The organism is Pseudomonas sp. BF-RE-25 (genome assembly GCF_019956105.1).
Lineage (GTDB): Bacteria > Pseudomonadota > Gammaproteobacteria > Pseudomonadales > Pseudomonadaceae > Aquipseudomonas > Aquipseudomonas migulae.
Map to the genome: position 1 here is coordinate 1 of NZ_JAHBDB010000040.1, position 48,204 is coordinate 48,204.

Here is a 48,204-nt window from a genome sequence, read left to right on the forward strand (position 1 = left end):
GTATTGGGACGGCTGGGTGGGGAGGTGGGTTATCCACTGGGTGGCGGGGTAATCGGCAGCTCAAACCTGACCGCGCATTTTGCCGATGCCCGGCAGACTCAGACGTTCTTCGGCGTCAGCGCCGACGAGTCTCAAGCCTCGGGGATCCGCCCGTACAATGCCGGTGGTGGCTTGCAGAACGTGGCGCTGACCCAGAGCTTCGAATTTCCCCTGGCGCCGCAATGGTCACTGCTGACGAGCGCGAGCTGGATTCACCTGACAGGGGCGGCGACGGATAGCAGCATTGTCAAAGCGGTCGGGGATACCAACCAGGGGGAGGTGCAGGCGGCGGTGGCCTACAAGTTTGACTAGAGAGGTTTGTTGGCTGGGCTGACGCCATCGCGAGCAGGCTCGCTCCCACATTTTGACCGCATACCCCTGTGGGAGCGAGCCTGCTCGCGATGGGGCCCTTGAGATCACAGAACTCTAGGTTTCTTCACCTTCGGCCAGCAACGCAATCCCCCCCATGATCACCGCCACCCCTACCCAGTGCAGCACGCTGATCTGCTCGCCCAACCCCAGCCAAGACCCAAGCAAAACCCCGACGAACACCAGCGAACTCAGTGGAAACGCCAGCGACAGGCTGCTGCGTCGCAATATCAGCATCCACACGAAAAACGCCCCGATGTAACAGGCAATCGCCAGCCACACCCCGGGATTCACCGCTACGGCCATCAGCCACTTCAGGTTGAAATCCATCTGCCCCAGTTGATCGCCACCGACCTTCGTGGCGATCTGCCCGGCGCTTTCAAAAGCGATCAACAGCGCCCACAGAACGATGGTGCCCAAGCGTTCATGCAGCCAGTCGGTCTTGCCTCTGATCATCGATTGAGCCTCATGCATGGGCGACACACACGAGCATCACGCCCGCCGTAATCACTAAAGTGCCGAGCCAGCGCCGACGACTCACGGTTTCGCCGAGGATCAGTTTGCCGGCCAGCACCACGCCGCAATACGCCAGCGCCGCAGCCGGAAACAGCAGGCTCAGCGGCGCGCGGGAGAGGGCTTCGAGCCAGACAAAAAACTCGATCACGTAGGCGCCGATCCCGCACCACAGCAGCGGCGCGTTGAACACCTGGCCCCAGAATGCAATCAGGCGAAAACCGCCTTCAAGTTCCGGCAAACGGTCGAGTCCGAGCTTGAAACAGAGCTGGCCAATGACGTCCAGCACGATGGAAAACGCCACCAGCACAATCACGGTAATGGTCATGGGAACAGCTCCTCGAACAGCTCGATCAGTGCCTGATTGGTGGCCGAGTTACGCAGCAGATCGTCTGCGCTCCAGCGTTCCGCCGGCGGCTGGTCGGCCTTGGCTTCCCAGCGTTTGAAGGCGTTGCTGAAGGCGGGACGGGCGTATTCGCCGCAGATGTCGATGCCGAGGATCCGCTTGTTCGCGGCCAGCACGCGTATCGCTTGCAGCAGATGGCTCAGGCGCATGCCGCCCTGATCCCAGTTGGTCGCCGCGTCTTCGCAGGCCAGGACGTCTTTGTCGATGGTGATCCACACCGCTTCGGTGGGCAGGCTGGTGATCAACTGATCGAGAAACACCGGCCAATCCAGTTCGGCGAGGTTGCGCCAGTGCAGCTGGTTTTCCAGTTGCTGATGCCCGGCGCCATCGCCGACCCGGCCCCAGACTTTCGAGGGCGGATGCTGCCACGGAAACAGCTGCAAGACCCCGCGTTTCAGGGCACTGAGGTTGCCGCCCTTGAGCTGTGGATTTTGCAGGTCATCGCTGCACGGGCCGAGGGTGACGATGCGCTGGACGTTCGGCAGTTTCAGCGCCTGGTTGACCCACGAACCGCAATGCCGACGCGGGGCGAAGTGGACCCAGTCGGGGTGATTGTCGAAGTGGATCAGGCTCACCGGCACCGGCAAGTCAGTGAGAAAGGCCGGGGTCAAGTGGTGGTAATCGCCGGAGCCGACGAAGAAAATTTCCGGTTGCGGGCCGCTATGGCGTGGACGTTGTTGCAGGCGTTCGGCGAAGCGGCGCCAGGTGCGTTCGCTGGACCAGAGTCGCAATTTCGGGCCGAGGTCGAGCAGGTCCAGGCGTTTCGCGCGGCCGCTGTCGAGCAACCGTGCGATGGGGGCCTGGGCAGTCAGGCTGTGGTCAAGATCTAAAATGTTCAAGGTCGCAATTCACCCTTGGCAGACCCTCCCAGACACCGGCTCCATCCATCATGAAGGCCGGCCGAGGGGGCTTTGGGGGGTAAATGCAAGGGGCGGGCCAGCCTCCAGCCTCGAAACAACGCAGATCCTGTAGGAGCGAGGCTTGCCCGCGAATGGTCCGCCGCGGAGCAACTGATACACCGCGTTATCGTTCTTCGCGGGCAAGCCTCGCTCCTACAGGGGGTGTGGTCAGGTGTGGAAGCGTACCCAGACGCTGACGAGGATCGTAGCTGCGATCAACCACGCCACCGCCGCCACGGCGAGCGAAGCCTCAAGCCGCATCCGGTCGACCATCACGTACAACGTCGCCAGATAGATGAAGTACGGAATGATCGACCACATGCCAAACACAATCGTGGTCTTCAAGTCGTCCAGCGAGCGGCCCTTGCCGACGATGTAGTGCGCAATCAGCGCAAAGGTAGGAAACAGCGGCACCAGGCCGGCGATGTAATAGTTTTTGGTCTTGGCCAGCGCAGCGAGGATCAGCACCACCGCCGCGCCCAGGGTTGCCTTGAGCATCAGGTCCATCAGTGGCTCAACCCGTACTTCTTCACTTTGTCGAACAGCGTGGTTTTGGCCATGCCCAGTTCCAGGCTGGCCTGAGTCAGGTTGCCGCCGCTGCGTTGCAAGGCGTCGCCGAGCAGGTTGCGTTCGAAGGCTTCCACCGCTTCGGCGAAGGCCAGGCCCTGATTGCTGCCGCTGGCGCCGGACTTCTTGAAGGCCGGCAGACCGAGGGCATACCGCTCGGCTACGTTGCGCAGTTCACGGACGTTGCCCGGCCAGTCGTGGCTCATCAGGTTCGACACGGTCTGGTTGTCCAGCTCCGGCACGGCACGGTCAAAGCGCAAGGACGATTGCTGCAGGAAGTGCTCGAACAATTGCAGGATGTCTTCGCGGCGCTCGCGCAGCGGCGGCAGTTCCAGGGTCACCACGTTCAGGCGGTAATACAAGTCGCTGCGGAATTCGCCAGCCTTGCTCGACTCGTCGAGATCGGACTTGGTCGCCGCGATCACCCGGCAATCCACCGCCACGCTCTGGTTCGAGCCGAGGCGTTCCAGGGTGCGTTCCTGCAACACCCGCAGCAGTTTGATCTGCAACGGCAGCGGCATGCTTTCCACCTCGTCGAGGAACAGCGTGCCGCCATCGGCGTGTTCGATCTTGCCGATCCGCCGCTTGCCGGCGCCGGTGAAGGCGTTGGCTTCGTGGCCGAAGATTTCACTTTCGAACAGGTTCTCCGGCAGGCCACCGCAGTTCAGGGCGACGAACTGTTTGGTGTGACGCCGACTGAAGTCGTGCAGGCAGCGCGCGACCAGTTCTTTACCGGTGCCGGTTTCGCCTTCGATCAGCACGTTGGCCGAGGTATCGGCGACGTTGGCGATCAATTCCCGCAGGTTCTGCATGGCTGGCGAACGACCGATGATCCGGCCTTCCAGGGAATCCCGTTCTGCCAATTGCCGGCGCAGCGAAGAGACTTCCCGGGCGAGGCTGCGTTGCTCCAGCGCACGACGGGCGACATCCACCAGGCGTTCAGGGGAGAAAGGTTTCTCCATGAAGTCGTAGGCGCCTTTCTGCATCGCGCCGACGGCCATGGAAATGTCGCCGTGGCCGGTGATCAGCACCACCGGCAGGCTGCGATCACGGGCCTTGAGCCGGGTCAGCAATTCCAGGCCATCGATGCCCGGCAGGCGAATGTCGCTGATGACGATGCCGGCAAAGTTGTCGCCGACCCGCTCCAGCGCTTCTTCGGCGCTGCCCACGCCGACGCAGGGAATGTCTTCCAGGGTCAGCGCCTGTTGGCAGCCGAGCAGCACATGAGGGTCGTCTTCGACGATCAGCACACTAAGGTCGTTGTTCATATTGGCTCGGCTTGAAGGGGGCTTACCAACGGTAAACTGAGGACGAAGGTGGTACCACCGCTGGCCGGGTGTTCGACACCCAGGTGTCCGCCGGTGGCGGCGGCCAGGCTGGCGGACAGGGTCAGGCCGAGGCCCAGGCCTTGCTCGCCGGGTTTGGTGGTGAAGAACGGTTCGAACAGATGCTTGCGCGCTTCGGCATCGATGCCGTGGCCGTTGTCGCGTACTCGCAGGCGATACTTGCCGTCGAACGCTTCGCCTTCGAGCCACAGTTCCGGTTGGGGCTGCGACTGCATGGCGTCGAGGGCGTTGCCGATCAGGTTGACCAGAATCTGCTCCAGGCGGGTCTGGTCAATCTGCACCTGTACGTCGACGAACTCACGATGCAAGTGCAGAGGGACGCTTTCCACGCGTCCGCCGAGCAGTTGCAGCGCGGCGTCCACCGCTTTGCCGAGGCAGGCCTGGCCTTTGTCGTCGCCGCGCCGGGCGAAGGAGCGCAGGCTTGCGGTGATCCGGCCCATGCGGTCGATCAGTTCGTTGATGGTCTTGAGGTTGGTGCTGGCCACATCCAGTTGCCCGCGCTCGAGAAAGCGCACGGTGTTGCCGGACAAGGTGCGCAGCGCCGCCAGCGGCTGGTTCAATTCGTGGGCGATGCTGGTGGACATCTGGCCGATGGCTGCGAGTTTTCCGGCCTGCACCAGTTCATCCTGGGCGCGGCGCAAGGTCTCTTCGGCCTGACGGCGTTCGCGAATCTGGCCCTTGAGCCGTTCGTTGCTGGCGCGCAGGTCGGTGGTGCGTTCGGTAATCCGACGCTCCAGTTGATTGTTGGCTTCCTGCAAGGCTTCCCGGGCGGCGAGACGGGTGGCGATCACCTTGCGGCGCTCGTTCCAGGCGATCAGCAGGAACGCCACCAGGGCAAACGCCACGGCCACCAGAATCCCCTGATTGATCGCTTCGCGACGCAAATCCTGCAGCGGCGTGAGCAGGGTGAAATTCCACGGGGTGTCGCTCAAGGGACGGGTTTGCGAGAGGTAACTGATGTCCTCTTCGTCGGACTCCACTTCACTGTTGGCCGGGAAGGTCAGTTTTTCCTCGCCTTCGGCCAGTCTTTCCCGGGCCAGCGGTTGCAGCTCGTTCAGTGGAAACCAGTAGTACTGAAGGCTGCGGGCGAGTTTTTCCTTGGTCTCGTCGCTCAATGGAACGACTGATTTCAGCCGTCGCGCCGGATCGCTGGAGAGAATGATGATGCCATTTTCGTCGCTGACGAAGGCTTCCAGGCGCGCGCGCTGCCAGCGTTCTTCCATGGCTTCGAGGCGGACTTTGACCACCGCGACACCGATGATCTTGCCATGTTCTTCCAGGCCATGGGCCAGGTAATAACCGGGTTCGCCGTTGGTGCTGCCGATGCCATAGAAGCGACCCGGCTGGCCGCGCACGGCGTTCTGGAAATAGGCGCGAAAGGACAGGTCTTCACCGAGGTAGCTGTCGACATCGCGCCAGTTGCTGGTGGCCATGACGCGACCGGTGGTGTCCATTACGTAGATGGCCCGACTGCGGCTGCGCCGGTTCAGGCCTTCGAGGTATTCATTGACCGTTTGCCGGTGTTCCGGCGACGGGTCGGCCAGCAGCTTCGAAACGCTGGTTTCGAGTTCCAGCAGGCTGGGCAGGTAGGTGTACTTGCTGATTTCGCTCTCGACGGCGCGGGCGTGCAGTTCGAGCTGACGCTGGCCGTTCTCGCTGAGGCTGCGGATCCCATAGTGCTCGCTGACCCAGAAGCCGAGGTAACCCAATCCGATCATCAGGGCGATGACCAGTGGCGGCAGGAACAAGTGGCGGATCAGACGGGGTTTCACGACGAGTGATGGCGGCGCTGCGCGATAGAGAGTGGGGTCGCATTTCATCACAGATGCCTTGGGTCAACCACAACACAAATCTCAGTACCACCACCGACCCCTGTAGGAGCCGGCTTGCTGGCGATGGTGGGTCAGCCACATTGATGTCGACTGACACTCCATCGCCAGCAAGCCGGCTCCTACAAGGGGAGCGGTGTTTTTTAGTGCTGCAGAATCTTGTTGAGGAAGTGCTGGGTACGCTCGGCGCGGTGGCTGATGTCGCCGAAGAACTCCTCTTTCTTGCAGTCTTCGATGATTTTGCCGGCGTCCATGAAAATCACCCGGTCCGCCACTTTACGGGCGAAGCCCATTTCGTGGGTCACGCACATCATGGTCATGCCTTCGTGGGCCAGTTGCACCATCACGTCGAGCACTTCGTTGACCATTTCAGGGTCGAGCGCGGAGGTCGGTTCGTCGAACAGCATGACGATCGGGTCCATCGCCAGCGCACGGGCAATCGCCACACGCTGTTGCTGACCACCGGAGAGCTGGCCCGGGTGCTTGTGAGCGTGTGCCGAGAGGCCGACGCGCTCCAGCAGTTGCAGGCCTTTCTTGGTGGCTTCTTCCTTGCTGCGGCCCAACACCTTGATCTGCGCGATGGTCAGGTTTTCGGTGATGGTCAGGTGCGGGAACAGCTCGAAATGCTGGAACACCATGCCCACGCGTGAACGCAGCTTCGGCAGGTTGGTCTTCGGGTCCGCAATGGACGTGCCGTCGACCACGATGTCGCCTTTCTGGAACGGTTCCAGGGCGTTGACGCATTTGATCAGGGTGGATTTGCCGGAGCCGGACGGCCCGCACACCACGATCACTTCGCCTTTTTTGACCTCGGTGCTGCAGTCAGTCAGTACCTGGAAGTCGCCATACCACTTGTTGACATTCTTGATAGAGATCATACGGCAAACCTTTTTTGCAGACGCTTGACCAGCAGCGAGGCGGCAAAGCTGATTGTGAAGTACACGAGACCTGCGAAGATCAGGAACTCATTCGAACGGCCGATGATGTCGCCACTGGCACGCGAGGCATTGAGGAAGTCCACCAGGCCGACGGCGTAGACCAGCGAGGTGTCCTGAAACAGGATGATGCTCTGTTGCAGCAGCAGCGGGGTCATCTTGCGGAACGCTTGCGGCAGGATGATCAGGCGCATCATCTGGCCATACGACATGCCCAGGGCCTGGGCAGCGCCCATCTGGCCTTTGGGAATCGACTGCACGCCAGCGCGGACGATTTCGCAGAAGTACGCCGCTTCGAACATCATGAACGCCACGATGCACGAGGCGAATGCGCCGATCGGTGTGTCTTCGCCGGTGATCCAGCGCAGCACGAACGGCACCGCCAGGTAGAACCAGGTGATGACCAGCAGCAGTGGAATCGAACGGAAGTAGTTAACGTAGGCGCCGGCGAGGTTCGACAGCAGCTTGCTGTGGGACAGGCGCATCAGCGCGAGGATCGTGCCGAGGATGATCCCGCCGACGACGCCCAGCGCCATCAATTGCAGGGTCATGACCATGCCGTTCCACAGGCCCGGCAGGGACGGGATGATGCCCGAGAAGTCGAATTCCATCATTTACCCCCTACGGAGATCAGGCCCGGCACGGCTACTTTCTTCTCGACCAGGCGCATCAGCAGCATCAGGCTCATGTTCAGGGTGAAGTAGATCAGGGTCGCCAGGGTGAACGCTTCGAACAGGTTCGCGGAGAACTCGGCGGTCTGTTTGGTTTGTGCGAGCAACTCCATCAGGCCGATCAGCGAAGCGACGGAGGTGTTCTTGAATACGTTCAGGAATTCCGAGGTAAGCGGCGGAATGATGATCCGGTAGGCCTGGGGCAGCAGCACGTTCCAGTAGATCTGCGGCAGCTTGAAGCCCATGGCGCGAGCAGCGGATTCCTGGCCTTTTGGCAGTGCCTGAATACCGGTGCGCACCTGTTCGCAAACGCGAGCCGTGGTGAACAGGCCCAGGCAGACAACAACGCTGAGGAACGCCGAAGTGGTCGGGTTCAGGTCCTGTTTGTACCATTCCTGCAGGTCTTGCGGCAGCAGGTCGGGCACCAGGAAGTACCAGATGAACAGCTGCACCAGCAGCGGTACGTTACGGAAAAGTTCGACGTAGCAGGTGGCGATGCCCGATACGATGCGGTTCGGCACGGTGCGCATGACGCCCAGGATCGAGCCCAGTGTCAGGGCGATGATCCAGGCCGCGATGGCGATGCCGATGGTCCAGCCCAGACCGGACACGTACCAGTCGAAATAGGTCTCGCTGCCCACGCCGGTGGACTTGAAGAACACGCCCCAGTCCCAGTTGTAATTCATTAGGGTCTCCCCTCAGTTCAATCGATGTGCAAGTGCCCGCTTGGGGGAAGCTCCGTTCCCGCCTGACCTTTTCGATCAGGCACACGCTCCCGGCTCGACAGCCACCGGTTCGAGTGTTTCCAAAAAATACCAGCAGGAAGTGACCACCTCCTGAAAGGGCGGCGGCCCTCTCAGGAGATAAGGTTAGTCAGAAAATCAGGACTTCTTGTCGTCAGCCGCTTTATCAGTCGGATTGGCGATCAGGGCCTTGAGCTCGTCGCTCATCGGGAAGTTCAGGTTCAGACCTTTTGGCGGGATTGGCTGCATGAACCATTTGTCGTAGATCTTGTTGATCTCGCCCGACTTGTAGGTCGCCACGATGGCGTCGTCTACAGCCTTCTTGAACGGCTCGTCGCCCTTGCGGACCATGCAGCCGTAGATTTCGTAGGACTGTGGAGTGCCGGTCACGGCCCAGTCAGTTGCCTTCTTGGCTTTGGCTGCTTCACCTGCCAGCAGGGCGTCGTCCATCATGAAAGCCACGGCACGGCCGGTTTCCAGCATCTGGAAGGATTCGCCGTGGTCTTTGGCGGAGATGACGTTCATACCCATCTGCTTGTCGGCGTTCATCGCCTTGAGGATGCGTTCGGACGTGGTGCCGGCGGTGGTCACGACGTTCTTGCCGGCCAGGTCAGCGAAATCCTTGTACTTGGAGTCTGCCTTGGACAGCAGGCGAGTACCGATTTCGAAAATGCCGACGGAGAAGTCAACTTGCTGCTGACGCTCGACGTTGTTGGTGGTGGAGCCGCACTCGAGGTCCACGGTGCCGTTCTGCACCAGCGGGATGCGGGTTTGCGAGGTCACCAGGTTGTATTTGACCTGGAGATTCGGCATGTCGAGGTCTTTTTTCAGGGCTTCAACGACTTTCAGCTGAATATCGTGGGAGTAGCCAACCGGTTTGCCGGAAGCGTCCGCGATATAGGAAAACGGAATGGAAGCGTCACGATGCCCGAGGGTGATGGTGCCGGACTCTTTGATCTTCTTCAGTGTGCCGGTGAGTTCGGCAGCGAAAACTGGAGTGGTAATCAGAGCGGCAGCAATGGCTGCGCCCAGGATATGGGGAACGATGCGCATCAAATTTTCCTCGACATTGTTTTTTTTATGGAGCCAGTTCATCGGCCCTTTTGTGCTTCGAATGTCTGTCGGCTTCTCAAGGTCCGCGCAACAAGCATTCGTCCAAGAGTGTAGAGCATGACTCGTGCCAGACCAGTCGATACAAATTAAAGTATTGATGTATAAGGAGATTAAATATTTATGGCGCGTTTTTTGGAGTGAGATAGTCCGGTTAACCGAATAGACCGATGAGTCGCGTTCGGAAAACCGAATGCCGGACGCACGCTAACCCTGTAGGAGCTGGCTTGCCGGCGATGGCGTCCCTTGGATAGGTGCAAAAGCCAAGGGCCTCATCGCTGGCAAGCCAGCTCCTACAGGGGATTGATGGTGTTTCCCGAATAGCAAAAAGCCCCTGAATCGTGAGATTCAGGGGCTTTCTTTTAAGCTGACTACCGATCAGGCCGCTTCAATCTTGCTGCGGTTCTGCTCGACCTTGCTCAGATACTCAGCCAGCGCTTGCTGCTCGGCCGGGGTGGTGAACAAGCCCAGCTTGCTGCGACGCCACAGAATGTCGTGCGCCGTGGTTGCCCACTCTTCGCTGCACAGGTAATCGACTTCGCGGGTGTAGAGACCGCCGCCGATGTGCTCGCCCAGGTCGCTGAGGCTTTGCACACCTTCAAGCATGCGCCAGGTGCGGCTGCCGTAAGTGGTGGCCCAACGACGGGCGATTTCGGTCGGCACCCAGTCGAACTGGTCACGGATGCGCGAGCTCAGCGCCTGCGGGGTGGTCATGTCTTCGCCGCCCGGCAGGGTGGCGCTGGCGGTCCAGCTCGGCTTGATGTGCGTGAAGTAAGGCGCCAGTTGCGCCAGCGCCGATTCGGCCAGTTTGCGGTAGGTGGTCAGCTTGCCGCCGAACACCGACAGCAGCGGCGCTTCTTCGCCAGTGCCCGAAAGCGCGAGGGTGTAGTCGCGGGTGACGGCCGACGGGTTGTCGGATTCATCGTTGCACAGCGGACGAACACCGGAATAGCTGTGCAGGATGTCGTCGCGGCTGATCTGCTTCTTGAAGTGGGCGTTGACCACTTTCAACAGGTAATCGGTTTCGCCTTCGGTGATCGCCACTTTTGCCGGATCGCCGGTGTATTCGCGGTCGGTGGTGCCGATCAGGGTGAAATGGTTCAGGTACGGAATCGTGAAGACGATGCGCTGATCTTCGTTTTGCAGAATGTGCGCGTGATCGCCTTCGTACAGTTTCGGCACGATCAGGTGACTGCCCTGGATCAGGCGGATGCCGTACGGCGATTCCATCTTCAAATCATCACGAATGAACTTGGCAACCCATGGGCCGGCCGCATTCACCAGCGCCTTGGCGCGGATCGAAAGCAGGCTGCCGTCGGCGCGTTCCAGGTGCAGATGCCAAAGGCCTTTGGTGCGACGGGCGCTGACGCAACGGGTCTGGGTGTGCACATGGGCGCCGTTCTCGCGGGCCGCCATGGCGTTCAGGACCACCAGGCGCGCGTCGTCGACCCAGCAATCGGAGTATTCGAAGCCTTTGGTGATTTCGCTTTTCAACGGGCTGTCCGGGCCGAACTTCAGGCTTTTCGAACCTTCCAGTTTTTCCCGTTTGCCCAGGTTGTCATACAGGAACAGGCCGGCACGGATCATCCAGGCTGGACGCAGGTGCGGACGGTGCGGCAGGACGAAGCGCATTTGCTTGACGATGTGCGGCGCCTTGGCCAGCAACACTTCGCGCTCGGCGAGGGCTTCGCGGACCAGACGGAATTCGTAATGTTCGAGGTAGCGCAGGCCACCGTGGATCAGTTTGCTGCTGGCCGACGAGGTGTGGCTGGCCAGATCATCCTTTTCGCAAAGGAACACCGAAAGACCGCGACCGGCGGCATCCGCTGCGATCCCCACGCCATTGATCCCGCCACCGATGACGGCGATATCGTAGACCTCGGCGAGTGGGGGCGTAGGCAAGGTAGAAGTGGGCATCGGCTGGCCTCGGTTTTTTTGATTGTCGATATTGGATTTCGAACATTAATGTTCATTTGCGAAAATGGTAGCCCATAAAGCCGCCTGCAGCCAGTTAACTTCGATTGAAAATACTGATCGAAGGGCCGTTAAAGGAAAATTTACGAACATTAAAAGAGAAAGAGAGGGTGTTGCGGGGCACACATTTGTAGGAGTCGGCTTGCCGGCGATGGCGTCCTCAAGTACGCCATCGCCGGCAAGCCGGCTCCTACAAGTTGTTAAACAACCTCGAGCCGAATCTTGTGCTGACTCAACAACTGCGCCAGCGCCGGCACTGGCTGCTGATCCGTCACCAGGCAATCGATCAAGCTGATCGGCCCCAGGCGAATCATGGCATTGCGCCCGAATTTGCTGGAGTCCGCCGCCAGAATCACCTGCCGCGCATTGGCGATGATCGCCTGCGACACCCGCACTTCCTGATAATCGAAGTCCAGCAGGCTGCCGTCTTCATCAATACCGCTGATACCGACGAGGGCGAAGTCGACCTTGAACTGGTTGATGAAGTCGACACTCGCCTGACCGACCACGCCACCGTCACGCCGCACATTGCCACCGGTCAGCAGAACGTCGAAGTCGTCCTTGGCGCTGAGCATCGAAGCCACATGCAGGTTGTTGGTGATGATCTTCAGGTGGTTGTGGTTGAGCAGCGCCCGTGCGATCGATTCGGTGGTCGTGCCGATGTTGATGAACAGCGAGGCGTGATCGGGGATCTGTGCGGCAATGGCTTCGCCGATACGCTGCTTTTCATCGCGCATCTGATCGGCACGCATCGCGTAGGCGGTGTTTTCGACACTGGAATCGTAGGCTGCGCCACCGTGGTAGCGACGCAATAAATTGGATTCCGCGAGCTGATTGATGTCGCGGCGGATGGTCTGCGGTGTAACGACGAACAGCGTGGCCATTTCCTCGATGCTGACATAGCCGCGTTCGCGGACCAGTTCGAGGATTTGCTGCTGACGGGGAGGCAGATTCATGGGGCTTCCTTTGGGCTGCCGTGCAAAATTTGCCCATGATGCCGCAGGAATCTGCTCCCTACCAGTTACATACAGATACGAGTACTTACGTTGGCTTATTCAGCGCCTTCATGAGGTTCCCAGTCACGCGTGCGGCTGACCGCTTTTTTCCAGCCGGCGTAGAGTTTTTCCTTGGCGGTTTCGTCCAGCTTCGGTTCGAACTCGCGCTCGATAACGGCCTTGCCGCGCAACTCCTCCAGGCTGCCCCAGAAGCCACACGCCAGACCGGCCAGGTACGCGGCACCGAGTGCGGTGGTTTCGCGCATTTGCGGGCGCTCGACCTGAGTGCCGAGGATGTCGGCCTGGAATTGCATCAGGAAGTTGTTTGCCACCGCGCCGCCATCCACACGCAATGCTTTCAGGCGTTCGCCGGAATCCTGTTGCATGGCGTCGAGCACGTCGCGGGTCTGGTAGGCAATCGACTCCAGCGCTGCACGAATGATGTGATCCACGCGTACGCCGCGAGTCAGACCGAACAATGCGCCACGGGCATACGGGTCCCAGTACGGAGCGCCCAGACCGGTGAAGGCTGGCACCAGGTACACGCCGTTGCTGTCCTTGACCTTGTTGGCGAAGTATTCGGTGTCGTGGGCGTCGTTGATGATTTTCAGTTCGTCACGCAGCCACTGAACGGTGGAGCCGCCGTTGAACACCGCGCCTTCCAGCGCGTAGGCCACTTCGCCACGCGGGCCGCAAGCGATGGTGGTCAGCATGCCGTGCTTGGACTTCACCGCTTTGTCGCCGGTGTTCATCAGCAGGAAGCAACCGGTGCCGTAGGTGTTTTTCGCCTGGCCTGGCTCGACGCACATCTGGCCGAACAGGGCAGCCTGCTGATCACCGGCGATACCGCCGATGGCGATGCCGCTTTTGGTGTGGCCGTAGATTTCTGACGAGGATTTAACTTCCGGCAGCATCTCGCGCGGAATATCCAGCACCTCCAGCATCTTCGCATCCCACTCCAGGGTGTGGATGTTGAAGAGCATGGTGCGCGAGGCGTTGGTGTAATCGGTGACGTGGACTTTGCCGCCGGTAAATTTCCAGATCAGCCAGCTGTCCACGGTGCCGAACAGCAACTCGCCTTTGCGCGCACGCTCGCGGCTGCCTTCAACGTTGTCGAGGATCCACTTGAGTTTGGTGCCGGAGAAGTACGGGTCGGTGACCAGGCCGGTGGTGTCGCTGATGTATTGCTCGTGGCCGTCACGTTTGAGCTGCTGGCAGATCTCGGTGCTGCGGCGGCACTGCCAGACGATCGCGTTGTAGATCGGGCGGCCGGTGGTCTTGTCCCAGACCACAGTGGTTTCGCGCTGGTTGGTGATGCCGATGGCCGCGACCTGGTCGTGATGCAGGCCGGCTTGTGCCAGGGCCTCGACCATCACGGCGCTTTGGGTGGCGAAGATTTCCATCGGGTCGTGTTCGACCCAACCGGCTTGCGGGTAATGCTGGGCGAATTCGCGCTGGGCGGTGCAAACCACGTTCGCGTCGCGGTCGAAAATGATCGCGCGGGAGCTGGTCGTACCCTGATCGAGGGCAATGATGTAGTTCTTATTCTGAATGTCGGTCATGTCGATTGCCTTGGACGAAAAAAGGGAATGAGGTCAGGCGCGGGACCAAATGGGCAGGATCACGCGCCTACGGTATCAAGAAGTTCTTGGTTTGCCGTCAATGGCCGGTGTTGCGTCCTTTGTAGCAGGTTCGGCGCTGGGCAGATGACGGGCAATCAGCCCGCGATACGCTGCAGCACCGAGGCAGGCACCGACAATCGGTGCAAAAATCGGGATCAGGAAATACGGGATATCGCGCCCGCCGGTGAAGGAAATTTCACCCCAGCCAGCGAAGAAAGTCATCAGTTTGGGACCGAAGTCACGCGCCGGGTTCATCGCAAAACCGGTCAGCGGGCCCATCGAACTGCCGATCACCGCGATCAGCAGGCCGATCAGCAGCGGCGCCATCGGCCCGTTTGGCAGACCGTTGTTGTCATCGGTCAGGGACATGATCACGCCCATAAGGACCGCGGTGATGATCACTTCAACCAGGAAAGCCTGGGCCGTGGACAAGACCGGGTTGGGGAAGGTGGAGAACACCGACGCCAGTTCGAGGCTGGCTTGAGTGCCACGAACCATATGGTGAGTTTGTTCGTAATCGAAGAATAGATTGCTGTACAGCGTGTAAACCAACAACGCACCGCAGAAGGCGCCGGCCACCTGAGCAAGAATATAGAACGGCAGTTTGCGTTTTTCGAAGTCGGCGAAAATGCTCAGCGCGATGCTCACGGCAGGATTGAGATGAGCACCCGAAACCCCGGCGGTCAGGTAGATCGCCATGCTGACGCCGACACCCCAGATGATGCTGATTTCCCATAAGCCAAAGCTGGCACCCGCGACCTTGAGCGCGGCAACGCAACCGGTACCAAAAAAGATCAGCAGTGCAGTGCCCAGAAACTCGGCCATGCATTGGCTCGAAAGCGACGGTTGTTGTAAAGCAGTTGTCATTGAAAACCTCTTTGTTTTTGTTGTCTGGCGCTTTTTTCGTCATGGCCAAAGCGCGATTTTCACCAGGGCAGGATCCCCATCCTGTTCCTGGCTTACTGCTGGGTTTTGCGTTGTCACGTTTTACGGTATTCAGATTCGAAAAAATATAGACAAGAAACACTGCTGTCAAAGGTCGAAAGTGAACTGTCGGTCACAATGCAACTATTAGTCACATGAATGATCGTTTTGTTTGGCGAACCGGACGAACTCTGACGAGCGGTAAAGAAACGCGCCAAGCGCTGGAAACGCTGCCGTGATAGAGCCTTTTATGGAGCAATGTCCTAGAATCCAGCGCAGTATTTTTTCTCTGCCGCCCAGTCTGGAGCTGTCATGACCCCCGCATTGGATTTGTTGAAAAAAGTTCGTGCCGAACATCGCGTGCACAGTTACGAACATGATCCGAAGGCGGCGTCCTACGGCTTGGAGGCCGCGGAGAAACTGGGGCTGGACCCGGCGCAAGTGTTCAAGACGTTACTGGCGGCCAGTGAAAAAGGGGAATTGCTGGTGGCGGTGGTGCCGGTCGTCGGAAGTCTGGACTTGAAGGGCCTGGCGCATGCCGCCGGGGTGAAAAAAGTCGAAATGGCCGACCCTGCCGCCGCGCAACGCTCGACGGGTTATCTGTTGGGCGGCATCAGCCCGCTGGGACAGAAAAAGCGCCTGCGCACGTTTATCGATAATTCGGCCCAGCCCTTTGCCAGCATTTTTGTCAGTGCCGGTCGACGTGGCCTGGAAGTGGAACTGGCCCCCGCAGTACTGGCCGAACATACCCAGGCCAAGTTCGCCGATATCGGCCGCGCCTGAATCAGGGAGAAGGTTATGCAGCTTGAGTTTCATCAGGTCGATGCGTTCAGTGAGCGACCGTTCAGCGGTAACCCGGCGATGGTCTATCGGCTTGATGCCTGGCTCGCCGATGAGTTGATGCAAAAAATCGCCGCTGAACATAACCTCGCCGAAACCGCCTTTGTGGTGCGTGAAGGGCAGGGTTGGCACATCCGCTGGTTCACTCCGACCACCGAGGTGCCTTTGTGTGGGCATGCCACCCTGGCCAGCGCTTATGTCTTGTTCGAGATCTATAAAGAACCGGTCGAACGCCTGGACTTCATTTGTAAGTCCGGCCCGCTGAGCGTGAGTCGTGAGGGCGGCCGCTTGTGGCTGGATTTCCCGGCAATCGTGCCGTCTGCAGTCGGCGTGACCCTGGATGTCGAACGCGCCTTGGGCGTCGACGTGGTCGATGTGTTGGGTTCGAATGAATTATTCGTGGTGCTGGAGTCAGAGCAGGCCGTGCTCGACTGTCAGCCCGACATGGTCGCGTTGGCCAAACTGCCGTGGCCGGGTGCCATCGTCACCGCCAAGGGCAGCAAGCATGATTTTGTGTCGCGGTACTTCGCGCCGGCGATTGGTATCAATGAGGATCCGGTGACCGGTTCGACCCATTGCAGTTTGATCCCGTATTGGTCGAAGCGTTTGGGCAAGTCGAGCCTGACGGCGTATCAGTGTTCGAAGCGAGGCGGGGAGTTGTTCTGTCGGCTGGAAGGCGATCGGGTGAAGATCGGCGGGAATGCGACGCTGGTTGCGAGCGGAATGCTGATGCTGGGTTAACCCCAATCCCTGTAGGAGCGAGGCTTGCCCGCGAAGGCGTAGTGTCAGGCAATGCAAATATCGACTGACACTACGCCTTCGCGGGCAAGCCTCGCTCCTACAGTTTTAGGTATCAGCTGGCAGTGCTGTAACGCCGAACGCCGGATTCGACTGTCGGAATCTGTGCGGCGATGCTGCCGGACGCCTGGAACAACACCAGGTGTTCAGCGGCAACCCGAATGCCAACTTCTGCACCGATCAGATGATCGGCATGGCTCGGGAAAATCGATTCCAGCTGCGCGCCGGTGGGCATCTGCAACCGATACAACGTCGACGCACCCTGGAACGACTTGCCGACAATCCGCGCCTTCAAGCCACTGTCCGGTGCATAAACGATATCGTCCGGGCGCAACAATACGTCCACGGCGCCACCAATCGGCCAGGTGTAGGCCCGATTGCCGCGCAGCTCACCCAGCTCGGTCTGCACCGATTCCGGGCTGCTCAGCTGACCACGAATGAAGTATCCCTGACCGATGAAACTGGCCACATAGGGCGTCAGCGGTTCGTGATACAGGTTGTAGGGCGTGTCCCACTGTTCCAGGCGACCTTCCTTGAAAACCCCGACATGATCGCTTACCGCGAAGGCTTCTTCCTGGTCGTGGGTCACCAGAATCGCGCTGGTGCCACGGGCCTTGAGGATGTCGCGCACTTCGTGGCTGAGCTTGCGCCGCAGTTCGCCGTCGAGGTTGGAAAACGGTTCGTCGAGCAGCAGCAGTTGTGGTTCCGGCGCCAGGGCGCGAGCCAGGGCGACACGCTGTTGCTGACCGCCGGAAAGCTCGTGCGGAAAGCGTTTGCCGAGGTTTTTCAGGTTGACCAGTTCCAGCAGCTCTTCGGTCACGCGATCCTTTTGCGGATGCTTGCGAATCCCGAACGCGATGTTTTCCGCCACGCTCAAATGCGGAAACAGCGCGTAATCCTGGAACACCATGCCGATCCGGCGTTTCTCCGGTGCGAGGGTGAAGCCGGCGCTGGAGATCGTCTCGCCCGCCAGGGTGATTTCACCTTCGTGCACCGGTTCAAAACCGGCAATCGCCCGCAGCGTCGTGGTTTTGCCGCAACCCGAAGAACCGAGCAGGCAACCGATATCACCGGCATTCAAATGCAGGTTGAGGTTCTGCACGACGCGCTGGTCTTGATAGCCGCAAGCGAGGTTGCGCAGGTTAAGCAGTAATGGCTGGCTCATGCGTGGTGGTACGAAGGCGGAACGAGAAACTCGAGCAGGGCCTTTTGTGCGTGAAGACGGTTTTCCGCTTGATCCCAGGCGACTGAGCGCGGGTCATCGAGCAGGTCGAGGCTGATTTCCTCGCCACGGTGGGCGGGCAGGCAATGCATGAACAGCACGTCTTCGGCGGCCAGGTCGAGCAGGGCACGGGTGACCTGGAACGGTGCGAACAGCTTCAGGCGCTTGGCGGTTTCTTCTTCCTGGCCCATGGAGGTCCAGACGTCGGTGCTCACCAGATGAGCGCCGCGCACGGCGTCCTTCGGATCCCGGACGATGGTCACCCGGTCACCGGCGCTGGCCACGAACTCAGGATTGGGCTCATAGCCTTCAGGGCACGCGATGCGCAACTGGAAGTCGAACTGGATCGCCGCTTCTATATAGCTGTTGCACATGTTGTTGCCGTCGCCGATCCAGGCAACGGTCTTGCCCTGGATCGAGCCGCGATGTTCGAGGAAGGTTTGCATGTCGGCCAGCAACTGGCACGGGTGCAGGTCATCGGACAGGCCGTTGATCAGCGGGACGCGCGAATTGGCGGCGAATTCGGTCAGGGTGCTGTGGGAAAACGTACGGATCATCACCGCATCGAGCATGCTCGACATGACAATGGCGGCGTCGCCGATCGGTTCGCCACGGCCCAGTTGCGTGTCGCGCGGCGACAGGAAGATTGCCTGGCCGCCGAGCTGGATCATGCCGGCCTCGAACGAGATCCGGGTACGGGTCGAGGACTTCTCGAAAATCATCCCGAGCACGCGGTTTTTCAGAGGCTCGAACAGTACGCCGCGGTTACGCAGGTCTTTGAGCTCAACGCCTCGACGGATCACGCTGACCAGCTCTTCGGGCGTGCAATCCATCAGGGAGAGAAAGTGCCTTGCGCTCATCATTGACTACCTTTTTGCTACAAACCGCAGATGCTCAAAGCCTTGTTTAACTGGAAAACGGGCGAGACCTGCGGCGTAAGCCGCACAGGGCGACGAAATAGGGGGAGGCGCGATCTTATAATTAAATGTCGCGTCTTACCAATAGGGCTACGGTTTTTAGGGGATTTCAGAGGGGCTATGGGGTGACCGCAGTAGCGCTTTTGAAGCCTGTTTCCTGACAGCAGCTGCTCATTTGTACACTGCGGCTGCGGGGCTTTGCAATCAAACAGGGCGGGCATGGTGCGCTGATGGTCGGTTTCTGACCCGGCATTCCAGCCAGCTGATGGCAATGTGCCTCGTTTGTAACACTTGCTAATGCAATGTGCTGGGTTATAACTAAGTCACGAGCGACGCAGGAAGCCTTCGGAATGGAATCGAAAGAACAGCAATTGATGGAATTACTAGGTCTCACGGCCCGCTCACTGACGCATCTCACCGCTTCCATGACCTCAATGTCCTTTGAGCTTTTGCGAAGTAACGACGAGGTGACCAGGGCCGCTGGCCGGCGGATGATCGACCGCATGGCCACCATCAGCACAGGGCTCGACGAGCACTGGCGGCTGATCGGCGAGCTCACCGGCGTGCATGTATCCCACGAACAGATTGAAACCATCCAGGAGATTCAGTTGCAGGCGCCGCCGAGGCTGCCGTCGAACTGATCCCGAGCGGTCATCGGCTGGCCTGATGGCCGCCGATTCACAAGACGAACGTCGCTGGCGCAGTGGCGGGGCAGGCGCCATAGTTTTGTTCCCGCGGCCGTTATTGCCCGCCCAGAACAAGACAGAGACTGGCCATGACCAAGACTCTCCATCACCGTGCGTGCCACCTGTGTGAAGCCATCTGCGGCCTGACTATCGAGACCACCGAGCTCGATGGCGATGTGCAGATCACCTCGATCAAGGGCGATGCCCTCGATACGTTCAGCCGCGGGCACATCTGCCCCAAGGCCGTTGCCCTGCAAGACATCCAGAACGATCCTGACCGCCTGCGTCAGCCGATGCTGCGCGTTGGCAGCGAATGGCAGCCGATCGAGTGGGAAGATGCCTTCAACCTGGTCGCCGAACGTCTGGCAGGGATACAGGAGCGCCACGGGCAGAACTCGGTGGCGGTTTATCAAGGCAACCCCAGCGTGCACAACTACGGGCTGATGACCCACAGCAATTACTTTCTTGGCCTGCTGAAAACCCGCAACCGGTTTTCCGCGACCTCGGTCGATCAGTTACCTCATCACCTGACCAGCCATTTGATGTACGGCCACGGTCTGCTGTTGCCGATCCCGGACATCGATCACACCGATTTCATGCTGATTCTTGGTGGTAATCCGCTGGCCTCCAATGGCAGCATCATGACCGTGCCGGATGTGGAAAAGCGCCTGAAAGCGATACAAACCCGGGGCGGCAAAGTGGTGGTGGTGGATCCGCGTCGCAGCGAAACGGCTGCGATTGCCGATCAGCATCTGTTCGTCCGTCCGGGCGGCGACGCAGCATTGCTGTTCGGGTTGCTCAACACGTTGTTTGCTGAAGGCCTGACCCGCGACAGCCATTTGCCGGTCGACGGCCTGGATGACGTGCGCGAGGCCGTCGCGGCTTTCACCGCCGAAGCCATGAGCCCGTTGTGTGCCGTGCCGGCCGAGCAGATCCGCCAATTGGCGCGGGACTTCGCGGCGGCGCCGAGCGCGGTCTGTTACGGGCGCATGGGCGTTTCCACCCAGGCATTCGGTACCTTGTGTCATTGGCTGGTGCAGTTGATCAACCTGGTCACCGGCAACCTTGATCGCGTCGGTGGTGCGGTGTGCACCGAACCGGCGGTGGACCTGGTGGCATCTACCTCGGGCGGACATTTCAATCTGTGGCAGAGCCGCGTATCCGGGCGTCCGGAATACAGTGGCGAGCTGCCGGTGTCGGCGCTGGCCGAAGAGATGCTCACCGAAGGGGAAGGACAGGTTCGCGCGTTGATTACCGTGGCCGGCAATCCGGTGTTGTCGACGCCCAATGGCCGGCAACTGGAGCAGGCGCTGGACGGGTTGGAGTTCATGGTCAGTGTTGACTTGTACATCAACGAAACCACGCGCTATGCCGACCTGATCCTGCCGTCCACTTCCGCTCTGGAAAACGATCACTACGACACCACGTTCAACATGTTTGCGGTGCGTAACGTCAGCCGGTTCAACCGCGCGATCCTGGCCAAGCCGGAAGGCGCGTTGCACGACTGGGAGATTTTCGTCGGGCTGGCCAAGGCCTTTGCCGCGAAGACCGGCAAGGAACTGAAACCGACGATTCCCCCTGCGCAGATGATCGATCGTGGCTTGCGAATGGGGCTGTATGGCGACGCCTCGCCGCACAAGCTGTCTTTGGCGACGCTGTTCGATCAACCGCATGGCGTCGACCTTGGCGCACTGAAATCCAACCTGGCGCCACGCCTGAAAACCGCCAACCAGCACGTTCAGGCAGCACCGGCGGCGATCCTTGCCGACCTCTCGCGATTTGCGGCGCTGCAAGCACCGGTGGCTGATGAACTGCTGATGATTGGCCGTCGTCACGTGCGCAGCAATAACTCGTGGATGCACAACTATCACCGACTGGTGAAAGGCAAGCCGCGTCATCAGTTGCTGATGCATCCGGACGACCTTGCCAGTCGCGGGCTCAGCGATGGGCAGCGGGTGCGGGTCAGTTCCCGGGTCGGCATGATCGAAGTGGAAGTGCTGGGCAGTCAGGATATGATGAAAGGAGTGGTCAGCCTGCCGCACGGTTGGGGCCATGCGCGGCCTGGCGTGCAGATGACGATTGCCAGCGGCCAGCCAGGTTCCAGTGCCAATGACCTGACCGACGAGTGTCAGCTCGATGAGTTGTCGGGGAATGCGGCATTGAACGGTGTGCCGGTGACCGTAGCGGCGGCTTGATTGAGTCTGTCGGGGAGACCGAGCATGGCGCTCGGCTTTCCGTTACAATGCGCCACCGTGCCGACCCCCGAGTCGGAAAGTTCAGCCGAGGTGCTTCATGGATATCATCGAAACGATTAAAGAGCAGATTGCCAACAACACCATTCTGCTTTACATGAAAGGTTCGCCGAATGCCCCGCAGTGTGGCTTCTCCGCGAAAGCCGCACAGGCCGTGATGGCATGTGGTGAAAAGTTTGCGTACGTGGACATCCTGCAGAACCCGGAAATCCGCGCCAACCTGCCAAAATACGCCAACTGGCCAACTTTCCCGCAGCTGTGGGTTGGTGGTGAGCTGGTCGGCGGTAGCGACATCATGACCGAGATGGCTGCAGACGGTTCGCTGCAAAGCACCATCAAAGCGGCTGTTGAAGCCGCCGCTGCTGCCAAGACCGAAGCCTGACCTGCTTTCTGTAGGAGCGAGGCTTGCCCGCGAAGGCGTTGTACCTGACACACCGCTTTCGCGAGCAAGCTTCGCTCCTACAACAGCACAGGCACAAAAAAGCCCCGCCTCTTAAAAGAGAGCGGGGCTTTTTATTGTCTTGAGTTTAGAGAGCGCTAACTTACTCGTCGTCGCCCATCTGCGATTGCAGATAGTTCTCAAGACCGATTTTATCGATCAGGCCCAGTTGGGTTTCCAGCCAGTCGATATGTTCTTCTTCGGATTCAAGAATATCTTCGAGCAGTTCACGGCTACCGTAGTCGCCAACGGTTTCGCAATGAGCGATCGCGACTTTCAGGTCGGCATGGCCGGTGCGTTCGATGCGCAGGTCGCACTCAAGCATTTCCTGGGTGTGCTCGCCGATCTGCAGCTTGCCCAGGTCCTGCACGTTAGGCAGGCCTTCCAGGAACAGGATGCGCTTGATCAGCTTGTCCGCGTGTTTCATCTCGTCGATGGACTCGTGGTATTCGTGCTTGCCGAGCTTGTTCAGACCCCAATCTTCATACATGCGCGCATGCAGAAAATATTGATTGATCGCGACCAGCTCATTGGCAAGGATCTTGTTGAGATGCTGGATGACTGTAATGTCGCCTTTCATGATGGGGTCCTGCCCTGTATTAGCCGTCTATAAAGTAGAGTTTGAGCCGCACAACTAAGAGTGTCAAACCTAAGTTATTGAAACTTAAATGAAAATTAATCGGAATAAGAATGTTTGTGTTCCGCGTCTAGGGCGTAACCAATTGATTTTCAGGCATAAAAAAACCGGACATGAAGTCCGGTTCTTTGGAATGGGGTATTTACGCGGCAGTAAATTCTACCGGGAAAGGAATCGCAGCCTGGGCTGTTTGTAATTTGGTCAGGGTTTCACGCACCACTTCCTTGGCAAGGCAGGCGCATTTGCCGCATTGGCTGGCTACGCCGGTAGCTTGGCGGACTTCCTTGTAGCTGCAGCAACCTTCATAGATTGCTTCGCGGATTTGTCCGTCGGTGACGCCAGTGCAGAGGCAGACATACATAACTGAAACCGTCGCTGGTTATGACTCAATTGCGATGGATCTTAATGTTAACGAGAATGATTGTCAAAGTGGTTTCTGAAAGCTTTGCGTTATAAGCGAGGGTGACTGACGAACGGTTTTCCTCGGGCAATCTGCCAGTAAGCGTGTCGCCGGGAATTTAGCCTGTCGGTGAAAATCCGTTGAGGACAGCTCAAAAACGCAGTGTATGATGGCCGGTCCTTATGAAGCGGGTGGGTGTCACAGGGCTGTCGCCTGAGGGTGGCAGGCTGGCGCAAACCCGGAACTTCACGTTTTTACACCAGGAGATATTCAATGAGCGTACTCGTAGGCAAGCAAGCCCCTGACTTCACCGTACCAGCCGTACTCGGCAATGGCGAAATCGTCGACAGCTTCACCCTGTCGTCGGCCATCAAAGGCAAATACGGCCTGGTGTTCTTCTACCCGTTGGACTTCACCTTCGTTTGCCCATCCGAGCTGATCGCTCTGGACAACCGCATGTCCGACTTCAAGGCCCGCAACGTTGAAGTGATCGCTGTTTCGATCGACTCGCACTTCACCCACAACGCGTGGCGCAACACCCCGGTCAACAATGGTGGCATCGGCGAAGTTCGCTACACCATGGCAGCCGACCTGAAGCACGAAATCGCCAAGGCCTACGACGTTGAATCCGAAGGCGGCGTGGCTTTCCGTGGCGCGTTCCTGATCGACGACAAAGGCGTTGTCCGCTCGCAGATCATCAACGACCTGCCACTGGGCCGTAACATCGAAGAGCTGGTCCGTCTGGTCGACGCTCTGCAATTCCACGAAGAGCACGGCGAAGTTTGCCCTGCCAACTGGAAAAAAGGCGACAAAGGCATGACCGCTTCGACCGAAGGCGTCGCGGCTTACCTGACCGAGAATGCTGCTGCCCTGTAAGGCGCATTCGAGGCACAAAAAAACCGGCCATGGAGGCCGGTTTTTTTATGGGCGGAGAAGCGGTGATTCCTGTAGGAGCCGGCTTGCTGGCGATCCAGGCACCTCGGTAATCAGACAAACCGCGGTGGCTGAATCGCCAGCAAGCCGGCTCCTACGAAAAGCCGATCAGTCGTTGTAGTCTTCCCAGCCGCCCATCTGTTTCCAGCGATTGACGATGCCGCAGAACAGCTCGGCCGTCTTCTCGGTGTCGTAGCGAGCCGAGTGAGCCTCGCGACCGTCGAAGTCGATATCGGCGGCCTGACAGGCTTTCGCCAGCACCGTCTGACCGTACGCCAGACCGGCCAGGGTGGCCGTGTCGAAGCTGGAGAACGGATGGAACGGGTTGCGCTTCATGTCCATACGCGCAACCGCCGCGTTCAGGAAGCCCAGATCGAAACTGCTGTTGTGCCCGACCAGAATCGCCCGCTTGCAGCCGTTGGCTTTCAGCGCCTTGCGGATGCCACGGAAGATATCGGTCAGCGCCGCTTCTTCACTCACCGCCATGCGCAGCGGGTGATCGAGTTTGATCCCGGTGAACTCCAGTGCGGCCGCTTCGATGTTGGCGCCTTCAAAAGGCTCGACGCGGAAGAAGTAGGTGTGGTCAGGGTATACAAAACCCTTCTCGTCCATGGCGATCGTGGTCGCGGCTATTTCCAGCAAGGCGTCAGTGGCAGAGTTGAAACCACCGGTTTCAACGTCGACAACGACTGGCAGGTATCCACGGAATCGAGCTGCCATCGGGTGGCGTGGACCACCTCCGCCGCCTTGACCGTCCTGTTCGTCGTCGTAATGGTCTTCACTCACGCGTGTTCCTCCAGCAGGCGCCAGCGCAGTTTTTCACCGGCGCGCAGCGGGATAACGGTCAGCTCGCCAAATGGCAGGCTGGTTGGGGCGGTCCACTCGTCGCGGACCAGAGTAATGCGATCGGTGTTCACCGGCAGGCCATAGAAGCGCGGGCCGTTGAGGCTGGCGAAGGCTTCGAGCTTGTCCAGTGCGTTACGTTGTTCGAACGCTTCGGCGTACATCTCGATCGCCGCATAAGCGGTGTAGCAACCGGCACAGCCGCACGCGGCTTCTTTGGCATGCTGGGCGTGAGGCGCCGAGTCGGTGCCGAGGAAGAACTTTTCGCTGCCGCTGGTGGCGGCGTCGAGCAGGGCTTCCTGGTGCGTATTGCGCTTGAGTATCGGCAGGCAATAGAAGTGCGGCCGAATCCCGCCCACCAGCATGTGGTTGCGGTTGTACAAGAGGTGATGCGCGGTGATGGTCGCGCCAACGTTGGCCGAAGCCTCGTTGACGAACTGCACGGCGTCCGCGGTGGTGATGTGTTCGAACACCACTTTGAGCGTCGGGAAACGCTCGACCACTCGACGCATGTGCTCATCGATGAAGATTTTTTCGCGGTCGAACACGTCGACATCGCCACGGGTGACTTCACCGTGAACCAACAAAGGCATCCCGACTTCGGCCATGGCCTCAAGCGCAGGGAAGATCTTGTCGATGCTGGTGACGCCAGAGTCCGAGTTGGTGGTCGCGCCGGCCGGATACAACTTGGCGGCATGAATGAAACCGCTGGCCTTGGCCTCACGAATTTCTTCGGGCTGGGTGCGGTCGGTCAGGTAAAGGACCATCAACGGTTCGAAACGGCTGCCAGCCGGACGTGCAGCGAGAATCCGCTGGCGATAGCCGTCGGCTTCAGCGGCGTTGCGCACCGGAGGTACCAGGTTGGGCATGATGATGGCGCGACCAAAGGTGCGCGCGACATCCGCAACGGTATTGGTCAACACGGCACCATCGCGAAGATGAATATGCCAGTCGTCGGGACGCAGCAGGGTCAGGCGGTCGGACATGAGGGGATTCCAGGCGGGTCAAACTGAAGGGAATGCTACCGGAAAAGACTCTCTCAGGCACTCGCTATCAAGTTTTGCGGGAAGCTTCCGATATCCAACAGGTATGCCGTAAACATGTGTGTGTCGGTCTTTTTGTTGTAGAAGCCAGTGGAGCCTCCCGTGCGCCAGCGTTATTTAGCCTTGCTCAGCGTGTTTGCCAGCCTTCCCGCGATGGCGCTCACTTTCCAGACCCGTCTGGAAAGCATCGAGTGGACGGTCGAAGGGGACAAGTTCGAGTGCCGCCTGACTCAACCGATCACCGATTTCGGTTCGGGTGAGTTCGTGCGCCGCGCCGGCGAGCAGGCGACGTTTCGTCTGAAAGCCTATAACTCGATGGTCGGCGGCGGCTCGGCGACCCTGCTGGCAGCCGCAGCGCCCTGGCAGCCGGGGCGGGGCGACATCAATCTGGGCTCCGTGCAGATTGGCAGCGGCAATGTGCTGTTCAACAGTTCTCAAGTTCAGGCCGGGCGCCTGATCAGTGGCCTGATGGACGGGCGTAGCCCGGTCGTTCGACATTATTCGGGCGATGGCCGGGTGTCGGAAGTGCGGTTGTTGCCGGTCAAGTTCAGCAAGGCGTTCAACGATTATCAAAGCTGTGTGGCGAAGCTGCTGCCGAAGAATTTCGAGCAAGTCAAACAAACGCAGATCGGCTTTCCCGGCGACGGCCTGGATCTCGACGCACAGGCCAAGGCCCAGTTGCAGGTCATGCTGGAGTTCATGAAGGCCGATCCGACGGTCAATCACATCGAACTCGACGGCCACTCCGACAACAGCGGCAATCGCCTGGCCAATCGTGACCTGTCGCGGCGTCGGGCCCTGGCGGTCATGGAGTTCTTCAAGGCCAACGGTTATCAGGAATCGCAGATCACCGTGCGCTTTCACGGCGAGCGTTATCCATTGGCACCCAACACCAATGCCGCCAATCGGGCGAAGAACCGTCGGGTCAATGTGCACCTGGCGCGGGTCGCACCCACCGAGCAGCCGGCGCCTCAGACAACCGCATCGGCGAGCCCCGCGAAGACATCCTGAACCGGCTGTCATCGTCGCCCGCTCGACATAATCTGTCGCTTCGTCGTCATAAGCTGTCGCGCCTCTGTAAATTATCCTGCATGACCGGTAGACTTGACGGCTTTCCGTAGAACCCCGTGGAGTGATGGCATGGCGGACGTAAACAAGGTCGTTCTGGCGTATTCCGGCGGCCTGGACACTTCGGTGATCCTCAAGTGGCTGCAGGATACTTATAACTGTGAAGTGGTGACCTTTACCGCTGACCTGGGTCAGGGCGAAGAGGTCGAGCCGGCTCGCGCCAAGGCTCAGGCCATGGGCGTAAAAGAAATCTACATCGACGATCTGCGCGAAGAATTCGTGCGTGACTTCGTATTCCCGATGTTCCGCGCCAACACCGTTTACGAAGGCGAGTACCTGCTGGGTACTTCCATCGCTCGTCCGTTGATCGCCAAACGCCTGATCGAAATCGCCAACGAAACCGGCGCTGACGCCATTTCCCACGGTGCCACCGGCAAGGGTAACGACCAGGTTCGTTTCGAACTGGGCGCTTATGCCTTGAAGCCAGGTGTGAAAGTGATCGCTCCGTGGCGCGAATGGGACCTGCTCTCCCGTGAAAAGCTGATGGATTACGCTGAAAAGCACGCGATCCCGATCGAGCGTCATGGCAAGAAAAAATCCCCGTACTCGATGGATGCCAACCTGCTGCACATCTCCTATGAAGGCGGCGTGCTGGAAGACACCTGGACCGAGCACGAAGAAGACATGTGGAAATGGACCGTCTCCCCGGAGAAGGCTCCTGACAAGGCGCAATACCTCGAACTGACTTACCGTAACGGCGACATCGTTGCACTGGACGGCGTCGAAATGACTCCAGCCACCGTGCTGGCGACCCTGAACCGTATCGGTGGCGAACACGGTATCGGCCGTCTCGACATCGTCGAGAACCGTTACGTGGGCATGAAGTCCCGTGGCTGCTACGAAACCCCGGGCGGCACCATCATGCTGCGCGCCCACCGTGCGATCGAGTCGATCACGCTGGACCGCGAAGTGGCTCACCTCAAAGACGAGCTGATGCCTAAATACGCCAGCCTGATCTACACCGGTTACTGGTGGAGCCCTGAGCGTCTGATGCTGCAACAGATGATCGATGCGTCCCAGGCTCACGTGAACGGCGTCGTGCGCCTGAAGCTGTACAAGGGCAACGTGATCGTCACTGGCCGCAAGTCCGACGAATCGTTGTTCGATGCCAACATCGCGACGTTCGAGGAAGATGGCGGCGCCTACAACCAGGCCGACGCGGCGGGCTTCATCAAGCTCAATGCGCTGCGCATGCGTATCGCGGCAAACAAAGGTCGCAAGCTGTTCTGAGATCTTTGACACGCTGATGGAATGTGTGGCCTTGTCCAGGACAAGGCCACACATTTGAAAATAGGGATTTTCTGTCTGACATTGCGATTCAACATTCTTGTTGTTTTAAATACCTTCCTGTCCGCTCCCATTGATCCTAAAGAGCTACTGCCTGCTGTGTATCAGCCCGGCAATATTGATCAATGACCGTCACGTCATGTGAACTCAAATTGTAAGCAATGCAAAACGTTGCGCTGCTGCGTTTTTTTGCGTTTCTGCAAAACTTGAGTGCGCTTTCTTTCAGTAACGTCTCCGATTCGCCAACAACGAGAAACACGACAACGTGTGCCGGATTCCCCATGGGCTGGCGAAGCTGTTCCAGAAGGGCGCGGAACTGATTTTTTTTGTTCATCCACCGCGCATCAATGATGTGCAGGTCCTTGAGTGACTCGGGCAGCCGAATAGGGTACTGAACCGAAAGACTTGGCTGTAAGCCGATCTCGTCGGGTGGATCTTGCGCGTTACCTGAACGCTCTGCGTTATCCATCACCTTTATGAAGTGCTTTCCCTTTTCAAAATCGGAAGGCGCATAAAGCGATCGATAATTGAAGTTAAGGGTGGCGAAGAAAAGAAACAGCAAATAAAAGGGAAAACTGATTAAAAACCAGATGTAAATCTCTTTGTTTTCGTCATCTAGGAAGGGCAGAGAGATGGCTGCTGATGTTTCAGACAGTGTTGCGAATATCGCGATGACTGTCATGGGGTTGGTGATTCGTTGTTTGAGTTTTACCATGTTTTTTACTCATATTAGTTTGTCTTTTCTCATTGGGTTGGTGGGTGATTGTTGGTGTGTGAAGTTGCTATCGTAACGGTGGTTTTATAATTCGGATATATCTGTTTTGTCATTCATTTGTTATTAACTGACTTTTGGTGTAAGGCTTTGTGTTTGATGTTTCTGGTATAAGTGGCAGGCCGAGAAATATCAATTACCCTACAAGGGTAGACCAATCGTTGGCGTGTGTCGGATCATCTTGGTCAACGGTTGTTGTGTGGAGCGCTGGTTGTAAGTCGAAACAAAAAACTGTTGAATACTGAAATATCATGAGACAGATAAAGTTTCTGGTGCGCCGTGTTTCAAGATTTTTTGTAAGATTATTCCGCGTTGTTTGTAGGGAATGTCTCTCGGTGTGGGTGACTGGGGGGAGCGGCATGCCATGGGTGAAACGACTAGGCTATTGTGCGGGCTCTAAAAATTCGAACAGCGAAAATTGGACTTGCCCATGAATAAAGTGCTGATCGTGGATGATCACCCCGTCATTCGTCTTGCGGTACGTATGCTGATGGAACGTCATGGCTACGAAGTCATTGCAGAAACAGATAATGGCGTGGATGCATTGCAACTAGCTCGTGAACATATGCCGGATATTGTCATCCTGGATATTGGAATACCTAAACTGGATGGGTTGGAAGTCATTGCACGTCTGGCATCGGCAGCGATGCCAATGAAAGTACTGATATTGACTTCACAGGCTCCCGGGCATTTTTCGATGCGTTGCATGCAATCCGGTGCTGCCGGATATGTTTGCAAACAACAGGATCTCACTGAGTTGCTCAGTGCAATAAAGGCTGTATTGTCGGGCTACAGTTACTTTCCCAATCAAGCCTTGCATACCGTGCGCTCCAGTCTGGGGAATGCCAGTGAAGCCGATATGGTGGATCGTCTTTCGGGGCGGGAGATGATGGTCTTGCAGCAGCTGGCCCGTGGCAAGACCAACAAGGAAATTGCCGATGGAATGTTCCTAAGCAATAAAACCGTCAGTACTTACAAGACGCGGCTGTTGTTGAAACTCAATGCGCGGTCCCTGGTTGACCTGATCGAACTGGCTCAACGCAATGGGTTGGTATGACTGGGCCAGTGCTTGACGGGGCGTAAAGAGTGGGCGTTTTCAAGGTTTCGCACCTAGTAAAAAGCCTCCGTTTCGGGAGGCTTTCAGGTGTCATAGGTCAAAATCGTAATCGGCCAATTGCTTTTGCAGTCGGCGCTCCTCCAGCAGATTATCGATGGTGCGGCGTTTGCTCAGGTTGGTCTTTGCCACTTCAACCACCGGTTCCGCGTCATCGGCCTCAACGGGTGTGAAGTCGTCTTCTACGTCCAATTGCTCTTTGCCAGTGCTCATAAGGTTAACTCCAGGCTAAGACTGCCTTTGGCGCTCCTTATATCGATAATCGCCTCGCGGGTAAAAAAGATTTTTTCAATCGATAAATCAAAAAACCTAATAGCGCCTCAATCGTCCGAAGTCTTGTGCTTGTATTCGCACAGGTCTTCTATCCGGCAACTGCCGCAGCGAGGCTTGCGAGCCAGGCAAACGTAACGCCCATGAAGAATCAGCCAGTGATGGGAATCGAGCAGATATTCCTTCGGCACGAACTTCATCAGTTTTTTCTCGACCTCGACCACATTCTTGCCGGGAGCGATGCCGGTACGATTGCTGACCCGGAAAATATGCGTGTCCACGGCCATGGTCAGTTGGCGGAAAGCAGTATTGAGCACCACGTTGGCAGTCTTGCGGCCGACACCGGGCAACGCTTCCAGCTCTTCACGGGTCTGCGGCACTTCCCCGCCATGGCGTTCCACCAGCAAGCGGCAGGTTTCGATTACATTTTTTGCCTTGCTGTTGAACAGGCCGATGGTCTTGATGTACTCGGACAGACCTTCCACGCCCAGCGCGTAAATCGCCTGTGGCGTATTGGCCACCGGGTAGAGTTTGGCGGTGGCTTTATTGACGCCGACATCGGTCGATTGTGCTGAGAGAATCACCGAGATCAGCAATTCGAATGGCGAGGAGTAGGCCAGTTCGGTCTTCGGCTCCGGATTGTCTTCATGCAGCCTGCGGAAAATTTCCAGACGTTTTGCGGCATTCATGGGCAGTGCGTTTCCTCGGAAGCGATCAATGTGAGGGAGTCGGGCGGGGCCAGGCTTGCCAGGCGGCGATCAGCAAGCCCAGCAGAATGAAGCCGCCAGGTGCCAACGTGGCCAGGCGCAAGCCTGCGTCGCCGAGGAGCTCGCGCAGCAGGCCCAGGCCGACCATCAGCGCGCCGAACAGGACACACAGGCGCAGGCGCTCACGCCATGCACTCTGGAAAAAACCGGTATGTTCCAACACGACGCACTGCAAAGCGATCAGTGCTGCATAAAAACCCGAATGCTGGTGCCATTGAAGTGACCAGACCTGCGCGGCGAGTTCTGCACAACCGGTCAGCGTGGCCGCCAGCAGGACGCCTGCGAACAAGCGGGACGCCGGGATCAGTCGGGATCGCACGGCAGCCATGCTCGCACCAAACGCACTGATCACCACGATGAACATCAACCACACACCCAGTGCGGTCACTAATGAGTCAGTGGCGCCGATCAGCGGCGCGAGCATCAGTGAGTTCTGTAAATTTGCGGACTTATTCATGGAGGCCGCTCCCGATCAGCTGACGCGAGTGTTCATCGAAGTAGCGCAGAGCATCGTGGATAGCATTGATCACGGCTCTGGAGGTAATGGTCGCGCCAGCGATTTGATCAAATTGACCCTGATCTTTTTTCAACGCCCAACCGCTGTCGGCGGGTTCATTCAAGGATTTGCCAGTGAACGCCTGAAACCAGGTGTTGGGCCAGTCGGCGATACGCGCACCCAACCCCGGGGTTTCCGATTGTTTCAGGGTCTTGACCCCCAGCAACTTGCCGTTCGCGTCAATGGCGATCAGCAGATCGATGGCGCCCGCATACCCGATCGTCTGGCTGCGCAGCAGGACCGCAACGGGTTGGCCGGCCTTGGTTGCGAGGTAGCCGCCCAGCAAGGTGCTGTTGGTCAATGCCGTGCTGCCGAGGTGCAGCGGCTGCTCCAGCGGTTGATTGTCGTAACTGTCGGAGGGCAGCAAATCGAGCAGGTTGCGGCTGTCGATCCGTCGCTGTTCGGCTGCGATACGTGGCGCGCTGCTGTACTGCACAAGGTAGGTTGCGCCAATCCCCAGGCCTGCCAGCAACAGCAAAATCACAGCGCTCGACGTTCGGCTCATGGCGAAATCGGCTCCTGCCTGGACGCGACAAACCGCTCCAGCGCCGGCACGCAAAGATTCATCAACAACACTGCAAACGCAACGCCGTCCGGATAGCCGCCCCAGGTGCGAATCAGGTAAGTCAGCAGTCCCACGCCCGCACCGAACAGCAGTCGGGCGCCTGGGATTTTTGCGCCGGACACCGGCTCCGTGACGATAAAGAATGCGCCCAGCATGCTCGCGCCCGTGAGCAGATGAAACAGGGGGGAACCATGGGAGTCGGAGCCCGAGCCGTTCCAGCACAGCAGGCTGATGACGAACAGGCTGGCAAGCATGCCCACCGGCGCATGCCAGCTGAACACCTGCCGTTGCAGCAGAAACAAACCGCCCGCCAGAAATGCCAGGTTGACCCATTCCACGCCGCGCGCGCCGAAGTGGCCGAACGCCGGATTGCTGGCGAAGAGTTCGTCCATGGTCAGGCTTTTGTTGATTCGCAAGCTGTCCAGCGCCGTGGCCTGAACCCACGCATCCGGTGTCTGGCTGAGGCTGAAACCGAACACTTGCTGCAGACCACCGAGCAGGTCCATGCCGTGGGACGAAGGCCAGTGAGTCATTGGTTGGGGAAAGGTCACCAGCACCAAAGCGAAACCGAGCATCGCCGGGTTGAACGGGTTTTTCCCCACACCGCCATACAGTTGTTTGCCGAGCAGTGCGAATGCCGCGGCGCAGACCGTCAGCCACCATGGGCAATACGGCGGCAACGCCAGGGCCAGCAGCGTCGCACTGACCAGCGCGCTGCCATCGCTCAAGGTCGGTTTGATCTGGCGTTTGCGCAGCCACAACACGGCCGCTTCAACGGCCAGCGCGGTAACGCCGGCCAGGATCAAATTGATCAACACGCCCCAGCCATACAACCAGAACAGCACCAGCATCCCCGGCACGGTGGCCAGCAACACCAGCTTCATGGCCTGCTGAAGGCGCTCGTCGACCGATTCAAGGGGCGACATAGGCATCCACCTGGCGCTCGGCTTCTTGCAGGCGAGCGCGCGCCTTGTCCATTACCTCGGCGGGGGTGTCAGTGCGACGTTCGAGTTTGCTGACATCCGCGCGAGCGTAGGCCAATTCGGTTTTCAGCTGTCGAAGCTGGCTGTCGATGGGGCGTTTTTCGATACGTGCCAGGTCAGGTAAAGGCTGCGCGCTTGCAGTTTCTGCCGCGTGCAGGGCTTTTTCAGCGTCGCCGAGTGCGCGCTCCAGGGCTTCGATCTGCTCGGCTGGGGCGTCACTAGTTTGCGCTTTCTTGAGTTCGGCGCGGCGCATGGCCAACTGTATTTTCGCCCGCTTCAGCTCCGCGTCCTTCACTGGCGCCGCAGGTGCAGCGGCGGGTGGTGCGCTGTTTTCCAACTGCGCCAAGGCGTGTTCAGCGGCGTCGAATTGCTGTTGCAGGACGATCAGTTGCGACTGCTGTTCGAAGGTCGGCGGATGACCGAACGCCTTGAGCGATTTGTTCAGTTGCGCGCGGCTCATCGCGAGATCGATTTTGGCTTTCTTCAACGCCGCATCGGCATTGGCCGCTTTCTGCGCACGAACTCTCTCCAGTGCGGCTTGAACCGGGTCGAGCGTTGTCACTTCACTGTGCTGCTGTTGCGCAGCGCGATGTGCCCGGGCCTGACGCTCGGCGAGTTTCTGTTCTTCTTCGCGGTGCAAGCGGGCGTTGCGCTGTTCAAAGCGACGCCGGGCGTGATTGCGTTTGGCGGTACGCGCCTGTTGTTCTTCAGGGCTGACCGCCAGGCCTCCGACAATCGGCAACACCGTGGCCAGCGGCAACGGCCGCATTTCGATGCAGTCCACCGGGCAAGGAGCCACGCAAAGGTCGCAACCGGTGCATTCGTCAATGATCACCGTGTGCATCAATTTCGCTGCGCCGACGATGGCGTCTACCGGGCACGCCTGAATGCACTTGGTGCAACCGATGCACTCGGCTTCGCGGATGTAGGCGATTTGCGCCGGGGCCGAGCCGCGACTGACGTCCAGCTCCAGCACCGGCACTTTCAGCAATTGAGCCAAGGCTGCAATGGTTTCGCTGCCGCCGGGCGGGCACTTGTTGATCGGCTCGCCGCTGGCGATGCCTTCTGCGTACGGCTTGCATCCGGGATGACCACATTTGCCGCACTGGGTCTGCGGCAAGAGGGCGTCGATGCGTTGAATCAGACTCATGTTTTGATCAGTCCGCTGAAACCGAGAAAAGCCACTGCGATCAGTCCGGCGCCGATCAGGTCGATCGGCAGGCCGCGAAAGGGCAGGGGAACATCGTTATCGAGGGTGCGCTGGCGCAAGTCGCTGAACAGACTCAGCACCAGCCAGAACCCCAGCCCGGCGCCGAGGCTCAGGGCTGTGGCGTGGAAAAATCCGTGGTTTTCCTGGGCGTTGATCAGCGCCAGACCGAGCACGCCGGCATTGCCGAGCAGCAGGGGCCAGAGCCCTTCGAACGAAAGCGTCGAAAACACCTTTGCCAGCAACTTCAGCAGTGGTGTGATCAACAACACGCTCAGCGGCAGAAACGCGAACAAGCGCAGCGAAGTCAGCTCCAGCGGCGCCAGCAGCCAGTAATAGAGTGCGTAGCCGAGCATTCCGACGATCAGCATCAGGCACGTCGTCGCAATGCCCAGCGCATGCACCTGACGGCGCTCGCTGCCCAGCAGCGGATCGACGCCCAGCGGCCAGTGCAACACGACGTTGTTGATCAGGGCAGCGCTGATAAGCGTAAGAAGCATCTCGGTCATGATCGTGCCGGAAGAAAGAAGCCTTGCTAACAAGGTTAGGCATTATCCGGCAAGGAAGGAGGGGGGGCCAGATATGAAAATCCCACAGTCGCGTCGGGCACGACTGTGGGATCGGTTTGCCGCAGGATCTTACTTGATACGTTGACCTGGCTTGGCACCGCTGTCGGGGCTGAGCAGGTAGATTTCTTCACCGCCAGGACCGGCCGCCATCACCATGCCTTCGGAGATGCCGAACTTCATTTTCCGTGGCTTGAGGTTGGCGATCATCATGGTCAGGCGACCATCGAGCTTGGACGGATCCGGGTAAGCGCTCTTGATCCCGGAGAACACGTTGCGTTGCTCGTCCCCGATGTCGAGGGTCAGGCGCAGCAGCTTGTCGGCGCCTTCCACGGCTTCGGCCTTGACGATCAGCGCAACGCGCAGGTCGACGGCGGCAAACGCATCGAATTCGATCTCTGGCGACAGCGGATCCTTCGCCAGTTCGCCGTTGCCGGCAGGTGCAGCTTCGCCGGTGTCGGTCTGGCTGGCGGTAAGGTCTTCTTTCGAAGCGTCGGTCATGGCTTGCACTTTCACCGGGTCGATGCGGGTCATCAGCGGCTTGAACTCGTTCAACTGATGGTTGCTGAGCAGGGTTGCGTGATCGTTCCAGGTCAGCGGCGCGACGTTGAGGAACGCCTCGGCATCGGCGGCCAGCAGTGGCAATACCGGCTTGAGGAAGATCACCAGTTGGCGGAACAGGTTGATGCCCAGCGCGCAGATCGCCTGGACTTCATCGTGCTTGCCTTCCTGCTTGTTCAGCGACCAAGGCGCCTTGTCGGCGATCCAGGCGTTGGCGCGGTCGGCCAGGCCCATGATTTCGCGCATGGCACGGGCAAAGTCGCGAGCCTCGTAGGCTTCGGCAATGCTTGGCGCTGCGGCGAGGAAGGCTTCGGTCAGTTCCGGCGCGGCGTTACCGGCCACCAGCACGCCGGCGTTGCCTTTGTGGATGAAACCGGCGCAGCGGCTGGCGATGTTGACGACTTTGCCGACGAGGTCGGAGTTGACCTTCTGCACGAAGTCTTCGAGGTTCAGGTCGAGGTCGTCGACGCCGCGTCCCAGTTTGGCCGCGTAGTAATAACGCAGGTATTCCGGCGACAGGTGATCCAGGTAGGTCCGGGCCTTGATGAAGGTGCCGCGGGACTTGGACATTTTCTGACCATTGACGGTCAGGTAGCCGTGCACGTTGATGCCGGTCGGTTTACGGAAACCGGCGCCTTCGAGCATCGCTGGCCAGAAGAGGGCGTGGAAGTTGACGATGTCCTTGCCGATGAAGTGGTACAGCTCGGCGGTGGAATCCTTGCCCCAGAACGCATCGAAATCCAGCTCCGGCGTGCGGTTGCACAGGTTCTTGAAGCTGGCCATGTAACCGATTGGCGCGTCCAGCCAGACGTAGAAGTACTTGCCCGGCTCGCCTGGGATTTCGAAACCGAAGTACGGCGCATCGCGGGAGATGTCCCACTGTTGCAGGCCGGCATCCAGCCATTCGGCGATCTTGTTCGCGACGGCGTCTTGCAACGTGCCGCTGCGGGTCCAGGTTTGCAGCATTTCCTGGAAGTCCGGCAGTTTGAAGAAGAAGTGCTGGGAATCCTTGAGCACCGGGGTGGCGCCAGAGATGGCCGACTTCGGATCCTTCAGGTCAGTCGGTGCGTAGGTTGCACCGCATTTCTCGCAGTTGTCGCCGTACTGGTCTTCGGTGCCGCATTTCGGGCAGGTGCCCTTGATGAAGCGGTCGGCCAGGAACATTTTCTTTTCCGGGTCGAAATACTGCGTGATCGAGCGCGTGGCGATGTGCCCTGCGTCGCGCAGCTTTAGGTAGATCTGGCTCGACAGCTCACGGTTTTCTTCGGCGTGAGTGGAGTGGAAGTTGTCGAAGTCCACCAGGAACTCGGCAAAGTCGGCGCTGTGTTCAGCCTGGACGTTGGCGATCAGTTGTTCCGGGGTGATGCCTTCCTTTTCCGCGCGCAGCATGATCGCCGAACCGTGGGCGTCGTCGGCGCAGACATAAATGCATTGGTTGCCGCGGTGCTTCTGGAAGCGCACCCACATATCGGTCTGGATGTATTCCAGCATGTGGCCAAGATGGATCGAACCATTGGCATAGGGCAGGGCGCTGGTGACGAGGATCTTGCGTGGCTCGGACATGGGGCTCGGCTACTTGATGAAACGGAGGTCGGCCACTATAAAGCGCCGGCGCATATTTTTCACCCCGTGCGCCTGTTTCATTGGATGACTGACGTGGATTCATGCGATGCGCCGCGTTCCTGTAGGAGCCCGGCTTGCCGGCGATGGCGCCTTCAAGTCAGCTATCGCCGGCAAGCCGGCTCCTACAGATCTTTTCGGCATGCCGCCAAACGATCAGAACAGGTACGATACCCGCCTGATTTTCCAGTCTTGCTATCGGAGTTGCCCATGAGCGCCGTCAATCGCGCAGCGGTGGAAGCCGTCCTTCGCCAATACACCGACCCTTACCTGAACCAGGACCCGGTCAGCGCCGGGTGCGTGCGCAACATCGACATCCAGGGTGATCGCGTCAGCGTCCAGCTGGAGTTGGGTTACGCCGCCGGCCTGTTCAAAAGTGGCTGGGCGCAGATGCTGCAGATGGCCATCGAAGGCCTCGACGGCGTCACCAGCGCCCGCGTTGATATCACCAGTGTGATCGCTGCACACAAGGCTCAGGCACAGATCCCGGGCCTGGCCAACGTCAAGAACGTCGTGGCCGTGGCGTCCGGCAAGGGCGGCGTGGGCAAGTCCACCACCGCCGCCAACCTCGCGTTGGCCCTGGCCCGCGAAGGCGCGAAGGTGGGGATTCTGGATGCGGACATTTACGGTCCGAGCCAGGGCATCATGTTCGGCATTCCCGAAGGCACCCGACCAAAGGTCAAGGATCAGAAGTGGTTCGTGCCGATTGAGTCCCATGGCGTCGAAGTGATGTCCATGGCGTTTTTGACCGACGACAACACGCCGATGGTCTGGCGCGGGCCGATGGTCTCTGGTGCTCTGTTGCAACTGGTGACACAAACCGCCTGGGGCGATCTGGATTACCTGGTCATCGACATGCCGCCTGGCACCGGCGACATCCAGCTGACTCTGGCGCAGAAAGTCCCGGTGGCCGGTGCTGTCATCGTCACCACCCCACAAGACCTGGCGTTGCTGGACGCGCGCAAAGGTGTGGAGATGTTCCGCAAGGTCAACATTCCGGTGCTGGGCGTGGTGGAAAACATGGCGGTGCACATCTGCTCGAACTGCGGGCATGCCGAGCATCTGTTCGGTGAGGGCGGTGGGGTGAAGCTGGCCAATCAGTACGGCGTCGAACTGTTGGCGTCGTTGCCGCTGGCGATGGCCATTCGTGAACAGGCCGATGGCGGCAAGCCAACGGTGATCGCCGAGCCGGACAGCCAGATTGCGATGGTTTACCAGGAACTCGCCCGCCATGTCGGCGCGCGGATCGTGTTGCAGGAAGCGGCGACCCCGGCGATGCCGAACATCACCATCAGCGACGATTAATCGCGATCCAATTGTGGGAGCGAGCCTGCTCGCGATGGCGGATTAACATTCAACAGATGCGTTGACTGGCACACCGTTATCGCGAGCAGGCTCGCTCCCACATTGGTTTTGCGGTGTTGGTCAGATCCGCAACCCGCCATCCATTTCCAGGATCCGGCCGGTGTAGTAGTCGTTCTCGAAAATGTACGCCGCCGAATGCGCGATCTCTTCCGGCTTGCCCATGCGCTTGAGCGGAATCCCGGACGTCATTTTCTCCAGCGCTTCAGGCTTCATGCCCAGCGTCATCTCGGTCTCGATAAAGCCCGGTGCAATGCCCGCAACGCGGATGCCGTAACGCGCCAATTCCTTTGCCCACGTGACGGTCGCCGCCGCAACCCCGGCCTTGGCTGCCGAGTAGTTGGTCTGGCCGACGTTGCCGGCGCGGGAGATCGACGAGATGTTGATGATCGCGCCGCTATTCTTCAGCTCTACCATTTTCGCCGCGACTTCGCGGGTGCACAGGAACACGCCGGTCAGGTTGACGTCGATGACCGCTTGCCATTGGGCCAGGCTCATCTTGGTCATCTCGCCATCCTTGACCTTCAACAGCAGCCCGTCACGCAGGATCCCGGCGTTGTTGATCAGCCCATGGATCGCGCCGAAATCTTCGGCCACCTGAGCGACCATGTGCGTCACTTGCTCTTCATTCGCGACATTGCACAGGTAGGCGCGGGCCTCGACGCCCTTGGCCTTGCACGCGGCAACGGCGTCATCGAGCTTTTCCTGGTTCAGGTCAACCAGCGCAAGCTTCGCGCCTTTGGCGGCGAAATACTCGGCCATCGAACGGCCTAAACCCTGGCAACCGCCAGTGATAATGATTACTTTGTCAGTGAGTTGCATTCGCGTGCCCCAGTTGCAGGTTGGAGTGGTCTTCCTTCTAGAGAGCCTCTCGATCTGCACCTGATGTGGCCTGGCTGCACATGAGAACTGCCCCGATGGCGGACTGGAACTTTCTGCAGTCGCCTGTCCGTTTTTTCGACGGATTCTATATAAGGAGTCATAAATTGAGCGTTGAAGCGGCCAAGAATGCCCGAGAATTGCTTCTCAAGGAATACCGCGGAGTGCTGTCGACGCACTCCAAGGCGATGCCCGGTTTCCCGTTTGGCTCCGTGGTTCCTTACTGTCTGGACGAGCAGGGCCGGCCGCTGATCCTGATCAGCCGCATCGCCCAGCACACGCATAATCTGCAGAAAGACCCGAAGTGTTCGCTGTTCGTCGGTGAGCGCGGGGCCGAAGACGTGCAAGCCGTCGGCCGCCTGACATACCTCGCCGAAGCAGAAAAACTCGAGGACGCGGCTGCGATTGAAGCGGCAGCCGAGCGCTACTACCGTTACTTCCCGGATTCGCAGAATTACCACAAGGCCCACGATTTCGATTTCTGGGTGCTTAAACCCGTGCGTCACCGTTACATCGGTGGCTTCGGCGCGATTCATTGGGTCGATCAACTGACGTTGGCCAATCCGTTCGCCGGCAAGGCCGAGGTGAGCATGGTCGAGCACATGAACGCCGATCACGCCAAAGCCATCGCCCACTACGTCGAACTGGCGGGGCTGCCGAAAACCGAGCCGGCGCAATTGGCCGGGATCGACACTGAAGGCATGCACCTGCGCATTGGTCAGGCGCTGTACTGGCTACCGTTTCAAGCCCCGTGTAATACGCCGACACAAGTTCGGGAGGCCTTGGTTTTCCTGGCTCACGCCGAACATTGGCCGAAAAATGAAGTGGCCGGTGCTTGAATTCACGAAAGGGCGACGTCATCTAGGGAAGACTGGCAAGGCATTCTTGCGTTGAGGAACCATTTGATGCGCCCTTTTTTATTGCTCTTTGTACTGTTTCCGGTGTTGGAGCTGTTCGTATTCGTCAAGGTCAGCGGTGCGATCGGGTTTTTCCCGGCGCTGCTGCTGGTCATTCTCGGCTCGATGCTCGGCGTGTTCGTGCTGCGCATCGCCGGCCTGGCAACTGCGCTGCGTGCGCGTGAAAGCCTGAACCGCGGCGAACTGCCAGCCCAGACCATGCTCGAAGGCCTGATGTTGGCCCTGGCCGGTGGTCTGTTGATTCTGCCGGGCTTCGTCACCGACGTGCTGGGCCTGATCATGCTGCTGCCGATCTCGCGTCGACTGCTGGCCAATAAAATGCGCCAGCGCGCCGAAGAGGCGGCGATCCGTCAGCGTGCGTTCGCCGATGATCTTCAGCCGCGTGGCGGTCCTGCCCCGCGCGAGCCGTTGGGCCGAGAGCCGAACGTGATCGAAGGCGAGTTCGAACACCGCGATTCCAAGTAAATCGTTTCACCTGCACGGCACCTTCGGGTGCCGTGTTCGTTTTCGGGGCATCAACGTAAAAAATTTCGATCCCCGCCCTTGTAATAAGCTTATGCGCCCTTATGTAACGGTCACCGCAAGGTTTCTGGCAATCACGCCAGACAGACTTCCGCGGTTCGCTTGACGAACCGCACCCGGCACCGCCGGATTTGTTAAACCCGCCGGGACTACACCGGCCGATGAAAACCACAATTAGGAGAGATCGACAATGAAGCTTCGTCCTCTGCATGACCGCGTCGTCATCCGTCGCAGCGAAGAAGAAAAGAAAACCGCTGGCGGTATCGTCCTGCCAGGTTCGGCTGCTGAAAAAGCCAACAGCGGCGAAGTGCTCGCTGTAGGTACCGGCCGCGTGCTGGACAACGGTGAAGTGCGTGCGCTGGCCGTGAAAGTGGGTGACAAGGTTGTGTTCGGCCCGTACTCCGGCAGCAACACCGTGAAAGTCGACGGCGAAGACCTGCTGGTAATGGCTGAGAACGAGATTCTCGCTGTTATCGAAGGCTGATTCCCCGCTCATTTTCCCGCTACTACAAAGTATTTAAGGAATATCGATCATGGCTGCTAAAGAAGTTAAATTCGGCGACTCCGCCCGCAAGAAAATGCTCGCCGGTGTAAACGTCCTGGCTGACGCAGTAAAAGCGACCCTGGGCCCTAAAGGCCGTAACGTGATCATCGAGAAGAGCTTCGGCGCTCCGACCATCACCAAGGACGGCGTGTCCGTTGCCAAAGAAATCGAGCTGAAAGATCGCTTCGAAAACATGGGCGCGCAGCTGGTCAAAGACGTTGCCTCCCGTGCCAACGATGACGCAGGCGACGGCACCACCACCGCTACCGTTCTGGCTCAATCGATCGTCAACGAAGGCCTGAAAGCCGTCGCTGCCGGCATGAACCCGATGGACCTCAAGCGCGGTATCGACAAAGCGACCATCGCTATCGTCAAAGAGCTGAAAGCCCTGTCCAAGCCATGCGCTGACACCAAGGCAATCGCTCAGGTCGGCACCATCTCGGCCAACTCCGACAACTCCATCGGCGACATCATTGCCGAAGCCATGGAAAAAGTCGGTAAAGAAGGCGTGATCACCGTTGAAGAAGGCTCGGGCCTGGAAAACGAACTGTCGGTTGTTGAAGGCATGCAGTTCGACCGTGGCTACCTGTCCCCGTACTTCGTCAACAAGCCAGAGACCATGACTGCCGAGCTGGACGGTCCGCTGATCCTGCTGGTCGACAAAAAGATCTCGAACATCCGCGAAATGCTGCCAGTACTGGAAGCCGTTGCCAAAGCCGGCCGTCCACTGCTGATCGTGGCCGAAGACGTTGAAGGCGAAGCCCTGGCGACTCTGGTTGTGAACAACATGCGTGGCATCGTCAAAGTCGCAGCCGTCAAGGCTCCAGGCTTCGGCGACCGTCGCAAGGCCATGCTGCAGGACATCGCTGTTCTGACTGGCGGTACCGTTATCTCCGAAGAGATCGGTCTGAGCCTGGAAAGCACTACCCTGGAACACCTGGGTAATGCCAAGCGCGTGATCCTGTCGAAAGAAAACACCACCGTGATCGACGGTGCCGGCGTTGAGGCTGACATCCAGGCTCGCGTTCTGCAGATCCGTCAGCAAGTGGCCGACACTTCGTCCGACTACGACCGTGAAAAACTGCAAGAGCGTCTGGCCAAGCTGTCCGGCGGCGTTGCAGTGATCAAGGTTGGCGCTGGTTCCGAAGTTGAAATGAAAGAGAAGAAAGCCCGCGTTGAAGACGCCCTGCACGCTACCCGTGCAGCCGTTGAAGAAGGCGTGGTACCTGGCGGCGGCGTGGCACTGGTTCGCGCTCTGCAGGCTATCTCCGAGCTGAAAGGCGACAACGATGACCAGAACGTTGGCATCCAGTTGCTGCGTCGCGCTGTAGAAGCTCCACTGCGTCAGATCGTTGCCAACTCCGGCGACGAGCCAAGCGTAGTTGTGGACAAGGTCAAGCAGGGTTCGGGTAACTACGGTTACAACGCTGCCACCGGCGAATACGGCGACATGATCGAAATGGGTATCCTGGACCCGGCCAAAGTGACTCGTTCGGCTCTGCAAGCGGCTTCGTCGATTGCCAGCCTGATGATCACCACCGAAGCCATGATCGCCGAGATCAAGGAAGACGCACCAGCTGGCGGCGGCATGCCAGACATGGGCGGTATGGGCGGCATGGGCGGCATGATGTAAGCCAGCCTTACCCCGTACGAAAAAACCCCGCCTGCGAAAGCAGGCGGGGTTTTTTATTGCCTAGATTTGGTATGTCGGGAGACCGAGTCGCGGCCTTCGCGGGCAAGCCTCGCTCCTACAAGGATCACGCTGAACCTGTAGGAGCGTGGCTTGCCCGCGAAGGCGTCAGATCAGACGCTGACAGGTTCTGCCTTGGTTACTCGATCAGCCTTCAACGCCGGTCGATAAAGGATGTAGTAATACGACCCCAGACAAATCAGCCAGCAGAAAATCGCTGTCCACACGTTGTGCGAGAAAAAATGCGCGCCCTGCAGCATCCGGCCGATGGAAAAAACCGTGCCCAGCGCAAACGCGAACACCAGCGCCTTGCGCGCCAGACGCGGACGTCGGTCGCGCAGCACGAAAAACAGCGCAAACAACGTGAAACCGGTGGCGGCATGACCACCCGGCCAGCAACGGCCGGGTTTTTCGGTCGGTGGGCGCGGGCTGAGCAGTTCACTGTAGGTTTCATGACCGCCGAATTGCTCCAGGCTCCATGGGCATTGAACTGCGGTCACCGCTTTGACGGGCGTGACAAAAGAGGTCGCCAGGCCAAGGGACAGCACCAGGCAGCCCAGTTCCCGTTTGAACGGTTTGAGCCGGTCGATGAAAAAGGCGCCGATGAAGCCGAAGATGGCCAACACCGAAAACGCGATGACCACTTGTTTGGCGCGGTCATGCAGGATGTTTTCGAGGAAGTAACTGTGCCGTCCGATGAAATCCCCCGCGGCCGGGTCATAGAACATCCTCGCCAGGTCCATGTCCACGGACGTCAGTTCGAGCAGCACCAGAATGATCGCCGTAACGGCGGGCACACCCAGGCACACCCAGAAGTTCAGAGGGCGAGAGGCGGGGCGGGCAGTGGTCGAAACCATGGCAGTTCCTTGGTCGGTTAAATGTTCTTGAGAGCGCAGCCGCGCGGAGTTTGGGCCTGTTTCTGTCGCGGCTGTGTGAACCGATAGTGAAAAAATCGTCAACGTCACACCGGGTTAATCAATGGGTTTGACCACTGCACACAGTTCTGGCTCTGCGCCACGCCAGGCCTTAAGCTGCGCGGGCCAAGACGGCCGTTACTGTGTACGGAGGAGGTGCCCATGCGAATTCTATTGGTTGAAGACAACCGCGATATCCTGGCCAATCTGGCCGATTACCTGGGGCTCAAAGGCTACACCGTGGATTGCGCGCAGGACGGTTTGTCTGGCCTGCACCTGGCGGCCACCGAGCACTACGACTTGATCGTGCTCGACATCATGTTGCCCGGCATCGACGGCTATACCTTGTGCAAACGCCTGCGCGAAGACGCTCGTCGTGACACCCCGGTGATCATGCTGACTGCTCGCGATCAACTGGACGACCGGCTGCAAGGCTTCAAGTCCGGGGCCGATGATTACCTGATCAAGCCTTTCGCCCTGTCTGAACTGGCCGCGCGGATCGAAGCAGTGATGCGCCGGGCACAGGGCGGCGGTCGTCGTACCTTGCAAGTCGGCGATCTGAGCTACGACCTCGATACCCTGGAAGTCACCCGCGAAGGGCGCTTGCTGAAACTCAACCCGGTCGGCCTGAAACTGTTGGCCGTGCTGATGCAGAAAAGTCCGCACGTCTTGCGCCGGGAAATTCTCGAAGAGGCCCTGTGGGGCGATGACTGCCCGGACAGCGACAGCCTGCGCAGCCACGTCCACCAATTGCGTCAGGTGATCGACAAGCCGTTCGCCAAGCCGTTGCTGCAAACCGTACACGGTGTGGGTTATCGCTTGGCCGAGGGCCGTGATGGAGTTTAAACAGAGCCTTGCTCAACGGATCATCATCGCCTTTGCGCTGATGAGCGCATTGGTGGCAGGCGCCTTCGCCATGGGCATTGTGGCAACCGTGCACCTGGTGGAAGAAAAACTGATTTCGGCAGGTCTGGGTGGCGATCTGCAACGTCTGTTGTTGATGGACAGTGTCTCTGACTGGAGCCATCGCCCCGAACCAGACCAGCTGTTCTACTTCAGCGGCGGGCCGGGCGATTTCGACTTGCCCAAGGATTTGCGACATCTGGAGCCGGGTTTTCACGAGGTGTTCCGGGAGCAGCTGTCGTATCACGCGATGGTCGAAGTCGTCGACGGCCGGCATTATGTGCTGCTGCAAGACCAGAGTGATTTCGAAGAGCGCGAGCGGGTGCTGTTCGCGGTGGTGTTGGTGGGCTTCGTCTTGAGCCTTGCGTTGGCGGTGTTCCTCGGCTGGGTCCTCGCGCGCAAAGTGATGGCGCCGGTGGTGCGCCTCGCTCGGCAGGTGCGTCACCGCGATCAGCTCCTGGGGCTGGCGCCCCCGTTGGCACCGGACTACGCCGCTGATGAAGTGGGCGAGCTGGCGGTAGCCTTCGACGCCACCCTCGGGCGCTTGCGGCAGGCATTGACCCGGGAGCGATTGTTCACCAGTGACGTCAGCCACGAATTGCGCACGCCGTTGATGGTGCTGGCCAGTTCCTGTGAACTGTTGCTGGAAAACCCCGGCATCGACCAGCGGGGGCGGGCTCAGGTTGAACGAATCGCCCGCGCCTGCGAAGAGATGCGTGAGCTGGTGCAAACCTTCCTGATGCTGGCCCGCGCCCAACATGAAGACGCCAGCATGGCGCCGCAACAGTCCTTGAGCCAGGTCGCCGGCGGGCTGCTCAATTTATGGCGAGAACCGATCGAGGCAAAAGGGCTGTCGCTGATATTTGAACCGGGCAATCCGGCCAGCACTTGCTACAACGCAACCCTGTTGCACGCAGTCATGGGTAACCTGCTGCGTAACGCGCTGCATTACACCGAACAGGGCTTCATCCGTTTGACGCTGACGACCGCCGGTTTCACGGTCGAGGACAGCGGTGTGGGCATTCCCGAGGAAAAACGCGAGGCGATGTTCGAGCCGTTCGTGCGTGGCAACGAGAAACGCGGTGAAGGCCTGGGGCTGGGCCTGTCGCTGGTGCAGCGGATCTGCGAGAACCAGGGGTGGAATGTCAGCCTGACGAATATGGAGCCCAATGGCTGTCGTTTTCAGGTGACGCTGAGTCAGCGCGATAGTTGATTTCGTTGGTGGCCCTCGGCCACTGCCGTCAACCTGTAAAACCTCGAAATAAATCGGGGTTTTACACCACGATTTTTTCACGAAGGCATGACCTGGCGCTGACACACCATTCCTTAGGGTAGTGGTCATCAGAAACGCAGGAGCCCTTCGTGATGGCTGGCCCGATCAAACTTGATTTTTCCGAAAAATACGACGATCAACACGCTCAGAAATACCTGCGCAAACATCAGGACGGACTCGGTCGTCGACTGTCCCATTGGCGTGACGAGCAACTGGCGCGCAAGGCTTTGACACTGGCCGGTGAACCTGGTCTGGTTCTCGATTTACCCTGCGGTGCCGGGCGCTTCTGGCCACTACTGGCGGAAAAAGCCAATCGGGTGATTATCGGTGCGGACAACTCCGAGTCCATGCTGAAGATCGCTTTGAAGGCGCAACCGGCCGATGTGGTGAAACGGGTACAACCCTTGCACACATCTGCGTTCGACATTGCCTTGCCTGATAACGCCGTCGACAGCATTTTTTGTATGCGCTTGCTGCACCACATCGGTGAAGCCGAGCATCGACTGGCCATTCTGCGTGAGTTCGAACGCGTCACGCGTGACAGTGTGATTCTTTCGTTGTGGGTAGACGGCAACTTCAAAGCCTGGAAACGCAGGCGGCTTGAAAAAACACGTGGGCATCTCGGTTACCAAAACCGATTTGTGTTACCGGCTGCTACGGTCGAAAAGGAGTTCGAGCAGGCGGGTTTTCGAATCCAGGAACAACTGGACTTTCTACCGCTCTATGCCATGTGGCGGGTTTATGTATTACGCAAGAGGTAACTCAATGGCAGTGCAGTGTGCAGCAGAAACGGACGTCGCTTCCCAGGATCGCTTTGACTATTTCTGGAATCAGCGCGGTGAATGGGTTGAAGAACCCAACGTCCGTCGCGGCGGCGAAAGTGGCGTGCAGCGTATCAAGAGCAGCAGTGGACAACTGCTCTACGTCAAGCGTCAGACCGGACATACCTATCGGAGTTGGCTGCATCCATTCGGTCGGCCGACGGTGTTGCGTGAGCGAGATGCGCTCATGGGCATGCGCCTGATCGACGTGCGTGTTCCGGAAATCGTTTTCTGCGGTGCGCAGCATGACCCGGTTCACAAGTGGCGCGCATTGCTGGTGACCAAGGCACTGGACGGTTTCGAAGAAATCGAACACTGGTATGCAGGTGGTGGTCGCGAGCGCCATGGCGAGGCGGTGCATGACCGGATCCTGAAGGATCTGGCCGAGAATCTGGCCCGCATGCACAAGGGCCGCTGGCAGCACGGCTGCCTCTATATGAAGCACGTATTCGTACGCGTCACTGGTGAGGGCGAGGCCGCCAGCGTCGAGATTGCCATGCTCGATCTGGAGAAGAGCCGGAAACGTTTGACCGCCCGTCGCGCCGCTACCCATGACATGCGGCAACTGCGCCGCCACTCGTCGTTCAGCGACACGGACTGGAAAAATCTCGTCTACCTTTATGAGACGGCGTTTGGCAGCGCTATCAAAGGTTTATAGCAATGAAACTCGAAATTGCTAGAGGTTTGTTCCTGATAGGAGCCTTGGCAGTTGCTTCACTGGCGGTGGCGGCTTGGGAGCAGCCCCGCACGCAGGTCCTCGGTTCAGTGAACGGGGACGCGCGTTGTCCGATGCCGCGGGTTGCGAAGGCGACCGTTGCAACCCAACCCGATCATGATTTATTACTGTTCATGTTCGGACTTTCTCAAGGACTGAGGCCGCAGAGTTGACCAGATTGAAGCCCAAATAAAAGGCCTCGCAAAATGCGAGGCCTTTTTCATTTCCGTGTCAATTCACGCAACCCCTGTAGGAGCCGGCTTGCTGGCGATGGTGGGTCAGCCACGGTGATGTCGACTGACACACCATCGCCAGC

General features: G+C 58.9%; 51 protein-coding genes. 20 read left to right on the plus strand and 31 right to left on the minus strand.

Annotated features, from left to right (window positions below; all coding sequences use genetic code 11):
- A partial coding sequence (locus KGB24_RS18580) for a MipA/OmpV family protein (RefSeq protein WP_223474839.1) occupies positions 1-351 on the plus strand: 351 nt, incomplete at its 5' end.
- Between the two features lie 114 nt (positions 352-465).
- On the opposite strand, the gene KGB24_RS18585 is transcribed toward KGB24_RS18580, so the two are convergent.
- The 14 genes from KGB24_RS18585 to KGB24_RS18650 all read right to left on the minus strand — a co-directional run bounded on the left by KGB24_RS18585 (position 466) and on the right by KGB24_RS18650 (position 14,885).
- The gene (locus KGB24_RS18585; RefSeq protein ID WP_008040850.1) at positions 466-864 is read right to left on the minus strand and encodes a transporter; all 399 of its coding nucleotides are present in this window, start codon (positions 862-864) and stop codon (positions 466-468) included.
- A 10-nt stretch (positions 865-874) separates the two neighbouring features.
- On the minus strand, positions 875-1,249 hold the full coding sequence (locus KGB24_RS18590; RefSeq protein ID WP_223413886.1) for an EamA family transporter: 375 nt from the start codon (positions 1,247-1,249) through the stop codon (positions 875-877).
- Positions 1,246-2,166 carry an arginase gene (locus KGB24_RS18595; RefSeq protein ID WP_192420027.1) on the minus strand — a complete coding sequence of 307 codons (921 nt, stop codon included), beginning with the start codon at positions 2,164-2,166 and terminating at the stop codon, positions 1,246-1,248. The genes KGB24_RS18590 and KGB24_RS18595 overlap by 4 nt, the downstream gene beginning before the upstream one ends.
- A gap of 228 nt (positions 2,167-2,394) precedes the next feature.
- The gene (locus tag KGB24_RS18600) at positions 2,395-2,724 is read right to left on the minus strand and encodes a GlpM family protein (protein WP_223413888.1); all 330 of its coding nucleotides are present in this window, start codon (positions 2,722-2,724) and stop codon (positions 2,395-2,397) included.
- An 8-nt stretch (positions 2,725-2,732) separates the two neighbouring features.
- Entirely contained in the window at positions 2,733-4,061 is a 1,329-nt protein-coding gene (locus KGB24_RS18605) for a sigma-54-dependent transcriptional regulator (RefSeq protein ID WP_008040853.1), read from the minus strand.
- Positions 4,058-5,959: a sensor histidine kinase gene (locus KGB24_RS18610; protein WP_223413885.1), complete on the minus strand. Its 1,902-nt coding sequence runs from the start codon at positions 5,957-5,959 to the stop codon at positions 4,058-4,060. The genes KGB24_RS18605 and KGB24_RS18610 overlap by 4 nt, the downstream gene beginning before the upstream one ends.
- A gap of 152 nt (positions 5,960-6,111) precedes the next feature.
- The gene (locus KGB24_RS18615; protein ID WP_008032183.1) at positions 6,112-6,846 is read right to left on the minus strand and encodes an amino acid ABC transporter ATP-binding protein; all 735 of its coding nucleotides are present in this window, start codon (positions 6,844-6,846) and stop codon (positions 6,112-6,114) included.
- Positions 6,843-7,514 carry an amino acid ABC transporter permease gene (locus KGB24_RS18620; protein WP_032829007.1) on the minus strand — a complete coding sequence of 224 codons (672 nt, stop codon included), beginning with the start codon at positions 7,512-7,514 and terminating at the stop codon, positions 6,843-6,845. The genes KGB24_RS18615 and KGB24_RS18620 overlap by 4 nt, the downstream gene beginning before the upstream one ends.
- The gene (locus KGB24_RS18625; RefSeq protein WP_008032179.1) at positions 7,514-8,260 is read right to left on the minus strand and encodes an amino acid ABC transporter permease; all 747 of its coding nucleotides are present in this window, start codon (positions 8,258-8,260) and stop codon (positions 7,514-7,516) included. The genes KGB24_RS18620 and KGB24_RS18625 overlap by 1 nt, the downstream gene beginning before the upstream one ends.
- A gap of 195 nt (positions 8,261-8,455) precedes the next feature.
- Positions 8,456-9,370, minus strand: a complete 915-nt coding sequence (locus KGB24_RS18630; protein WP_008032176.1) for a glutamate/aspartate ABC transporter substrate-binding protein — start codon at positions 9,368-9,370, stop codon at positions 8,456-8,458.
- A 435-nt stretch (positions 9,371-9,805) separates the two neighbouring features.
- Positions 9,806-11,344, minus strand: coding sequence for a glycerol-3-phosphate dehydrogenase (gene glpD, locus KGB24_RS18635; protein WP_008032174.1), 1,539 nt, complete (start codon positions 11,342-11,344; stop codon positions 9,806-9,808).
- Between the two features lie 257 nt (positions 11,345-11,601).
- A complete protein-coding gene (locus KGB24_RS18640; protein ID WP_008032173.1) occupies positions 11,602-12,357 on the minus strand; it encodes a DeoR/GlpR family transcriptional regulator in 756 nt (251 codons plus the stop codon).
- A gap of 95 nt (positions 12,358-12,452) precedes the next feature.
- Positions 12,453-13,958, minus strand: coding sequence for a glycerol kinase GlpK (gene glpK, locus KGB24_RS18645; RefSeq protein ID WP_223415709.1), 1,506 nt, complete (start codon positions 13,956-13,958; stop codon positions 12,453-12,455).
- Between the two features lie 75 nt (positions 13,959-14,033).
- Positions 14,034-14,885, minus strand: coding sequence for an MIP/aquaporin family protein (locus KGB24_RS18650; protein WP_008032171.1), 852 nt, complete (start codon positions 14,883-14,885; stop codon positions 14,034-14,036).
- Positions 14,886-15,254: 369 nt separating this feature from the next.
- Between KGB24_RS18650 and ybaK the strand changes: the two genes are divergently transcribed.
- Positions 15,255-15,725 (plus strand): Cys-tRNA(Pro) deacylase, encoded by a 471-nt coding sequence (ybaK, locus tag KGB24_RS18655; protein WP_007971306.1) that lies wholly within the window; start codon positions 15,255-15,257, stop codon positions 15,723-15,725.
- Between the two features lie 15 nt (positions 15,726-15,740).
- On the plus strand, positions 15,741-16,523 hold the full coding sequence (locus KGB24_RS18660; protein ID WP_223474841.1) for a PhzF family phenazine biosynthesis protein: 783 nt from the start codon (positions 15,741-15,743) through the stop codon (positions 16,521-16,523).
- Positions 16,524-16,635: 112 nt separating this feature from the next.
- Here the strand turns inward: KGB24_RS18660 and KGB24_RS18665 are convergent, their stop codons facing one another.
- Together KGB24_RS18665 and argF are read right to left on the minus strand one after the other, a co-directional pair.
- Positions 16,636-17,745, minus strand: coding sequence for an ABC transporter ATP-binding protein (locus KGB24_RS18665; RefSeq protein WP_223415708.1), 1,110 nt, complete (start codon positions 17,743-17,745; stop codon positions 16,636-16,638).
- Positions 17,742-18,662: an ornithine carbamoyltransferase gene (argF, locus tag KGB24_RS18670; protein WP_223415707.1), complete on the minus strand. Its 921-nt coding sequence runs from the start codon at positions 18,660-18,662 to the stop codon at positions 17,742-17,744. The genes KGB24_RS18665 and argF overlap by 4 nt, the downstream gene beginning before the upstream one ends.
- A gap of 407 nt (positions 18,663-19,069) precedes the next feature.
- Here argF and KGB24_RS18675 point away from each other — a divergent pair, with 407 nt between their 5' ends.
- From KGB24_RS18675 to grxD, 3 genes are all read left to right on the plus strand, one after another.
- Positions 19,070-19,360 (plus strand): hypothetical protein, encoded by a 291-nt coding sequence (locus tag KGB24_RS18675; RefSeq protein WP_008032167.1) that lies wholly within the window; start codon positions 19,070-19,072, stop codon positions 19,358-19,360.
- A 134-nt stretch (positions 19,361-19,494) separates the two neighbouring features.
- The gene (locus KGB24_RS18680) at positions 19,495-21,600 is read left to right on the plus strand and encodes a molybdopterin oxidoreductase family protein (RefSeq protein ID WP_223415706.1); all 2,106 of its coding nucleotides are present in this window, start codon (positions 19,495-19,497) and stop codon (positions 21,598-21,600) included.
- Between the two features lie 97 nt (positions 21,601-21,697).
- The gene (grxD, locus tag KGB24_RS18685) at positions 21,698-22,039 is read left to right on the plus strand and encodes a Grx4 family monothiol glutaredoxin (RefSeq protein WP_008032163.1); all 342 of its coding nucleotides are present in this window, start codon (positions 21,698-21,700) and stop codon (positions 22,037-22,039) included.
- Positions 22,040-22,199: 160 nt separating this feature from the next.
- Here grxD and bfr read toward each other — a convergent pair whose 3' ends face one another.
- On the minus strand, positions 22,200-22,676 hold the full coding sequence (bfr, locus tag KGB24_RS18690) for a bacterioferritin (RefSeq protein WP_008032161.1): 477 nt from the start codon (positions 22,674-22,676) through the stop codon (positions 22,200-22,202).
- 199 nt (positions 22,677-22,875) lie between these two features.
- Positions 22,876-23,094 carry a bacterioferritin-associated ferredoxin gene (locus KGB24_RS18695; protein WP_008032160.1) on the minus strand — a complete coding sequence of 73 codons (219 nt, stop codon included), beginning with the start codon at positions 23,092-23,094 and terminating at the stop codon, positions 22,876-22,878.
- 312 nt (positions 23,095-23,406) lie between these two features.
- Here KGB24_RS18695 and KGB24_RS18700 point away from each other — a divergent pair, with 312 nt between their 5' ends.
- Positions 23,407-24,009, plus strand: coding sequence for a peroxiredoxin (locus KGB24_RS18700; protein WP_008032158.1), 603 nt, complete (start codon positions 23,407-23,409; stop codon positions 24,007-24,009).
- 165 nt (positions 24,010-24,174) lie between these two features.
- Here the strand turns inward: KGB24_RS18700 and rnt are convergent, their stop codons facing one another.
- Positions 24,175-24,852, minus strand: coding sequence for a ribonuclease T (gene rnt, locus KGB24_RS18705; RefSeq protein WP_008032156.1), 678 nt, complete (start codon positions 24,850-24,852; stop codon positions 24,175-24,177).
- Positions 24,849-25,895: a dihydroorotase gene (gene pyrC / locus KGB24_RS18710; RefSeq protein WP_008036439.1), complete on the minus strand. Its 1,047-nt coding sequence runs from the start codon at positions 25,893-25,895 to the stop codon at positions 24,849-24,851. The genes rnt and pyrC overlap by 4 nt, the downstream gene beginning before the upstream one ends.
- A gap of 159 nt (positions 25,896-26,054) precedes the next feature.
- On the opposite strand from pyrC, the gene KGB24_RS18715 reads away from it, so the two are divergent.
- Together KGB24_RS18715 and KGB24_RS18720 are read left to right on the plus strand one after the other, a co-directional pair.
- Entirely contained in the window at positions 26,055-26,963 is a 909-nt protein-coding gene (locus tag KGB24_RS18715) for a flagellar protein MotY (protein ID WP_223415705.1), read from the plus strand.
- A 129-nt stretch (positions 26,964-27,092) separates the two neighbouring features.
- Complete coding sequence (locus tag KGB24_RS18720; protein ID WP_008032151.1) at positions 27,093-28,310, plus strand: argininosuccinate synthase; 1,218 nt, start codon at positions 27,093-27,095, stop codon at positions 28,308-28,310.
- A gap of 136 nt (positions 28,311-28,446) precedes the next feature.
- Here KGB24_RS18720 and KGB24_RS18725 read toward each other — a convergent pair whose 3' ends face one another.
- Entirely contained in the window at positions 28,447-29,082 is a 636-nt protein-coding gene (locus KGB24_RS18725; RefSeq protein WP_008032150.1) for a hypothetical protein, read from the minus strand.
- A gap of 487 nt (positions 29,083-29,569) precedes the next feature.
- Between KGB24_RS18725 and KGB24_RS18730 the strand changes: the two genes are divergently transcribed.
- The gene (locus KGB24_RS18730) at positions 29,570-30,196 is read left to right on the plus strand and encodes a response regulator transcription factor (RefSeq protein WP_008032148.1); all 627 of its coding nucleotides are present in this window, start codon (positions 29,570-29,572) and stop codon (positions 30,194-30,196) included.
- A gap of 90 nt (positions 30,197-30,286) precedes the next feature.
- Here the strand turns inward: KGB24_RS18730 and KGB24_RS18735 are convergent, their stop codons facing one another.
- The 8 genes from KGB24_RS18735 to metG form a co-directional block, all read right to left on the minus strand.
- Positions 30,287-30,466 carry a PA3496 family putative envelope integrity protein gene (locus KGB24_RS18735; protein ID WP_007898493.1) on the minus strand — a complete coding sequence of 60 codons (180 nt, stop codon included), beginning with the start codon at positions 30,464-30,466 and terminating at the stop codon, positions 30,287-30,289.
- Between the two features lie 107 nt (positions 30,467-30,573).
- The gene (nth, locus tag KGB24_RS18740) at positions 30,574-31,212 is read right to left on the minus strand and encodes an endonuclease III (RefSeq protein WP_008032146.1); all 639 of its coding nucleotides are present in this window, start codon (positions 31,210-31,212) and stop codon (positions 30,574-30,576) included.
- Positions 31,213-31,237: 25 nt separating this feature from the next.
- A complete protein-coding gene (locus tag KGB24_RS18745; protein WP_223415704.1) occupies positions 31,238-31,747 on the minus strand; it encodes an Rnf-Nqr domain containing protein in 510 nt (169 codons plus the stop codon).
- The gene (locus KGB24_RS18750) at positions 31,740-32,351 is read right to left on the minus strand and encodes an RnfABCDGE type electron transport complex subunit G (RefSeq protein WP_223415703.1); all 612 of its coding nucleotides are present in this window, start codon (positions 32,349-32,351) and stop codon (positions 31,740-31,742) included. The genes KGB24_RS18745 and KGB24_RS18750 overlap by 8 nt, the downstream gene beginning before the upstream one ends.
- Positions 32,348-33,337 carry an RnfABCDGE type electron transport complex subunit D gene (locus KGB24_RS18755; RefSeq protein ID WP_223415702.1) on the minus strand — a complete coding sequence of 330 codons (990 nt, stop codon included), beginning with the start codon at positions 33,335-33,337 and terminating at the stop codon, positions 32,348-32,350. The genes KGB24_RS18750 and KGB24_RS18755 overlap by 4 nt, the downstream gene beginning before the upstream one ends.
- The gene (gene rsxB / locus KGB24_RS18760) at positions 33,324-34,544 is read right to left on the minus strand and encodes an electron transport complex subunit RsxB (RefSeq protein ID WP_223415701.1); all 1,221 of its coding nucleotides are present in this window, start codon (positions 34,542-34,544) and stop codon (positions 33,324-33,326) included. Before rsxB ends, KGB24_RS18755 begins: the two co-directional genes overlap by 14 nt.
- Positions 34,541-35,110 (minus strand): electron transport complex protein RnfA, encoded by a 570-nt coding sequence (locus KGB24_RS18765; protein ID WP_223415700.1) that lies wholly within the window; start codon positions 35,108-35,110, stop codon positions 34,541-34,543. The genes rsxB and KGB24_RS18765 overlap by 4 nt, the downstream gene beginning before the upstream one ends.
- 129 nt (positions 35,111-35,239) lie before the next feature.
- Positions 35,240-37,291 (minus strand): methionine--tRNA ligase, encoded by a 2,052-nt coding sequence (metG, locus tag KGB24_RS18770; protein WP_207285853.1) that lies wholly within the window; start codon positions 37,289-37,291, stop codon positions 35,240-35,242.
- Positions 37,292-37,558: 267 nt separating this feature from the next.
- Here metG and apbC point away from each other — a divergent pair, with 267 nt between their 5' ends.
- Positions 37,559-38,653 (plus strand): iron-sulfur cluster carrier protein ApbC, encoded by a 1,095-nt coding sequence (gene apbC, locus KGB24_RS18775; RefSeq protein ID WP_223415699.1) that lies wholly within the window; start codon positions 37,559-37,561, stop codon positions 38,651-38,653.
- Positions 38,654-38,773: 120 nt separating this feature from the next.
- Here the strand turns inward: apbC and KGB24_RS18780 are convergent, their stop codons facing one another.
- The gene (locus KGB24_RS18780; protein WP_223415698.1) at positions 38,774-39,532 is read right to left on the minus strand and encodes an SDR family oxidoreductase; all 759 of its coding nucleotides are present in this window, start codon (positions 39,530-39,532) and stop codon (positions 38,774-38,776) included.
- A 164-nt stretch (positions 39,533-39,696) separates the two neighbouring features.
- Between KGB24_RS18780 and KGB24_RS18785 the strand changes: the two genes are divergently transcribed.
- The 4 genes from KGB24_RS18785 to groL all read left to right on the plus strand — a co-directional run bounded on the left by KGB24_RS18785 (position 39,697) and on the right by groL (position 43,205).
- On the plus strand, positions 39,697-40,428 hold the full coding sequence (locus KGB24_RS18785) for a HugZ family protein (protein WP_223415697.1): 732 nt from the start codon (positions 39,697-39,699) through the stop codon (positions 40,426-40,428).
- A 66-nt stretch (positions 40,429-40,494) separates the two neighbouring features.
- Entirely contained in the window at positions 40,495-40,971 is a 477-nt protein-coding gene (locus tag KGB24_RS18790; protein ID WP_008032127.1) for an FxsA family protein, read from the plus strand.
- A 247-nt stretch (positions 40,972-41,218) separates the two neighbouring features.
- Positions 41,219-41,512 carry a co-chaperone GroES gene (locus KGB24_RS18795; RefSeq protein ID WP_008032125.1) on the plus strand — a complete coding sequence of 98 codons (294 nt, stop codon included), beginning with the start codon at positions 41,219-41,221 and terminating at the stop codon, positions 41,510-41,512.
- Between the two features lie 49 nt (positions 41,513-41,561).
- A complete protein-coding gene (gene groL, locus KGB24_RS18800; RefSeq protein ID WP_008032122.1) occupies positions 41,562-43,205 on the plus strand; it encodes a chaperonin GroEL in 1,644 nt (547 codons plus the stop codon).
- Positions 43,206-43,375: 170 nt separating this feature from the next.
- Here groL and KGB24_RS18805 read toward each other — a convergent pair whose 3' ends face one another.
- Positions 43,376-44,119: a phosphatase PAP2 family protein gene (locus tag KGB24_RS18805; RefSeq protein ID WP_223415696.1), complete on the minus strand. Its 744-nt coding sequence runs from the start codon at positions 44,117-44,119 to the stop codon at positions 43,376-43,378.
- A 219-nt stretch (positions 44,120-44,338) separates the two neighbouring features.
- Between KGB24_RS18805 and colR the strand changes: the two genes are divergently transcribed.
- The 5 genes from colR to KGB24_RS18830 all read left to right on the plus strand — a co-directional run bounded on the left by colR (position 44,339) and on the right by KGB24_RS18830 (position 48,061).
- Positions 44,339-45,022 (plus strand): two-component system response regulator ColR, encoded by a 684-nt coding sequence (colR, locus tag KGB24_RS18810; protein ID WP_008032118.1) that lies wholly within the window; start codon positions 44,339-44,341, stop codon positions 45,020-45,022.
- Positions 45,012-46,292 carry a sensor histidine kinase gene (locus KGB24_RS18815; protein WP_008032115.1) on the plus strand — a complete coding sequence of 427 codons (1,281 nt, stop codon included), beginning with the start codon at positions 45,012-45,014 and terminating at the stop codon, positions 46,290-46,292. The genes colR and KGB24_RS18815 overlap by 11 nt, the downstream gene beginning before the upstream one ends.
- A gap of 152 nt (positions 46,293-46,444) precedes the next feature.
- The gene (locus KGB24_RS18820; RefSeq protein ID WP_223415695.1) at positions 46,445-47,113 is read left to right on the plus strand and encodes a class I SAM-dependent methyltransferase; all 669 of its coding nucleotides are present in this window, start codon (positions 46,445-46,447) and stop codon (positions 47,111-47,113) included.
- A 4-nt stretch (positions 47,114-47,117) separates the two neighbouring features.
- On the plus strand, positions 47,118-47,831 hold the full coding sequence (locus KGB24_RS18825; protein ID WP_008032110.1) for a lipopolysaccharide kinase InaA family protein: 714 nt from the start codon (positions 47,118-47,120) through the stop codon (positions 47,829-47,831).
- Positions 47,832-47,833: 2 nt separating this feature from the next.
- A complete protein-coding gene (locus KGB24_RS18830; protein WP_032828991.1) occupies positions 47,834-48,061 on the plus strand; it encodes a hypothetical protein in 228 nt (75 codons plus the stop codon).
- Positions 48,062-48,204 lie beyond the last annotated feature (143 nt).

Coding starts and splice junctions, on each gene's coding strand:
- KGB24_RS18780 (WP_223415698.1), bottom strand. CDS start 39,532: ATGCAACTCACTGACAAAGTAATCATTATCACTGGCGGTTGCCAGGGT.
- KGB24_RS18615 (WP_008032183.1), bottom strand. CDS start 6,846: ATGATCTCTATCAAGAATGTCAACAAGTGGTATGGCGACTTCCAGGTA.
- KGB24_RS18610 (WP_223413885.1), bottom strand. CDS start 5,959: ATGAAATGCGACCCCACTCTCTATCGCGCAGCGCCGCCATCACTCGTC.
- apbC (WP_223415699.1), top strand. CDS start 37,559: ATGAGCGCCGTCAATCGCGCAGCGGTGGAAGCCGTCCTTCGCCAATAC.
- KGB24_RS18700 (WP_008032158.1), top strand. CDS start 23,407: ATGAGCGTACTCGTAGGCAAGCAAGCCCCTGACTTCACCGTACCAGCC.
- glpD (WP_008032174.1), bottom strand. CDS start 11,344: ATGCCCACTTCTACCTTGCCTACGCCCCCACTCGCCGAGGTCTACGAT.
- grxD (WP_008032163.1), top strand. CDS start 21,698: ATGGATATCATCGAAACGATTAAAGAGCAGATTGCCAACAACACCATT.
- ybaK (WP_007971306.1), top strand. CDS start 15,255: ATGACCCCCGCATTGGATTTGTTGAAAAAAGTTCGTGCCGAACATCGC.
- KGB24_RS18720 (WP_008032151.1), top strand. CDS start 27,093: ATGGCGGACGTAAACAAGGTCGTTCTGGCGTATTCCGGCGGCCTGGAC.
- pyrC (WP_008036439.1), bottom strand. CDS start 25,895: ATGTCCGACCGCCTGACCCTGCTGCGTCCCGACGACTGGCATATTCAT.
- KGB24_RS18825 (WP_008032110.1), top strand. CDS start 47,118: ATGGCAGTGCAGTGTGCAGCAGAAACGGACGTCGCTTCCCAGGATCGC.
- groL (WP_008032122.1), top strand. CDS start 41,562: ATGGCTGCTAAAGAAGTTAAATTCGGCGACTCCGCCCGCAAGAAAATG.
- KGB24_RS18695 (WP_008032160.1), bottom strand. CDS start 23,094: ATGTATGTCTGCCTCTGCACTGGCGTCACCGACGGACAAATCCGCGAA.
- KGB24_RS18605 (WP_008040853.1), bottom strand. CDS start 4,061: ATGAACAACGACCTTAGTGTGCTGATCGTCGAAGACGACCCTCATGTG.
- KGB24_RS18765 (WP_223415700.1), bottom strand. CDS start 35,110: ATGACCGAGATGCTTCTTACGCTTATCAGCGCTGCCCTGATCAACAAC.
- metG (WP_207285853.1), bottom strand. CDS start 37,291: ATGTCCGAGCCACGCAAGATCCTCGTCACCAGCGCCCTGCCCTATGCC.
- rsxB (WP_223415701.1), bottom strand. CDS start 34,544: ATGAGTCTGATTCAACGCATCGACGCCCTCTTGCCGCAGACCCAGTGC.
- colR (WP_008032118.1), top strand. CDS start 44,339: ATGCGAATTCTATTGGTTGAAGACAACCGCGATATCCTGGCCAATCTG.
- KGB24_RS18735 (WP_007898493.1), bottom strand. CDS start 30,466: ATGAGCACTGGCAAAGAGCAATTGGACGTAGAAGACGACTTCACACCC.
- KGB24_RS18805 (WP_223415696.1), bottom strand. CDS start 44,119: ATGGTTTCGACCACTGCCCGCCCCGCCTCTCGCCCTCTGAACTTCTGG.
- KGB24_RS18830 (WP_032828991.1), top strand. CDS start 47,834: ATGAAACTCGAAATTGCTAGAGGTTTGTTCCTGATAGGAGCCTTGGCA.
- KGB24_RS18620 (WP_032829007.1), bottom strand. CDS start 7,514: ATGGAATTCGACTTCTCGGGCATCATCCCGTCCCTGCCGGGCCTGTGG.
- KGB24_RS18815 (WP_008032115.1), top strand. CDS start 45,012: ATGGAGTTTAAACAGAGCCTTGCTCAACGGATCATCATCGCCTTTGCG.
- KGB24_RS18665 (WP_223415708.1), bottom strand. CDS start 17,745: ATGAGCCAGCCATTACTGCTTAACCTGCGCAACCTCGCTTGCGGCTAT.
- KGB24_RS18790 (WP_008032127.1), top strand. CDS start 40,495: ATGCGCCCTTTTTTATTGCTCTTTGTACTGTTTCCGGTGTTGGAGCTG.
- KGB24_RS18630 (WP_008032176.1), bottom strand. CDS start 9,370: ATGCGCATCGTTCCCCATATCCTGGGCGCAGCCATTGCTGCCGCTCTG.
- bfr (WP_008032161.1), bottom strand. CDS start 22,676: ATGAAAGGCGACATTACAGTCATCCAGCATCTCAACAAGATCCTTGCC.
- KGB24_RS18820 (WP_223415695.1), top strand. CDS start 46,445: ATGGCTGGCCCGATCAAACTTGATTTTTCCGAAAAATACGACGATCAA.
- nth (WP_008032146.1), bottom strand. CDS start 31,212: ATGAATGCCGCAAAACGTCTGGAAATTTTCCGCAGGCTGCATGAAGAC.
- KGB24_RS18640 (WP_008032173.1), bottom strand. CDS start 12,357: ATGAATCTGCCTCCCCGTCAGCAGCAAATCCTCGAACTGGTCCGCGAA.
- glpK (WP_223415709.1), bottom strand. CDS start 13,958: ATGACCGACATTCAGAATAAGAACTACATCATTGCCCTCGATCAGGGT.
- KGB24_RS18725 (WP_008032150.1), bottom strand. CDS start 29,082: ATGGTAAAACTCAAACAACGAATCACCAACCCCATGACAGTCATCGCG.
- KGB24_RS18755 (WP_223415702.1), bottom strand. CDS start 33,337: ATGTCGCCCCTTGAATCGGTCGACGAGCGCCTTCAGCAGGCCATGAAG.
- KGB24_RS18745 (WP_223415704.1), bottom strand. CDS start 31,747: ATGAATAAGTCCGCAAATTTACAGAACTCACTGATGCTCGCGCCGCTG.
- KGB24_RS18590 (WP_223413886.1), bottom strand. CDS start 1,249: ATGACCATTACCGTGATTGTGCTGGTGGCGTTTTCCATCGTGCTGGAC.
- KGB24_RS18650 (WP_008032171.1), bottom strand. CDS start 14,885: ATGACAACTGCTTTACAACAACCGTCGCTTTCGAGCCAATGCATGGCC.
- KGB24_RS18730 (WP_008032148.1), top strand. CDS start 29,570: ATGAATAAAGTGCTGATCGTGGATGATCACCCCGTCATTCGTCTTGCG.
- KGB24_RS18660 (WP_223474841.1), top strand. CDS start 15,741: ATGCAGCTTGAGTTTCATCAGGTCGATGCGTTCAGTGAGCGACCGTTC.
- KGB24_RS18795 (WP_008032125.1), top strand. CDS start 41,219: ATGAAGCTTCGTCCTCTGCATGACCGCGTCGTCATCCGTCGCAGCGAA.
- KGB24_RS18750 (WP_223415703.1), bottom strand. CDS start 32,351: ATGAGCCGAACGTCGAGCGCTGTGATTTTGCTGTTGCTGGCAGGCCTG.
- KGB24_RS18625 (WP_008032179.1), bottom strand. CDS start 8,260: ATGAATTACAACTGGGACTGGGGCGTGTTCTTCAAGTCCACCGGCGTG.
- KGB24_RS18585 (WP_008040850.1), bottom strand. CDS start 864: ATGATCAGAGGCAAGACCGACTGGCTGCATGAACGCTTGGGCACCATC.
- KGB24_RS18680 (WP_223415706.1), top strand. CDS start 19,495: ATGACCAAGACTCTCCATCACCGTGCGTGCCACCTGTGTGAAGCCATC.
- KGB24_RS18675 (WP_008032167.1), top strand. CDS start 19,070: ATGGAATCGAAAGAACAGCAATTGATGGAATTACTAGGTCTCACGGCC.
- KGB24_RS18600 (WP_223413888.1), bottom strand. CDS start 2,724: ATGCTCAAGGCAACCCTGGGCGCGGCGGTGGTGCTGATCCTCGCTGCG.
- argF (WP_223415707.1), bottom strand. CDS start 18,662: ATGAGCGCAAGGCACTTTCTCTCCCTGATGGATTGCACGCCCGAAGAG.